Source organism: Saccharopolyspora sp. NPDC050389 (assembly GCF_040655595.1).
GTDB lineage: Bacteria > Actinomycetota > Actinomycetes > Mycobacteriales > Pseudonocardiaceae > Saccharopolyspora.
On the sequence record NZ_JBFAKG010000029.1, the window covers coordinates 55,848 to 107,749 of the forward strand.

The 51,902-nt window shown below is 70.0% G+C and carries 50 protein-coding genes (1 of these 50 only partly in view); 23 read left to right on the top strand and 27 right to left on the bottom strand.

The window, feature by feature from the left end; translation table 11 throughout:
• Positions 1-1,021: the 3' portion of an acetyl-CoA acetyltransferase gene (locus AB0I53_RS20510; protein ID WP_358604995.1), read on the top strand. The gene continues 17 nt to the left of window position 1, outside the view; 1,021 of the gene's 1,038 nt are visible here — the last part of the coding sequence; its start codon lies off the left edge, out of view; its stop codon occupies positions 1,019-1,021.
• On the opposite strand, the gene AB0I53_RS20515 is transcribed toward AB0I53_RS20510, so the two are convergent.
• The 3 genes from AB0I53_RS20515 to AB0I53_RS20525 form a co-directional block, all read right to left on the bottom strand.
• The gene (locus AB0I53_RS20515; RefSeq protein ID WP_358604998.1) at positions 925-1,959 is read right to left on the bottom strand and encodes a YncE family protein; all 1,035 of its coding nucleotides are present in this window, start codon (positions 1,957-1,959) and stop codon (positions 925-927) included. The two genes, AB0I53_RS20510 and AB0I53_RS20515, sit on opposite strands and share 97 nt — an antisense overlap.
• Before the next feature lie 114 nt (positions 1,960-2,073).
• Complete coding sequence (locus AB0I53_RS20520) at positions 2,074-2,964, bottom strand: VOC family protein (protein WP_358605001.1); 891 nt, start codon at positions 2,962-2,964, stop codon at positions 2,074-2,076.
• 52 nt (positions 2,965-3,016) lie between these two features.
• The gene (locus AB0I53_RS20525; RefSeq protein WP_358605004.1) at positions 3,017-4,201 is read right to left on the bottom strand and encodes a hydroxylase; all 1,185 of its coding nucleotides are present in this window, start codon (positions 4,199-4,201) and stop codon (positions 3,017-3,019) included.
• Positions 4,202-4,403: 202 nt separating this feature from the next.
• Between AB0I53_RS20525 and AB0I53_RS20530 the strand changes: the two genes are divergently transcribed.
• Positions 4,404-4,940 carry a MaoC family dehydratase gene (locus AB0I53_RS20530; protein WP_358605007.1) on the top strand — a complete coding sequence of 179 codons (537 nt, stop codon included), beginning with the start codon at positions 4,404-4,406 and terminating at the stop codon, positions 4,938-4,940.
• A 58-nt stretch (positions 4,941-4,998) separates the two neighbouring features.
• Here the strand turns inward: AB0I53_RS20530 and AB0I53_RS20535 are convergent, their stop codons facing one another.
• From AB0I53_RS20535 to AB0I53_RS20545, 3 genes are all read right to left on the bottom strand, one after another.
• Positions 4,999-5,373 (bottom strand): nuclear transport factor 2 family protein, encoded by a 375-nt coding sequence (locus AB0I53_RS20535; RefSeq protein WP_358605010.1) that lies wholly within the window; start codon positions 5,371-5,373, stop codon positions 4,999-5,001.
• Between the two features lie 111 nt (positions 5,374-5,484).
• Positions 5,485-5,667 (bottom strand): hypothetical protein, encoded by a 183-nt coding sequence (locus AB0I53_RS20540; protein WP_358605013.1) that lies wholly within the window; start codon positions 5,665-5,667, stop codon positions 5,485-5,487.
• A gap of 69 nt (positions 5,668-5,736) precedes the next feature.
• Positions 5,737-6,903: a Rieske 2Fe-2S domain-containing protein gene (locus AB0I53_RS20545; protein ID WP_358605016.1), complete on the bottom strand. Its 1,167-nt coding sequence runs from the start codon at positions 6,901-6,903 to the stop codon at positions 5,737-5,739.
• Between the two features lie 353 nt (positions 6,904-7,256).
• Between AB0I53_RS20545 and AB0I53_RS20550 the strand changes: the two genes are divergently transcribed.
• Complete coding sequence (locus tag AB0I53_RS20550) at positions 7,257-8,057, top strand: mycofactocin-coupled SDR family oxidoreductase (protein WP_358605019.1); 801 nt, start codon at positions 7,257-7,259, stop codon at positions 8,055-8,057.
• Between the two features lie 79 nt (positions 8,058-8,136).
• Here the strand turns inward: AB0I53_RS20550 and AB0I53_RS20555 are convergent, their stop codons facing one another.
• The 6 genes from AB0I53_RS20555 to AB0I53_RS20580 all read right to left on the bottom strand — a co-directional run bounded on the left by AB0I53_RS20555 (position 8,137) and on the right by AB0I53_RS20580 (position 15,620).
• Entirely contained in the window at positions 8,137-8,913 is a 777-nt protein-coding gene (locus tag AB0I53_RS20555) for an SDR family oxidoreductase (RefSeq protein ID WP_358605022.1), read from the bottom strand.
• Positions 8,914-8,918: 5 nt separating this feature from the next.
• On the bottom strand, positions 8,919-10,298 hold the full coding sequence (locus AB0I53_RS20560; RefSeq protein ID WP_358605026.1) for an MFS transporter: 1,380 nt from the start codon (positions 10,296-10,298) through the stop codon (positions 8,919-8,921).
• Between the two features lie 112 nt (positions 10,299-10,410).
• Positions 10,411-10,938 (bottom strand): nuclear transport factor 2 family protein, encoded by a 528-nt coding sequence (locus AB0I53_RS20565; RefSeq protein WP_358605029.1) that lies wholly within the window; start codon positions 10,936-10,938, stop codon positions 10,411-10,413.
• A 300-nt stretch (positions 10,939-11,238) separates the two neighbouring features.
• The gene (locus AB0I53_RS20570; protein ID WP_358605032.1) at positions 11,239-12,789 is read right to left on the bottom strand and encodes an FAD-binding protein; all 1,551 of its coding nucleotides are present in this window, start codon (positions 12,787-12,789) and stop codon (positions 11,239-11,241) included.
• Positions 12,790-12,926: 137 nt separating this feature from the next.
• Positions 12,927-14,654 carry a 3-ketosteroid-delta-1-dehydrogenase gene (locus AB0I53_RS20575; protein WP_358605035.1) on the bottom strand — a complete coding sequence of 576 codons (1,728 nt, stop codon included), beginning with the start codon at positions 14,652-14,654 and terminating at the stop codon, positions 12,927-12,929.
• Positions 14,655-14,762: 108 nt separating this feature from the next.
• Positions 14,763-15,620, bottom strand: coding sequence for an SDR family NAD(P)-dependent oxidoreductase (locus AB0I53_RS20580; protein ID WP_358605038.1), 858 nt, complete (start codon positions 15,618-15,620; stop codon positions 14,763-14,765).
• A gap of 388 nt (positions 15,621-16,008) precedes the next feature.
• Here AB0I53_RS20580 and AB0I53_RS20585 point away from each other — a divergent pair, with 388 nt between their 5' ends.
• The 3 genes from AB0I53_RS20585 to AB0I53_RS20595 all read left to right on the top strand — a co-directional run bounded on the left by AB0I53_RS20585 (position 16,009) and on the right by AB0I53_RS20595 (position 19,275).
• Complete coding sequence (locus AB0I53_RS20585; protein ID WP_358605041.1) at positions 16,009-17,241, top strand: DegT/DnrJ/EryC1/StrS family aminotransferase; 1,233 nt, start codon at positions 16,009-16,011, stop codon at positions 17,239-17,241.
• Between the two features lie 149 nt (positions 17,242-17,390).
• The gene (locus tag AB0I53_RS20590) at positions 17,391-18,266 is read left to right on the top strand and encodes an IclR family transcriptional regulator (protein ID WP_358605044.1); all 876 of its coding nucleotides are present in this window, start codon (positions 17,391-17,393) and stop codon (positions 18,264-18,266) included.
• 406 nt (positions 18,267-18,672) lie between these two features.
• Positions 18,673-19,275 carry a TetR/AcrR family transcriptional regulator gene (locus tag AB0I53_RS20595; protein ID WP_358605047.1) on the top strand — a complete coding sequence of 201 codons (603 nt, stop codon included), beginning with the start codon at positions 18,673-18,675 and terminating at the stop codon, positions 19,273-19,275.
• Positions 19,276-19,420: 145 nt separating this feature from the next.
• Here AB0I53_RS20595 and AB0I53_RS20600 read toward each other — a convergent pair whose 3' ends face one another.
• From AB0I53_RS20600 to AB0I53_RS20625, 6 genes are all read right to left on the bottom strand, one after another.
• Positions 19,421-20,236 (bottom strand): fumarylacetoacetate hydrolase family protein, encoded by an 816-nt coding sequence (locus AB0I53_RS20600; protein ID WP_358605050.1) that lies wholly within the window; start codon positions 20,234-20,236, stop codon positions 19,421-19,423.
• 104 nt (positions 20,237-20,340) lie between these two features.
• Positions 20,341-21,441: an acyl-CoA dehydrogenase family protein gene (locus tag AB0I53_RS20605; RefSeq protein ID WP_358605053.1), complete on the bottom strand. Its 1,101-nt coding sequence runs from the start codon at positions 21,439-21,441 to the stop codon at positions 20,341-20,343.
• A 14-nt stretch (positions 21,442-21,455) separates the two neighbouring features.
• Positions 21,456-22,616: an acyl-CoA dehydrogenase family protein gene (locus AB0I53_RS20610; protein WP_358605056.1), complete on the bottom strand. Its 1,161-nt coding sequence runs from the start codon at positions 22,614-22,616 to the stop codon at positions 21,456-21,458.
• Positions 22,616-22,756, bottom strand: coding sequence for a hypothetical protein (locus tag AB0I53_RS20615; protein WP_358605059.1), 141 nt, complete (start codon positions 22,754-22,756; stop codon positions 22,616-22,618). The genes AB0I53_RS20610 and AB0I53_RS20615 overlap by 1 nt, the downstream gene beginning before the upstream one ends.
• Before the next feature lie 131 nt (positions 22,757-22,887).
• Positions 22,888-24,039, bottom strand: coding sequence for an acetyl-CoA C-acetyltransferase (locus tag AB0I53_RS20620; RefSeq protein WP_358605062.1), 1,152 nt, complete (start codon positions 24,037-24,039; stop codon positions 22,888-22,890).
• 230 nt (positions 24,040-24,269) lie between these two features.
• Positions 24,270-25,073: an SDR family oxidoreductase gene (locus AB0I53_RS20625; protein ID WP_358605065.1), complete on the bottom strand. Its 804-nt coding sequence runs from the start codon at positions 25,071-25,073 to the stop codon at positions 24,270-24,272.
• A 114-nt stretch (positions 25,074-25,187) separates the two neighbouring features.
• Between AB0I53_RS20625 and AB0I53_RS20630 the strand changes: the two genes are divergently transcribed.
• Genes AB0I53_RS20630 through AB0I53_RS20640 form a run of 3 tightly spaced genes read left to right on the top strand, consistent with a single transcriptional unit; the run spans position 25,188 to position 28,191 of the window.
• Positions 25,188-26,057, top strand: a complete 870-nt coding sequence (locus AB0I53_RS20630; protein WP_358605068.1) for an enoyl-CoA hydratase — start codon at positions 25,188-25,190, stop codon at positions 26,055-26,057.
• Positions 26,054-27,223, top strand: coding sequence for an acyl-CoA dehydrogenase family protein (locus AB0I53_RS20635; protein WP_358605071.1), 1,170 nt, complete (start codon positions 26,054-26,056; stop codon positions 27,221-27,223). The genes AB0I53_RS20630 and AB0I53_RS20635 overlap by 4 nt, the downstream gene beginning before the upstream one ends.
• On the top strand, positions 27,220-28,191 hold the full coding sequence (locus tag AB0I53_RS20640) for an acyl-CoA dehydrogenase family protein (protein ID WP_358605074.1): 972 nt from the start codon (positions 27,220-27,222) through the stop codon (positions 28,189-28,191). Before AB0I53_RS20635 ends, AB0I53_RS20640 begins: the two co-directional genes overlap by 4 nt.
• Positions 28,192-28,748: 557 nt before the next feature.
• Here AB0I53_RS20640 and AB0I53_RS20645 read toward each other — a convergent pair.
• From AB0I53_RS20645 to AB0I53_RS20670, 6 genes are all read right to left on the bottom strand, one after another.
• On the bottom strand, positions 28,749-28,973 hold the full coding sequence (locus AB0I53_RS20645; protein WP_358605077.1) for a hypothetical protein: 225 nt from the start codon (positions 28,971-28,973) through the stop codon (positions 28,749-28,751).
• Positions 28,974-29,039: 66 nt separating this feature from the next.
• Positions 29,040-29,906 (bottom strand): CoA-transferase, encoded by an 867-nt coding sequence (locus AB0I53_RS20650; protein WP_358605080.1) that lies wholly within the window; start codon positions 29,904-29,906, stop codon positions 29,040-29,042.
• Positions 29,907-30,078: 172 nt separating this feature from the next.
• Complete coding sequence (locus tag AB0I53_RS20655) at positions 30,079-31,692, bottom strand: NAD(P)/FAD-dependent oxidoreductase (RefSeq protein WP_358605083.1); 1,614 nt, start codon at positions 31,690-31,692, stop codon at positions 30,079-30,081.
• Positions 31,689-32,633 carry an alpha/beta hydrolase gene (locus AB0I53_RS20660; RefSeq protein WP_358605086.1) on the bottom strand — a complete coding sequence of 315 codons (945 nt, stop codon included), beginning with the start codon at positions 32,631-32,633 and terminating at the stop codon, positions 31,689-31,691. Before AB0I53_RS20660 ends, AB0I53_RS20655 begins: the two co-directional genes overlap by 4 nt.
• Before the next feature lie 10 nt (positions 32,634-32,643).
• A complete protein-coding gene (locus AB0I53_RS20665; RefSeq protein WP_358605089.1) occupies positions 32,644-33,384 on the bottom strand; it encodes an SDR family NAD(P)-dependent oxidoreductase in 741 nt (246 codons plus the stop codon).
• 449 nt (positions 33,385-33,833) lie between these two features.
• Positions 33,834-34,472: a TetR/AcrR family transcriptional regulator gene (locus tag AB0I53_RS20670; protein ID WP_358605092.1), complete on the bottom strand. Its 639-nt coding sequence runs from the start codon at positions 34,470-34,472 to the stop codon at positions 33,834-33,836.
• 212 nt (positions 34,473-34,684) lie between these two features.
• Between AB0I53_RS20670 and AB0I53_RS20675 the strand changes: the two genes are divergently transcribed.
• Positions 34,685-36,286: an AMP-binding protein gene (locus tag AB0I53_RS20675; protein WP_358605095.1), complete on the top strand. Its 1,602-nt coding sequence runs from the start codon at positions 34,685-34,687 to the stop codon at positions 36,284-36,286.
• A gap of 177 nt (positions 36,287-36,463) precedes the next feature.
• Here AB0I53_RS20675 and AB0I53_RS20680 read toward each other — a convergent pair whose 3' ends face one another.
• On the bottom strand, positions 36,464-36,619 hold the full coding sequence (locus tag AB0I53_RS20680) for a hypothetical protein (protein WP_358605098.1): 156 nt from the start codon (positions 36,617-36,619) through the stop codon (positions 36,464-36,466).
• 114 nt (positions 36,620-36,733) lie between these two features.
• Between AB0I53_RS20680 and AB0I53_RS20685 the strand changes: the two genes are divergently transcribed.
• The 7 genes from AB0I53_RS20685 to AB0I53_RS20715 all read left to right on the top strand — a co-directional run bounded on the left by AB0I53_RS20685 (position 36,734) and on the right by AB0I53_RS20715 (position 42,735).
• Positions 36,734-37,621: an LLM class F420-dependent oxidoreductase gene (locus tag AB0I53_RS20685; protein WP_358605101.1), complete on the top strand. Its 888-nt coding sequence runs from the start codon at positions 36,734-36,736 to the stop codon at positions 37,619-37,621.
• Positions 37,618-38,094, top strand: a complete 477-nt coding sequence (locus tag AB0I53_RS20690; RefSeq protein WP_358605104.1) for a nuclear transport factor 2 family protein — start codon at positions 37,618-37,620, stop codon at positions 38,092-38,094. Before AB0I53_RS20685 ends, AB0I53_RS20690 begins: the two co-directional genes overlap by 4 nt.
• Positions 38,087-38,905: an SDR family NAD(P)-dependent oxidoreductase gene (locus tag AB0I53_RS20695; RefSeq protein ID WP_358605107.1), complete on the top strand. Its 819-nt coding sequence runs from the start codon at positions 38,087-38,089 to the stop codon at positions 38,903-38,905. Before AB0I53_RS20690 ends, AB0I53_RS20695 begins: the two co-directional genes overlap by 8 nt.
• Before the next feature lie 115 nt (positions 38,906-39,020).
• Positions 39,021-39,791 (top strand): SDR family oxidoreductase, encoded by a 771-nt coding sequence (locus AB0I53_RS20700; protein ID WP_358605110.1) that lies wholly within the window; start codon positions 39,021-39,023, stop codon positions 39,789-39,791.
• Between the two features lie 27 nt (positions 39,792-39,818).
• Positions 39,819-40,574, top strand: coding sequence for an SDR family oxidoreductase (locus AB0I53_RS20705; RefSeq protein WP_358605113.1), 756 nt, complete (start codon positions 39,819-39,821; stop codon positions 40,572-40,574).
• Positions 40,571-41,086, top strand: a complete 516-nt coding sequence (locus tag AB0I53_RS20710) for a nuclear transport factor 2 family protein (RefSeq protein ID WP_358605116.1) — start codon at positions 40,571-40,573, stop codon at positions 41,084-41,086. The genes AB0I53_RS20705 and AB0I53_RS20710 overlap by 4 nt, the downstream gene beginning before the upstream one ends.
• Positions 41,086-42,735: a class I adenylate-forming enzyme family protein gene (locus AB0I53_RS20715; protein ID WP_358605119.1), complete on the top strand. Its 1,650-nt coding sequence runs from the start codon at positions 41,086-41,088 to the stop codon at positions 42,733-42,735. The genes AB0I53_RS20710 and AB0I53_RS20715 overlap by 1 nt, the downstream gene beginning before the upstream one ends.
• 21 nt (positions 42,736-42,756) lie before the next feature.
• Here the strand turns inward: AB0I53_RS20715 and AB0I53_RS20720 are convergent, their stop codons facing one another.
• Entirely contained in the window at positions 42,757-43,725 is a 969-nt protein-coding gene (locus AB0I53_RS20720) for an AraC family transcriptional regulator (RefSeq protein WP_358605122.1), read from the bottom strand.
• Between the two features lie 285 nt (positions 43,726-44,010).
• On the opposite strand from AB0I53_RS20720, the gene AB0I53_RS20725 reads away from it, so the two are divergent.
• The 6 genes from AB0I53_RS20725 to AB0I53_RS20750 all read left to right on the top strand — a co-directional run bounded on the left by AB0I53_RS20725 (position 44,011) and on the right by AB0I53_RS20750 (position 50,822).
• Positions 44,011-45,618, top strand: a complete 1,608-nt coding sequence (locus AB0I53_RS20725) for a bifunctional 3-(3-hydroxy-phenyl)propionate/3-hydroxycinnamic acid hydroxylase (protein ID WP_358605125.1) — start codon at positions 44,011-44,013, stop codon at positions 45,616-45,618.
• Between the two features lie 11 nt (positions 45,619-45,629).
• On the top strand, positions 45,630-46,718 hold the full coding sequence (locus AB0I53_RS20730; RefSeq protein WP_358605128.1) for an alpha/beta hydrolase: 1,089 nt from the start codon (positions 45,630-45,632) through the stop codon (positions 46,716-46,718).
• Positions 46,719-46,733: 15 nt separating this feature from the next.
• Positions 46,734-47,816 (top strand): maleylacetate reductase, encoded by a 1,083-nt coding sequence (locus AB0I53_RS20735; RefSeq protein ID WP_358605131.1) that lies wholly within the window; start codon positions 46,734-46,736, stop codon positions 47,814-47,816.
• Complete coding sequence (locus tag AB0I53_RS20740) at positions 47,813-48,754, top strand: dioxygenase (RefSeq protein ID WP_358605133.1); 942 nt, start codon at positions 47,813-47,815, stop codon at positions 48,752-48,754. Before AB0I53_RS20735 ends, AB0I53_RS20740 begins: the two co-directional genes overlap by 4 nt.
• A gap of 163 nt (positions 48,755-48,917) precedes the next feature.
• Complete coding sequence (locus tag AB0I53_RS20745) at positions 48,918-50,039, top strand: helix-turn-helix domain-containing protein (protein WP_358605136.1); 1,122 nt, start codon at positions 48,918-48,920, stop codon at positions 50,037-50,039.
• 123 nt (positions 50,040-50,162) lie between these two features.
• Complete coding sequence (locus AB0I53_RS20750; protein ID WP_358605139.1) at positions 50,163-50,822, top strand: nuclear transport factor 2 family protein; 660 nt, start codon at positions 50,163-50,165, stop codon at positions 50,820-50,822.
• Here the strand turns inward: AB0I53_RS20750 and AB0I53_RS20755 are convergent.
• A complete protein-coding gene (locus AB0I53_RS20755; protein ID WP_358605142.1) occupies positions 50,792-51,799 on the bottom strand; it encodes a BMP family protein in 1,008 nt (335 codons plus the stop codon). The genes AB0I53_RS20750 and AB0I53_RS20755 overlap by 31 nt on opposite strands.
• Between the last annotated feature and the right edge of the window lie 103 nt (positions 51,800-51,902).

The following is a 51,902-nucleotide window of genomic DNA, read 5'->3' on the forward strand; positions in this document are numbered from 1 at the left end:
CGACATGGTGATGGCGCTCGGCGTGGAGAAGCTCAAGGACTCCGGCTACTCGGGCCTGACCCGCGCCAACCCACCGTCGGACGGCACCGCCACAACCCTCACCGCGCCCGCCCGCTTTTCCCTGCTGGCACCCGCGTACCAGGCGAAGTACGACGTGTCACGAGCGGACTTCAAGCGTGCGATGACCCGCGTGGCGTGGAAGAACCACTACAACGGAGCCCGCAACGAGCGTGCCCAGTTCCGGTCCGAGGTCGCCGAGGAGACCATCGCAGCCGCCGCCCCGGTAGCCGGCGACCTCGGCGTGTTCGACTGCTCCGGCGTCAGCGACGGCGCGGCGGCGGCGATCATCGTGCGCGCCGAGGACGCGTACCGGTTCACCGACCGGCCCCTCTTCGTCAAGGCGCTGGCGTTCGCCGCCGGCCCAGGCACCGGCACCTTCGATCCGGACTACGACTACACCAGCTTCGAGGAGGTGGTGCGCTCCGCGCAGGACGCGTACGCGCAGGCTGGTGTCGAGTCCGCTGCCGAGGATCTGATGATGGCCGAGGTGCACGACTGCTTCACGCCTACCGAACTGGTGCTGATGGAGGACCTGGGATTCTCCACCCGCGGCCAGGCCTGGCAGGACACCCTGAACTCCCGGTTCACCCTCACCGGCGACCTCCCGGTGAACACCGACGGCGGGTTGAAGAGCTTCGGCCATCCGATCGGAGCCTCAGGCCTCCGGATGCTGTTCGAGTGCTGGCTGCAGCTGCGCGGCGAAGCACCACCGGAGCGCCAAATCGGGCACCGGGGCAAGCGATACGGCCTCACCCACAACCTCGGTGGCGGCCCAGGCGAGTGCGTGTCATTCGTGTCGATCGTCGGCCCGGAGCCCGGAGCCCGGAGCCCGGAGCCCGGAGCCCGGAGCCCGGATGAACCCTGTCAGGTGGCCGGTAGCAGTACCGAGGAATCCGGTTCTCGCCCGGTGGTGAAACCGCCGACGATCGATCTGCTTTCCAGGTCCACGATGCTGACCTGATCGCCGCCTCCGAGTTGCGAGACGTAAGCCAACGCCGCGTTCGGGTGGAAGGACACCGCCGACGGCGTTCCCGGCAGCCTCAGGGACCAGAGCCGCCGCAGGTCCGGCGTGAATGCGGTGAGGCTGTTGTCCGCGATATCGGTCATCAGCACCACGCCGTCGGGTCGTGCGTACACGCGCAGCGGGTCTCCTGGCACGGGCACCGTCGTGCGCACAGTCATCCGGTGCGCGTCCAACGCCACCAGCCTGTGACTGCGTCGAGCGCCGACGTAAAGAGTGCGTTCGTCGTGGCTGAGGCAGAGTCCTTCGGGGCGCTCGCCCGGTGTCATCACGACGGGTCGCGCGACCGGGTCGTACGGCCGGACCAGGCTGACCGTGTGCGAGAGCAGTCCTGTCACGTAGGCGCGTTCGCCGTCCCGGCTGATCGCGAACAGGTGCGTCTTGACGCCATCGGTCGGCACCGCCCGCGTCGGTTCCTGGTCGGTGGGCGGATCGTCGAAGCCCAGCAACGTCGCCTTCGCCTCGCTCAGCGCGTACAGGCGATCCCGCGCGTCCGTGCCCACACCGTGAATCCGGTTGAACGGCCGGAGATCCACCGTTCGGATCAGCTTGCGCGCGGCCAGGTCGAGTACGAAGACCGCAGCACCGCCTTCCCCGGTATCGGAGGACATTCGGACGCCGTAGTGACCGACGTAGCCCAATCGTCGCCGGGAGTCCGCCGCGAGTTCGTGCGGATAGTGCGGAAGCGCGATGGAGTCCTGTCGCCGTCCGGTCGACGTGTCGTAGAAGCTCACCGCATGACTGCTCTTCTCCACCACGGCAAGCACATCCCCCTCGGACGGCGCAGCTGGCTGCGCCGCCCGAATCGCGGAAGGAGCCACCGCGGCCACCGCCGCGACGTCTCGGATTCCCTTGATCACCGCACGCCGGGTCACCATGCGCTGATCTTCACATCCGGGCGGGATTTCGGATCGGTGGTCGCCGGAAAATCACCGGGACGGCCCGATGCACGCGGGTGCGGTCGGCCGACCGCACCCGCGGCCGCGGTCAGGTCAGCTCCCGAAATCCCACTTGTGGCCCCAGTAGCTGTCTGCGGTGATCTCCTCGGCCGAGTAGGAGTTTTCGTCGACCAGCATGCCCGCGCAGCCGACCTCGAGGTCCCAGCCGCCCGGGGTGCGGACGTAGAACGACACCATCTTGTCGTTCGTGTGGCGCCCCAACGTGGACGACACGTGGTAGCCGGCGTCCACGACCCGGTCCAGCGCGCGGCCGACCTCGTCGAGGGTCTCGCACTCCACCATGATGTGGACCAGGGCGGGCGACTTGAGATCCGCCGACGGCAGCAGCGCCAGGCTGTGATGACGCGCGTTCACACCCATGAACCGGAGCCGGACCGGGCCGTATTCCACGGGTGCCGGCAGCCGGAACGCCCCTCGCGGCAGGAACCCGAGCGTCTCGGCGTAGAAGCGGTACGCCTCGTCCAGGTCGCTCACCGGCACCACCACGTGCCCCAGCCCCAGCGCCCCGGTGACGAAGCGGTTCCCGAACCTCGTCGCGACCGGGCTGTGGTCCAGCGCCGGGCCGTGGAAGATCTCCAGCGGGGTCCCGCCCGGTGCTTCGAAGGCGATTCCCGCCTCCACCCGGCGGGCATCGGCCTCCTCCAGGGTCAGCGGCTTCGGGGCGAGCCCGGCCGTCTCGACCGCGGCCTGGACCCGCTGGAGTGCCAGGTGGTCGCGGACCTCCCAGCCCACGGCCTCCACCCGGTCCACGTCGCCGGGCAGGACGACGATCCGGCCGATCCGCTCGTCCACGCGCAGGTACAGCGCATCATCCTCGGGCCCGCTGCCCTCGGCGAAACCGATGGTCTCGAAGGCGAACTTCCGCCAGGCGTCCAGATCCGTGGCGCGGATCCGGACGTAGCCCAGTGAGCTGATGTCGGTCATGCCCTTCCTCTCTCCATGCAGTAGGCGCCGGACGTCGTCGGCGCGGCTCGGTTCAGATCAGCGCCCGGAGCGGCCCGTCCGGCTCGATGCCCAGCGACGTCAGGGCATTCGAGTGGTAGATCGAACCCGGGATGTGGATGGCGTGCTGCAGGCCGACGTGCGCGTCGCGCCAGAAGCGCTGCATCGCGTTGTTGCGGCGCACCGCGTTCCCGCCGGACCGGGCGAAGATCTCGTCGACCGCGGACACCGCGCGCCACGCGCATCGGACCTGGTTGCGGCGCACCACCGACCGGTCCTCGAAGCTGATCGGCCGGCCCGCGTCGACCAGGTCGTAGAGCCGGCTGACGCCGTCGAGCAGCTGCGTGCGCGATCCGGCGATCTCCGCGGCGGCTTCGGAGATCGCGTACATCGTGTGCGGGTCGTCGCGGACCCGGGTGCCGGCCGCCATGACCCGGTCCCGCTGGTAGTCGAGGTGGCAGGCGAGCGCGCCTTCCGCGATGCCGACGACCGCCGCCGTGATGCCCAGCGGGAACATCGTCCAGAACGGCAGCCGGTACACCGTGTCGGTGCGGCCGGCGCGCTGGGCGGCCAGCTCGCCTTGGGCGACCTCCTCGGCGTCGATCGTCCGGTACGCCGGGATGAACGCGCCGTCGACGACGACGTCCTTGCTCCCCGTGCCGCACAGCCCGATGACGTCCCAGGAGTCCTCGACGATCGTGTAGTCCTTCCGCGGCAGGACGACGTGCATCGTCTTCACCGGTTGCGCGGGCTTGCCGTCTGCGTCGCCGAGGAGCGCGCCGAGGAAGATCCAGTCGCAGTGGTCGGTTCCGGAGGAGAACTGCCACCGGCCCCGGAGGACGTAACCACCGTCCGTCGGGGTGGCGACGCCGCTGGGCATGTACGGAGAAGCGATCCAGGTGTCGCGGTTCTCCCCCCAGACCTCCTCCTGGAGCCGCCGGTCCATGAGCGCCATCTCCCACGGGTGGACTCCGCCCACACCGCACACCCAGCCCGTCGATCCGCACACCTTCGCGACCGCCATCACGGCTTCGGCGAAATCGCGCGGGTGGGCCGCGAATCCGCCGAAGTCGGTCGGCTGCAACAGCCGCATGACCCCGGCTTCGCGCACCAGCTTGACGCTCTCATCCGCCAGCTTGCCTTGGCGCTCGGTCTCCTCCGCGGTCGCCGCGAGCCGGGCGGCGACCTCCTCCACTCGGCGAACCACATCGTGCGCCATGCACGCACCTCCGGACTGATCAAGATGGCCGCTCCCGCACCGATGTGCCAGGGCGTGTTCGACGCTAGGTCCGGCCTGCGGGCCGGTCCCACCGCTGCTCCCGCTGACCGGGATCGACCGGTGCGCCGGGCTTCCGCGGCAACGGCCCGCACCCGCGGATCTTCCCAAGCAAGCGCTTGGCTAGCTATGCTCCTCGACGCCGATGTCGGTGGCGATCGCCGGCGCCGCGACCGCGGGCACGGCAGAAGGGCGGGAACAAGTGGCTGACGAATCCGAGGGCGCGGCCCCGTTGACCGTCGACGGGCTCGACGAACTTCGCGCGGCCGTCGGCACGACGCTCGGCCCCACCGCGTGGCTCCAGATCGACCAGGCGCGGATCGACGGCTTCGCCGACGTCACCGGCGATCACCAGTGGATCCACGTCGACCCGGTGCGGGCGCGCGAGTCCGCGTTCGGGTCGACGATCGCGCACGGCTACCTCACGCTGTCGCTGTGCAACTACTTCCTGCCCCGACTGCTGTCGGTGCGCGGCGTCAGCATGGGGGTCAACTACGGCGCCGACCGCGTCCGCTTCCCGGCGCCGGTGCCCGCCGGATCCCGCATCCGCGGCCGCGGCGAGGTGCTCGCCTGCGTCGACGTGCGCGGCGGGGTCCAAGCGACGATCCGGATCACCGCGGAGGTCGAGGGCCAGGCCAAGCCGGCGTGCGTCGTCGAGACGCTCAACCGCTGGCTCGCCTGACCCCACCGACCGGAAACCCCTGTCCCACAACGGACCAGGACGCCGTCGGCTCGTGCCGTCACGAGGCGGACTGCACGTCCTCGGGGCTCCAGAACGCCCGCATGCTCGTGATCCGCCCGGCCTCGTCGAAGGTCATGACGTCGATCGGCTCGACCTCGACCGCCCCGTCCGGCGTCTTGGTGCGCACGCGGAAGTGGAACGCGGCGCTGTCGCCGGCCACCCGCACAGCGATCAGCTCGCTCTCCCGGCGCAGGTTCTCGATGGCCGAGTAGAACTCGGCGATCGCGCCCCGGCCGCGCAACGGCTCACTACCCACCGGATCTTCGAGCGTGGCGTCCTCCTCGTACAGCGCCGCGATCTCCGCCGCTCCCCCGGTCCCGATGGCCTTCACATAACTCGCGACGACGTCGCGGATGACGGACGGCTCCGGCATGTCCGATGTCCTCTCCTCGTGGTCGGCCCGCTCAGCAGCGGGCTGGTGGCGGTGATCCGGATCGGACCGCCGACTCCTCGCACCGGCTGCGAGGAGTCGACCTTCCCGGAATCACGGCTGCGGAACGCGGATCCGGCCATCGCGCACCGCCGTTTCGATGCTGTCGCGCAGCTTCAGGCAGGTCAGCACCGTTGCGCGGTCGGCGGTCGGGCTTTGCGCGAGCTCGACGCACTGCTCGGTGTCGGACGTCCACTGCACGAGCGTGTGGGCAAGGCTGTTCTTCTTGACCAGCACGCACGTGCCGCAGCTGTGGCAGGACACGGGCTGGAGCGGAATTTCCTCGTCAGTCATGGATCGCGCCGATCAGGCGGTGGTGGCGCTGTCGTCGACGATGATCCGGCCGTTGGCCAGGTTGTCGTCGACCTCGGCCTGCCAGAACTGGATCGCCCGCTCGGTGTCGATCTCGAACTCGAACCGCTGGGTCATCTCCGGCGTGACCTCCTCGACATCGACGTAGAACTGCTCGTACCAGCGCCGCAGCTGGTAGACCGGGCCGTCCTCCTCGCACAGCAGCGGATTGTCGATCTTCGCCTTGTTCTGCCAGATCTCGACGTCCTGCAGGAAGCCCTTCTCCACTCCCGCGGCGAACGCCTGGGCCATCTGCTCGGCCTCCTCGTCGGACATGCCGTCCGGCTTCTTGACCATCGCGCCCCACTGCAGCACGAAGCTCGTGGGGGACACCGGGTAGTGGCAGTTGATCAGCACCGTCTCGATCGTCTGGTCGCCGACGTCGCTCCACAGGTAGTCGATCATGTAGGAGGGGCCGTAGTAGGAGGCGCTCGAACGCAGGCTGCTGTCGTCGGAGTAGTTCGTGCCGATCTTCACGTCCGGCCGCGCCTTGCTGTGCATCGTCTGGGTGGCGACGTGGCCCTCGAACACGTTCTTGAAGTAGGTCGGGAACGAGTAGTGGATGTAGAAGAAGTGCGCCATGTCCACCACGTTGTCGACGATCTCCCGGCAATTCGATCCGTCGATCCGCAGCGAGTTCCACGTCCACGACGTCCACTCGTCCGAGTCCGTGCCGGGGATCTCCGGGATCGTCACGTCCGGCGGAGGCTGCTTCCCCTGCGGGTCGTTCCACACGAACAGCTGCCCGTTGCGCTCCAGGACGGTCCACGCCTTCGTGCGGGCCCGCGGCGGCACCCGCCGCGCGTACGGGATGCTCGCGCAGCGCCCGCTGCCCGACCAGCGCCAGTCGTGGAACGGGCAGGCGACCTCGTCGCCCTTGATGGTGCCCTGGCTCAGGTCGCCGCCCATGTGCGGGCAGTAGGAGTTGAGCACGTTCAACTTCCCGCTGCTGTCGGCGAACACGACCAGCTTGGTGCCGAACGCCTCGATCGCGTGCGGTTTTCCGTCCCGGTAGTGGTCGGCAAGGCCGAGGCAGTGCCAGCCACGGGCGTAGCGAGTCGGCGGAGCCACCGCCTCGATCACTCGCACCTCGTTCTCGCCCGCTGTCTGCAGTGACGTCATGAGGGCTCCTTCGCCTCCGTCTTGCCGATTCGCCTCAATGGTGGGAAGTCTGAGCGGGGCGAAACAGTCGCCCTCCCGCTCACCGAGACCGATCTCAACCGGCGCGGGCCGCAACTGCGCTGTGCCCGGGAGAACCACCGCCGGTTCCGATGATCCCGCAGCGCGACTCCGCGATGGCCTGGTACTCGGTCATTCGCTTGTCCGCCGCCGCATCGCCAGTCCTCGTCCGACGGATCGCAGCACTGCTAACGTAGCAAGCGCTTGGTCGACTTGGCGGAAAGTGATGTCGCGCCGTCGAAGAACGCGCCCGGGCCACCGCGCCGCCGAGGACGGAACCGTTCAGGAGGAAACCCATGAGGCTGTCCGGGAAAGTCGCTTTCATCACCGGCGCCGCGCAGAGCCAGGGCCGCAGCCACGCCGTGCGGCTGGCCGAGGAGGGCGCAGACATCATCGCCGTGGACATCTGCCGGCAACTCGACCTCGTCCAGTACCCGATGGGCACCGAAGAGGGGCTGGCCGAGACCGCTCGCCTGGTCGAGAAGCTCGGGCGGCGCATCCACACGGCTGTTGCGGACGTGCGGGACAAGGATGCGCTCGCAGCCGTCCTCGACTCGGGCGTGGCCGAGCTGGGCAGGCTCGACATCGTGGCCGCGAACGCGTCGATCTGCACCACGCAGCCGTCCGAGGACCTGACCGCCGAGATCTGGCAGACCACGCTGGACATCAACCTCACCGGGGTGTGGAACACCTGCGCGGCCGCCATCCCCCACCTGCTCGCCTCTGGCGGCGGCAGCATCGTGATCACCGGTTCCACCGCGTCCCTCAAGGGACTGCCCTTCTTCCTGCCCTACGTGGCCGCGAAGCACGCGGTGGTCGGCGTCGCGCGATCGCTCGCGCTGGAGTTCTCCGACCGGGGCATCAGGGTGAACACGATCCACCCCACCGGCGTCGACACGCCTCAGGGGCACTCGCCGGTCCTGCCGACGCTCTTGGAGAAGCGGCCGGATCTCGGACCGCTGTTCATCAACACCCTTCCGGTGCAGCGCATCGAGCCGATCGACATCAGCAACGCGCTGGTGTACCTGGCTTCCGACGAGGCCCGGTACGTGACCGGCGCGAACTTCCCGGTGGATGCGGGCAACACGATCCGCTGAGCAAGCAGGCCGCCCGTTGTCCCGGCGTGATCGGCGGGAACAACGGGCGGCCGGTCGTCGCTCACCGGCGACCACCGCGTCAGTCGACGAGCGAGCCGAGGCGATCGCTCGCGGTCACCCCGCCGTCGACGAACACCGTGCTTCCGGTGACGAAGCTGGCTTCGGCGCTGAGCAGGAAGCGGACGACGGACGCGACCTCCTCCGGTTGCCCGACGCGGCCGAGCATCGCGTCGCCGCTCATCCGAGCCATGCGCCGGGTGTCGGCGAGGCTGCGCCCCAGCATCGGCGTGTCGATGTACCCGGGGCAGACCGCGTTGACCCGAACCCCGGCGGCGCCGAGCTGCGCGGCCAGCGACCGCGTCAGCCCGAGGACTCCCGCCTTGGAAGCGCTGTAGGACGGGATGTTCGCCTGCCCGAGGGTCGCGTTTATCGACGAGATCGCGACGATGGCCGAGCCCGGCAGCGCTTCGAGGTCGTCGGCGAGCGCGGCGGCCGCATAGGCGAACGCCGTGAGGTTGACGTCGAGGACGCGCTGCCACGCGTCGCGCGACAACTTCGTCATCGGCGTCGAGTCGACCACGCCCGCGGCATGCACGAAACCGCCGATCCTGCCGACGACCCGCCGGGCTTCGCCGAGCACGTCGTCGTACCGGGCCACGTCGGCGACGTCGATCCCGGACATGGCGACCGGCACCCCGTGATCGTGCTCGATCTGCTCCGCGACTGCGGTCGCGCCCTTTTCGTCGCGGTCCCACAGCACCACCGGTCGACCGGCGGCCGCCAGGGTGCGGGCGCAGGCCGCGCCGATCCCGGATGCCGCGCCGGTGACCAGCACCGGCGTCTTCGGAGATGTCATGGCACTCATCGCGTTTCCTCCATCGTCGCACCGGAATCCGATCGGTCCGCGACGGCCGGGCCGTCGTCGGTGAGGTCGCGGCCCCTGGTCTCGGCGATGAGCCAGATCGACACGATCGTGATCGCCGCCGACAGGGCCGCGATGGCGGTCAGCGGCAGGCTCGAACCCCCGGTGGCGGCGACGAGGCTGGTGGCGATCAGCGGGGTGAAGCCGGCGCCGAGCAGGCTGGCGAGCTGGTAGCCGAGCGAGACACCCGTGTACCGGACGCGGGTGCCGAACATCTCCGAGAGCATCGGCGCCAGCGGCGAGTACATCAGGTTCTGCAGCACCTGGGCGATCATCAGCCCGACCGTCATGACCACCACGGAGCCGCTGTCGACCATGGCGTAGAGCGGCAGTGCGAAGAGCACCGTGCCGACCGCGCCCACCATGACCACGCGGCGCCGCCCGAACCGGTCGGACAAGGCGGAGAACAAGGGGATGCAGACGATCGAGACGGACACCGTGAACAGCAGCGCCCGCATGACATCGGACATCTGGTACCCGAGACCGGTGGCGTAGGCGATGATGTGCGAGCTGGTCAGGGCCGTGAGCGCGAAGGGGCCGATACCGGCGGCGCACGCCAGGACGAGAGCGCGCGGCTGCCGCAGCAGCTGCAGCGCGGGCACCTTGGGCTGTGCCTGGGATTCCGCGGCGGCGGCAGCTTCTCGGAACACCGGGCTTTCGACGACGCTCAGCCGGACGTACAGCCCGATCATCAGCAGCACCGCGCTCAGCAGGAAGGGCACCCGCCAGCCCCAGGAGAGGAAGGCCTCGCTCGGCAGGAGGGTCACCAGCGTGACCGCAGCCGTGGAGAGCAGGAAGCCGAACGGCGAGCCGAGCTGCATGATCCCGACCCACGCCCCCCGGCGCCGGGAGTCGGCGTGCTCGATGACCATCAGCGCCGCCCCGCCGTACTCCCCGCCGACCGCCACGCCCTGCACGATGCGCAGCAGGACGAGCAAAATCGGGGCGGCGAAGCCGATCTTGTCGTAGGTGGGCAGGACGCCGATGAGGAAGCTGGCGCCTCCCATCAGCATCATGGTCACCACGAGCATCGACTTGCGCCCGAGCCGGTCGCCGAAATGCCCGAACAGGAGCCCGCCCAGGGGACGTGCCACGTAGCCGGCCGCCAACGTGCCGAAGGCGGCGACGGTCGAGACGCCCGGGGTGAGCGCCGGGAAGTAGAGCTTCCCGAACACCAAGGCCGCCATCGTGCTGTAGAGCAGGAAGTCGTAGTACTCGATGACGGTTCCCAGCAGGCTGGAAAGCGCCACCTTGCGCAGTTGCGCTGACCCGGCGGAAGACGGGCCGGCTCCCGTCGGGATTGGTTCCTGCGAGTTCATCGGGGGCCTCCAGCCACTACCCGACCAATGGGGATTTCCTATGTGGACCGTTCATCGGTCGCGCCGCACGGCGACCAAGGAGAACGCCGCGTGTCGTGCGGCAGTGCGCCTGCTACAGCTGGCCGCTCAGGTACGAGAAGAACCCGGGCGTCTTGGTGACGCGGAGGCGGGTGAGCTTGCGGTAGCTGATCAGCCACCGGCCCTCCACCTTCCGGTATTCCTCGTGGTAGTGGCCGTAGCCGTGCATGTGCTCGGTGACATCGCCGTGCCGCCACCAGAGCTCGTCCTCCATCGCCCAGATCCCGCGCGCAGTGGTCGGGGAGGTGAGCTCGATCTCCGGCATGTGCCCGTGGTGCGCCGTGGTGACCTTCGTGTCGCCGTCGAGCAGCCCGGAGATCGCGTTGGTCAGCGCGACGGCGCCGACCACCTTGTTGCCCTGGCCGTCCGCCTGCGGCCGGTTCTCGTCGGGAACGTCGCCGTACGACTCGCTGACCACGTCGTCGGTGTGGCACTCCGCGTAGCGGTCCCACTGCTTGGTGTCCATCACGCGAAGGCGCATGGCGAACAGGGACTGGATCTCCGAGATCGCCAGCAGCTTCTCCGCCGCCGACAGCGTCGCATCCACGGGAACGCTCGCCATGGTTTTCCTCCTGCGTCTTCATTGACGTCGACCGGCAATCGCGGTGGCGACGGCCCCGCCCGAATGCACCGGGCGACGCGCGCGGCCTCGGCGGGCGTTCAGAGTTCAGCCCGCTCGAATGTCCGCGAATTGCCCAAGCGCTTGCTTGATGGCGGGTACGTTAATCACGCACCGGGGAGGCGTCAAGCAGAAGGTCGCGTTCGCGTCGAACGCAGTCGTGACGGGCGAGCCGGCGCCGCGAAGGAGCGCGGTTCAGACAACACCGCGGTGGTCGTCAGCGCGAGCCGCCGGCCGCCGTGGTCATCGTTCGACCATGTCCAGCGCGGCGAGGTGGCTGAACACCATGCACGATCCGATCGGATTGCCCCCGCCCGGGTACGCGGTCCCGCTGACCGCCGCCATCGAGTTGCCCGCGGCGTAGAGGCCCGGGATCACGCTGCCCGACGTGTCCAGCACCCGGGCCCTCTCGTCGGTGCGCAAGCCGCCTTTGGTGCCGAGATCGGAGATCCCGAACGCCGCGGCGTGGAACGGTCCCTTCTCGATGGGGACCAACGGCGAGCCGCCCCCGGCGAACGCGCGGTCGTACGGCTCGGCTCCGCGGTGGAAGTCGTCATCGGTTCCGGCGGCCGCGAATGCGTTGAACCGCGCCACCGTTCGCACCAGGTTCTCGGCCGGGCCACCGATCTGCTCGGCGAGTTCGTCCAGGGTGTCGGCGCTGAACCACAGGCCGGCGTCGACGTAGTCCTCGGTCTCCCCCATCGGGACGCTCGTCGAGTGCACCGGCGGCCGCGCGCCCTCGCGATCGTCGTAGATCATCCAGAACGGCAGCGTCACCCCGCCGTCGCCGATGCGGTCGATGACGACGCGGCCGATCCGGTCGTACGGCCAGGACTCGTTGACGAAGCGCTCCGCGTTGTCGTCGACGAAGATGCCGCCGGTGAACCACAGCGAGAACGTCGACGTCCCGTCCGGGTGCGTGATGCCGGGTGACCACCACGCCTCCGACATCAGGTCGGTGTCCGCTCCGGCATCGATGCCGGCCTGGATCGCCTTGCCCAGGTTGCCCGACGGGCCCATGGCATCGCGCGCCGCCCCCGGAACCCGGTACCTGGTCCGCATCCGCTCGTTGCGCTCGAATCCGCCGGAGGCGATCAGCACGCCCCTGCGGGCGCGGATCCGGCGCCGTCGACCGTCCTCGTCGACCACGGCACCGACCACGCCGCCTCCCTCGCGCACCAGCTCGTCGCAGACGGCGCCTCGGCGCATCCGCACGGTGTCCTGCTTGGACAGCGCGAGAAGCAGCCTGGCGATCAACGCCTGCCCGCCGACGAGCAGTCCGGGCAGCGGCTTGCCCGCCCGGTCGACATCCAACGGCGGCCGAAGCGAGTCCCGCAACGCGCCGAGCCGCTCCGGCTCCAGCGGCGTCGGCATGATGTGCCGACCGGTCGCACTCGCCTTCGGCGCGGACCCGAAGTAGTCCGGCCACGGGTAGACCACGAACTCGAAGTCGTCGTCGCCTTCCAGGTAGTCGACCAGCCGGCCACCGTTGTCCAGGAACGCGTCCTGCAGCTCCCGGGGCGTGCGGTTCCCCACCACGGCGCGGAAGTAGGTCTTGGCGTCCGCCGGGGTGTCCTGGTCACCGGCCCGCCGGAGCACCGCGTTGCCCGGGAACCACAAGCCGCCACCGGAATACGCCGTGGTGCCACCGAACTTGTCGGTCGCCTCGGCCACGATCACCGAGAGCCCTTCCCGGGCCGCGGTGTAGGCCCCGGTCAGCGCTCCGCCGCCGGAGCCGATCACCAACACGTCGCACTCGTCGTCCCAGAGCTTCGCCGTCTCGTCCGTCGCCATGGGATCACGATGCTCGCGGACGGCCCCGCCGCGCCGATTCGATCCCGCTGACCAGGACTGGGCTTCCCCGGCTGCACGCAGCCGAGCAAGGGCGGGAGCGCCCGGGCTCGATGCAGCGAGGATTCCGCGTGGTGACGTCAGCCTGGAGAAGAAGGGATTCCGGCGGCCGGGGCTTTCCGGCCGGCGGCGTGCCTCGCCACCACGAGGCCGTAGACGAGCCCCTGGCCGATGGTCGCCCCGGCGCCCGGATACGTGGCACCGAACGCGTTCGCCGCGGTGTTGCCGATCGCGTAGAGCCCGTCGATCGGGGAATCGTCCGAGCGCAGCACCCGCCCGTGCCCGTCCGCTCGCAGCCCTCCGCAGGTACCGAGGTCGCCGAGGACGATCCGCACCGCGTGCAGCCGCCCGCGCAGGGGCCGCAGGTTCGGGTTCGGCGCGACGGTCGGATCCCCGTAGTAGCGGTCGTAGGCGCTGCCGCCACGGGCGAAGTCGTCGTCGATGCCGGCGGCCGCGAGTTCGTTGAACCGGCGCAGGGATCCGACGAGCCCCTCGACCGGCAGCCCGGTTCGGCGCGCCAGATCGGCGGGATCGTCGGCACTATGCGCGATGCCGGCGGCGTACCAGCTCTCCGGCAGCGGCATCCGCGGGAACAGCCCGGCGGCGTACACGTAGCTGTTGCGGTAGCGCTGGTCGAACACCATCCACATGGATCCGACGGCGTCGCCGGCCCGCTCCCGCTCCAGGATCCGCTGGCCGAAGCTCATGTAGTCGGTCGCCTCGTTGACGAACCGGCGGCCGTGCCGATCGACGATGAGCGACCCCGGCAGCGACCGCTCGGCGAGCAGGACCAGGGGCGCCGCCCCGGGCAACGGCGCGACGGCCGGAAACCACCACGCCTGGTCCATCAGGTCGACGTCGGCCCCCACCTCCCGCCCGATCCGGATGGCATCACCGGTGTTCCCCTGGTTCCCCAGGCTCCAGCCGGGTTCGAGCGCCTCCGACTGGAACTCGCGGCGCAGCGCGATGTTGTGGTCGAAGCCGCCGGCCGCGAGCACGACACCGCGCCGGGCCCGCACCGTCACCTCGCGTCCGCCCTGCTCCAGCACCGCGCCCGTCACCCGGCCGTCCTCCGCGGTCAACCGCTGCAACGAGGTTCGGGTCCACACCGGGATCCCGGCCCGCAGCACACCGGCGTACAAGCCCGCGGCGAGCGCCTGACCGCCCGCGACGTACTCCCGGCCGAGCAGCTTTCCGCCGATGCCCTGCGAAACCCGCCGCACCACACGTGGAACTCCGCGTCGCGGAACCCGGGTCATGAGGTTCATCCACTTGTAGTCGAAACCGGTGATCGGCATGGGCAGCGGGGACTTCAGCCCCGAGGGGCGCAATCGGGCCCGCTCGGCGCCCAGCGCTGCGAGGTCGAACGGCCGGCACTCACAACTGCGGCCGGCCGCGGTACCGCCGGGCAGCTCCGGGTGGTAGTCGGAATAGCCCTTGCTCCACATGAAGCGCATCGGTGTGGTCCGCTGCAGCATCCGGACGGTCTCGTCACCGTGGCGCAGGAAGCTCTCCCACCGCTGGTCCGGCGAGGTGCCGCCGACGACGGCGCGCAGGTAGTTCTCGGCGCGCTCGGGCGAGTCGACCGCTCCCTCCGCCGCCAGCAGCGAGCTCGCCGGGATCCAGAACGCGCCGCCGGAAAGGGCCGTCGACCCGCCGACGTAGTCCGTCTTCTCGACGATCAGCACGTCGAGCCCCTGTTCTCGCGCCGCGAGCGCCGCGGCCATTCCGGTGCCGGAGCCGATCACGACGAGGTCGACGATCATGTCCTGGGCGGGCGCGGGAGCGGGCGGTGTGCTCGCAGGCATCGACGACTCCTCGTTCTGGTGCGGATACTGCGATGCCGCAGCCCACCACCGCCGCGCCCCGACGGCGAAGCGCTGCTCCCGCTCAACGGGACCAGCTCGATCTGCCGATCAATCGCTTTGGGCGAATCGGCTCCGGTGCGGTGCAGGTGCGCGGCGGTGCGCGAGCTGGTCGGCACGAGCCGCCATGGCCGCGTGCACGGTCTCGGGTTGGGTGACGATGTAGAACTCGCCTCGCGCCGCCTGCTCCATGATCGTCGCCGCCGCTTCGTCAGCGCTGATGGCCTGCTCGAGGATGGCCAGCATGGCCTGCCGGTGTTCCTCGGCGGCAGCGATGTCTCCGGATTCGACGCCACCTGCGGCGCGGAAGATGTTGGAGGCCACCGGCCCCGGCAGCACGGCCGCGACGGAGATGTCGGCGCCGATCCGGGCGATCTCCTGGTGCAGGCACTCGACCATGCCCAGCACGGCGTGCTTGCTCATGATGTACGGGGCTTGCAGGGGCATCGCGGTGACGGCGCCGACCGACGCCATCGTGAGCACGTGGCTGCGCACCCCGTCCGCGATCATGGCGGCCAGGAATGCCCTGATCCCGTGGAAGACACCGCTGATGTTGACGTCCACGACCCGCCGCCAGCTCTCCGGCGGGACATCCCACAGGTAGCCGAACTGCTCGACCCCAGCGTTGTTGATCAGCAGCCGGACCGGGCCGAACTCGTCCCGCACCTGGCGGGCGAGCCGCATCATCGCGTCGGGATCCCGGACGTCGACGACGCGCGCGACCACGCGACCACCACGGCCGTGCTCCTCGTCGGCAACGCCGCGCACGGCCGACTCGTCGACGTCCGCCGCGATCACCGTCATGCCGAGGTTCCCGGCGAGGTGCCGGGCCAATCCGGCACCGATCCCGGCACCGGCACCGGTCACCACGGCGAGACCGCCACCGAACACTTCCTGCTGAGTGGGCACGGAACTCCCTTCGAAGGCATCGTTCGGGGCATCGCGCCAACAGGGTGCGGGCGCCATCGGAACAGGGCCGATCGCGATCGTCCACGATGGACGCGAGCCGCGCTGCGATCACGGCCGCGGCACCGGTCGCCGCACCAAGGCATCACGAACCCTCAGCACAGGCACCGACCAGCCGGGCTACGTCGCGAGAGTAGACAACCGAGCGGTTCCGCATCAAGATGTGGCCGTCGCCGCGAACCCAATCAAGCGCTTGGTGGATGCGCGCTGATTCGAGGCGGAGGAGTTCGCGGCGATCCCCAGCGGTCGCCACGACGACCGGCACCGAGCGGAGCAACGGTCGATGTCCGGCGATTCGCCGGCGGCCCATCACGACAACCGGAGGCTTTCAATGGTCACACGTGTCACCTACGCGCGGAGCGTGCACGACGAGGCGGAGATCAACGCCGTGCTGGAAGTGCTCCACGGCGGTCCGCTCGCGCTGAAGATCGGCAAGAACGTCGCCGAGATGGAGCGCCGGGTCGCCGAGCTGTACGGCAAGCGGCTCGGCCTGATGTGCAACTCGGGCTCCTCGGCGATCTACCTCGCCGTCGAGCTCCTCGGCCTGCCCAGGGGCACGGAGGTGATCACCTCGCCGCTCACCTTCTCCACCGACGTCTCCCCCCTCGTGCGCGCCGGTCTCGTGCCGGTCTTCGTCGACGTCGAGCCGGACACCTACAACGTCGACGTGAGCCGGATCGAGGAGATGATCACCGAGAAGACCGGGGCGCTGCTGATCCCGAACCTCGCGGGCAACGCCCCCGACTGGGACGCCATCCGCGACATCGCCGACCGGCACGACCTCAAGGTGATCGAGGATTCCTGCGACGCCATCGGCACCACGCTGCGCGGCACGCCCACCGGCCTGCGCAGTGACATCACGGTCACCAGCTTCGCCATGGCGCACATCATCACCTGCGCCGGCAACGGCGGGATGGTCGTGCTCGACGACGAACGCCTGCGCGACCGGGGACTCATGCTGCGGCGCTGGGGCCGTCGTTCCGAACCGCACCTGTTCGGTTCGGCTGGCAGCGGGCGGGTGTTCCGCGAAGACCTCGACGGCGTCGCCTACGACAACGACTTCATCTTCGACGTCCTGCCGTGGAACTTCGAGCCCTCCGAGCTGGGCGCGGCCTTCGGCCTGCAGCAGTTGGCGAAACTGGACCGCAACTTCGCCCGCCGCGCCGAGATCTTCGACGCGTTCAGCGCCGCCTTCGGCAGCTACCCGACCCTGTTCTCCCTTCCCCGCCAGCTGGCGGACTTCCACACCGCGTGGTTGTGCTACCCGGTGCTCGTCAAGCCCGACGCCGGGTTCACCCGCAGCGATCTGCAGGAGTCCCTGGAGGCCGCGGGCATCGACACCCGAACGGTCTGGAGCGGCAACGTCACCCGGCATCCGATGATGCGGGGAGTCGAGTTCCGGCAGCCGCGCGAAGGGTTGCCGGTCGCCGACGAGGTCTTCGAGCGCGGCATGTCACTGGGCATGAGCCACGGCACGACCCAGGAGGAGCTGGACCACGTCGTCGCCAGCATCCACGCATTCGCATCGCGGCACGCGCTGGCCGGCACCCGAGCCGCGCGCTGACAGGTCGATCGGGCAGCCATCCCGCCCGTGCAACGGGATTATTCGGGCGGGATCGCTTCCCCAGTCACCGTTCAGGTGCTTTTCGCAGACGGGTGACACTGCTAGCGTGTTTTAGAATCAATTCCATTTTGCCGATCGGGAGGTGTGGCATGACCTCAACGTTGAGGATGAGTGCCGAGTCGGCAGTCGAGCAGCCGGTGCCGCCGTCCATGGTGGAGCGGATGACGCTGATCCTGGACCTGTTCGACCACCCGCACACCCGTCACAATCTCGAGGAGGTGACCCGGCGAACCCGTCTCCCCCGCTCGACGGCCCACCGCATCCTCGACCAGCTGGTCCGGTTGCGATGGCTCGACCACACGGCGTCCGGATACCGGCTCGGCAAACGAGCGCTTGGTCTCGGTGGCCGAGAGATCGGGCAGAACGCCCTCCGGAGCGCGGCGGCACCGGTGCTCCACGACCTGGCGATCCGCACCAAGCTGGTCGTGCACCTGGCGGTCCTCTCGGGCACCGAGGTGTACTACCTCGACAAGGTGGGCGGGCGGTCCGCGGTCGACGTGCCCTCGCGCGTCGGTGGCCGGGCTCCGGCGCACTGCACGGCGTTGGGCAAGTCGATGCTCGCCTGGCTGCCCCCGGAACGGATCGACGCCGAGTACGCCGGTGCGCTCCGCCGGACCCCGCGCAGCATCGGTGATCTGGGAATCCTGCACCAGGAACTGGATCGCATCCGGCGCCGTCGCGGCCTGGCCTTCGAGCGCGGTGAGTGCTTCGCCCAGGTCGGCTGCGTCGGCATCGCGCTGCGCGGCCAAGAAGGCCCGGTGGCCGCGATCTCCGTCGTGGGCGACGCGCAGACACCCATGGAGCGAGTCGCTCCCCTCCTCGTGCAGGCCGCGCACGCCGTGTCGAACGAGTTCTTCGCCGGCCCCGACCTGTCGCGGCCCGACCTGGCAGCTCCCCAGCAGACGTGGTCGAGCGAGGCGATGACCCGATTCCTCACCGTCGGCGATGGCGGCCACTGGCTCTAAGAGATCCTTTCAGAATGCGGCGTCAGCCGCATGCGGTGAGGGACTCAGCTTGCACCGCCGCGGGTTCTCAGATGTCGTCTGGCGAGGACAGCCCCGAAGCCGCGTATTGGTCATACGTAAGTCGGGGATCCCACAGACCAGACGGCAGCTGAGGTTCCGCCACCCGCACCGCCACGCAAACCCATTCTGCAACCACCCCTAAGGACCTCGGCCCGACGGACCGAGCTCCACATCCCCGGATGCACCGAGATCCGAACAGCTCCCGATCGGAGAATCCCGCGCACCATGACCGAAACCACCTACGAAAGCACCGTCCGCTCCCGACCGGAGGGCGCATCCGCCGCGCCGCCGACGCCTCTATCCTGAGATCAGAGCATCCGGATGGGCGGCCAGAACAGGGGGAACAGTGGCGAGAATCGCCGATGCGCGGCCACCCGCATCACCGGTGTCGGAGGGCCAGGTCGCGCGCCGCGATCGCATCCTGGACGCCGCAGCGGAACTCGGCGCCACGGCGGACTTCGACCGCGTGCAGATGCACGAGGTCGCCAAGGACGCCGGAGTCGCGATCGGGACGGTCTACCGCTACTTCCCGTCCAAGACGCACCTGTTCACCGCGGTGTTCGAAGCACAGCTCGGCAAGTTCGTCGAACAGCTGTGGCCGACCGGCGACGAAGACATCGTCGCCGACATCGGAGAGGTGCTGGTGGCGCTGAGCCGCGAGCTGCTCCGCCGGCCCCTGCTCTGCGCGGCGATGGTCAAGAGCGCCGCCGCGAGCTACACCTCGGACCCGAGCGGGTCCACGGACAACGACTCGGCGCTCTCCCACGCCATCCTTCGCACGCTTGGGCAGTCCGCGCCCAGCGAGGAGGACCGGAGCACCGTCCGTCTGCTCGTGTTCAGCTGGTGGGGGGTGCTCGTCTCCAGACTCAGCGGCAAGACGTCGACCAAGCAGGCGGAGGCCGACATGCGGCTGGCGGCGCGGCTGCTCCTCGCCCGATATCTGGCGTAGCCGATCCCGACCGATGGTGCTCGGGCATCGGGCATTCGCTCGCGACAAGGCACCATCCGGCCGCTCCGGCGGAACTGCTGGAACCGCAGCGGATCTCGTCAACGAGGTAGCCGGTGCGTCGCCATGCTCTCCCGGCCCCGGTGCCTCAGCCGCCTTCTTTCGCAGAGAACGTGGTGGCGACCTCGCCGAGCGGGTCGATGACGGCGCGGATCCGCATGCCCGGCGCGACCGGGACCAGCGGGCCCAGTGCTCCCGAGAGCACGATCTGCCCGGCGCGCAGCGGCTCGCCGAAGGACAACGCCGTCCGAGCCAGCCAGGCGAGCGCGGCGAGCGGATCACCGAGGCACGCGGCCCCGTCTCCCTCCGAGAGCAGCTCGTCGTCGGCGTAGAGCCGCATGGTCGTCTCCCGCGGCTCGAACTCGTCGAGCGCGAGCCGGTGGTCGGCCAGCACGAACAGCCCGCTGGAGGCGTTGTCCGCGATCGTGTCGGTGATCGCGATGTCCCATCCGGCGATTCTGCTGTCGACGATCTCCAGCGCCGGCACGGCGTAGTCGACCGCGGCGCGGACCTGCGCCTCGTCGAGCTCGCCGTCGTCCAGGTCCGCCTTCAGCACGAAGGCGATCTCCGCTGCCACCCTCGGCTGCAGCAGCCGGTGGAACGGGATCACGGCCCGGCCCGAGACGTCCATGTCGGCGAAGAGCACCCCGAAATCGGGCTGTTCGACGCCCATCTGCCGCTGGACCGCGGGCGAGGTCAGCCCGATCTTCCTGCCCACCGCCACCGCTCCCCTGGCTTCACGGCGCCGCGCGAGTTCCTGCTGCACCGCGTAGGCGACGGCGATGTCCGCGTCGCCGAGAACGTCCCGCACCGGCTCTGCGGGGATTCCCGTCCGCTCGGCCCGGCTGAGGCGGGCGACCGCATCAGCGATCGAAAGATCTTTGGAGTTCCCGGAATCGGCCATCGATGCAAGCACAGAGCTACGCTCGCGCGATTCTCCGCGCAAGCCCAGTGCCGGTCCCGCTGTCCGGGAATGGCGGTAGTTCCCGGAGAAGCGCCGCCCCCGGTTCACAACCGTGCGGCCAGCTGTCGCCGCAGCGCCGGGCTGGACCCCGCGAGCAGTTGATTGGCCTTGCCCCGTTTGAAGTACAGGTGCAGATCGTGTTCGTAGGTGAACCCGACGCCGCCGTGCAGTTGCAGGCATTCGGCGGCCACCCGCATCAGCGTGTCCGCGCCGACCACCTTCGCCACCGCGGCGACGGTCGGCAGGTCATCGCCCAGCTCGTCGGTCGCCTCGCCGGTGGCGGCGAACCGCACCGCGTACTGCGCGGTGGCCACGGCGCCGTGGACGGCGACCGCGAGATCGGCGCACCGGTGCTTGAGCGCCTGGAACGAGCCGATCGGCCGCCCGAACTGCTCCCGCACCTTGAGGTAGCCCACGGTCTCGTCGAGGCACGCCTGCGCCGCGGCGGCGGACTCGGCGGCCAACGCGATCCGGGCGAGACCGACCAGCCGGCGTGCGAGGGCCCCGTCATCGCCCTCGGGCGACAGGAGATCCGCGCGGGCACCGGTGAGTTCGATGTCGGCGAGCCGGCGGGTGTGGTCCAGCGCCCGGCGTGGCGTGCGGGTCACGCCCGGCTGTTCCGGGGACACGAGATGGACGGCGGCATCGTCGCCTTCGCCGCTGATCACCAGCAACACGTCCGACGCCGCCCCGTGCGGGACCGCGCCGACCACGCCCGACAGATGCCCGCCGTCCGCCACGACCGGCCCGCGGCCGGGAGTCTCGGTCAGGCCCGTCACGGCGATCGCGACCGGCTCCTCGGTGAGCCTCGCGAGCAAGGCCTCGCCGGCTTCATCCAGCGATCCCGCGTCGGCCAGCTCTCCCAGCAGTGTCGCGGCGATAAGCGTGTCCGGCACCGGTGATGGCGCGACGGCGCGCCCGAATTCCTCGACCACCACGACGGCCTCGGCGAACCCGAGTCCCAGCCCGCCGAACCGCTCCGGCACCGGTAGCGCGCCGAGCCCCAGATCCACCACGCCGCGCTCGAAGAGCGCCCGGTCGTATCCGTGGTCGTCGTCCATCGCCGCCCGCCGGTCCGACTCGGCGCGGAGGAAGTCGGCGACCGCCTTGCGCATCTCGTCGCGCAGGTCTTCGTTCTCGCTCAACCGGGTACTCCGTTTCATCCGCGAGGCAGCCCGAGAACGCGCTCGGCGATGATGTTGCGCTGGATCTCGTTCGAGCCGCCGTAGATCGTGTCCGACCGGCTGAACAGGAACGACGTCTGCTCGGGCGAGAGGTCGTAGGGATCCTCGACGGTCAGCGCCGCCGACCCGGCGACGTCGACGGCCAGCTCTCCCAGGTCCCGGTGCCACGTGGCCCACTGCAGCTTCGACAGCGACGCCTCGAACCCGGACACCGAACTGCCGGCCGACCGCAGCGTCGACACCGCGGTGTAGCGCATCACCCGCAGGTCGATCCACGATTGCACGATGCGCCCGCGCAGCTCCGGATCGGCCAGCGCGCCGCCCGCCCTGGCGAGTTCGACGACGTGGTCGAGTTCGCGCTGGAAGCCGATCTGCTGGCCGAGCGTGGCGACGCCGCGCTCGAATCCGAGCGTGCCCATCGCGACCCGCCAGCCGTCGCCCTCGTCGCCGACCCGGTTGGCCACCGGTGTCCGGGCGTCGTCGAAGAACACCTCGTTGAACTCGCTGGTGCCGGTGATCTGCCGGATCGGCCGAACCTCGAGGCCGGGCTGATCCATCGGGACCAGCAGGTAGGACAGGCCCGCGTGCCGGCTCGACGCCGCATCGGTGCGCGCGAGCACGAAGCACCAGTCGGCGACGTGCGCGAGCGACGTCCACACCTTCTGTCCATTCAGGACGTATTCGCCGCCTTCGCGCACCGCGCGCGTGCGGACGCCTGCGAGGTCGGATCCCGCACCCGGCTCGGAGTAGCCCTGGCACCAGAGCGTCTCGCCCGACAGGATTCCGGGCAGGAAGCGCCGCTTCTGCTCGTCGGAACCGAACGCGAGGATCGTCGGGCCGACGAGCTGCTCGCTCATGTGCAGCAATCGCCCCGGCCCGCCCGCCCTCGCGTACTCCTCGTGGAAGATCACCTGCTGGGCCAGGGAGGCACCGCGGCCGCCGTGCTCGACGGGCCAGCCGAGGCCGATCCAGCCGCCCGAACCGAGTCGGCGTTCCCACGCCAGCCTGCGGTCGAGCGCCTCGTCCTCCCGGCCCGAACCGCCGAGCCCGACGACGTCGGCGAATTCGCCGGTCAGCTCTTCGGCCAGCCATGCGCGCACCTCGACGCGGAACTCCTCATCACCGGTCGTCATCATCAGGCCCCGTACCTGGGTGTCGGCGGTTCGGCCTTCGCGCTCAGGTCGGCGATGACCGGCGTCGGCTCCTGCCGCCGGCCGGTCGTGGTGGCGACCCGTCCCGCGGAGATGCCGACCGTCGGCCCGTCGTGCTCCGTCATGGCCTCAGATAACCACACGATCCCGATAACAAGCAAGCGCTTGGTTCAATCGGCTCGCGGGAGACCAGCGGGCGCGGACGGCCATGGCGGCCTCCGCGCGAAACAACGTGCACCACAACGCAGAACCGGCGCTACAGGCGCTCGATGATCGTGACGTTGGCTTGGCCGCCGCCCTCGCACATCGTCTGCAACGCGAACCGCCCGCCGCGCCGCTCCAGCTCGTGCAGCATCGTGGTCATCAACCGGGCTCCTGTCGCCCCGATCGGATGGCCGAGCGCGATCCCACCGCCGTTGACGTTGGTCCTGGCCAGGTCCGCGCCGGTTTCCTTCGCCCACGCCAGCACGACGGACGCGAACGCCTCGTTGACCTCGAACAGGTCGACGTCGTCGATCGCCATCCCGGTCCGCTCCAGCGCATGCCTGGTCGCCGGGATGGGGCCGGTCAGCATCCAGACCGGGTCGGCGCCGCGCACCGAGATGTGGTGGACGCGCGCACGCGGGGTCAGGCCGTGCTCCTCGACGGCGCGCGGCGAGGCGATCAGGATCGCGGCCGAGGCGTCGCTGATCTGCGACGCGACGGCCGCCGTGATCCGCTCGCCGCCCGCGACGGGCTGCAGGCTCGCCATCTTCGCCAGGCTGGTGTCGCGCCTGGGACCCTCGTCGGCATCGAAGTCGTCGACCGGCGCGATCTCGGCGGCGAACCGGCCCGCGTCGATCGCGGCGATGGCCCGCTGGTGGCTCTCGTAGGCGTAGGCCTCCATGTCGGCCCGCGAGATACTCCAGTGCTCGGCGATCATCTCGGCCGAGCGGAACTGCGACACCTCCTGATCGCCGTAGCGCTTGAGCCAGCCGGGCGACTCGGCGAAGGGTGTGCTGAAGCCGTACTGCAGGCCGACGAGCATGGCGGCCGAGATCGGGATGGCGGACATGTTCTGCACCCCGCCCGCCACGATGAGGTCGGCGGTTCCGGAGAGCACCCCCTGCGCCGCGAAGTGGACGGCCTGCTGGCTCGATCCGCACTGCCGGTCGATGGTCACGCCCGGCACGTGGTCGGGCAGGCCGGCCACCAGCCACGCGGTCCGCGCGACGTCCCCGGCCTGAGAGCCGATCGTGTCGCAGCAGCCGAAGATGACGTCGTCGACCGCGCCGGGATCCACTCCGGTGCGATCCATGAGCGCGCGGATGGCGTGCGCGCCGAGGTCCGCCGAATGCATCCCGGCGAGCGCTCCCCCGCGCCGCCCGACGGGAGTGCGGACGGCGTCGACGATGTAGGCCTCGGTCACGGAGTTCTCCTCGGATCGAAGTGTCTTGGCGCCTGTCTTTGAACCCGGCTCTGGGCATCGGCCATGCAGCGGCGCAACCGGCACCGCCGCCGGTTCTCGGGCCGCACTGAAAGGGCGAGCGATTAAGCCGCGTGCAGCTCATGCGCGATGCGGAGATCCCGTGGCCCAGGCTGCAGCCACAACCTCCGCAAGGGCGCACCGATGCCCGGAAGGTGTTGGGAGACGGGCGCTCACGCGTGCTGACTGCTGGCGGACAAGACCTCGCCGGTGAGGTACGACGCGTAGTCGCTGGCGAGGAAGACCATCACGTTGGCGATCTCCCACGGTTCGGCCGCGCGGCCGAACGCCTCCCTGCCCTTGAGCTCGGCGAGCAGCTCATCGCTGGTGACCTTCGCCAGGAACGGGTGCATGGCCAGGCTGGGCGACACCGCGTTGACCCGGATGCCGTGCGGAGCCAGGTCCATCGCGGCGCATCGGGTCAGCGCCATCACGCCGGCCTTCGCCGCCGCGTAGTGGGCCTGCCCCTCCTGCGCGCGCCAGCCCACCACCGAGGCGTTGTTGACGATGACGCCCTTCTTGCCGGCCTCGACCATGCGCTTGCCTGCCGCCCGGACGCAGCGGAAGGTGCCGGTCAGCGTCACGTCGAGGACCTTGTGCCACTGCTCGTCGGTCATCTCGAGCACGGACGCGGTTCCGCCGAGACCGGCATTGTTGATCAACACGTCCACCCCGCCGAACGCCTCGGCCGCGTCGAGCAACGCGCCGACCTGCGCCTCGTCGGTCACGTCGCACACCGCCGCGGCGACCCGGTCGCCACCGAACTCGTCGGCCAGCGCCTTCTCCGCTTCGGCGAGGCGCCGCTCGTGCGTGTCGCTGACGACGACGGCCTTGGCCCCCTCCTCGAGGCATCGGCGGGCGGCGGCGGCCCCGATCCCGGCCCCCGCCGCAGCCGTGACCACGACGGTCCTGCCTTCGAGCAGGCGGTGGGCCGGCGGGCATTCCGGCGCGGGCTGTTCCTTCTTCGACGACGTCACTGCGGCTCCCAAACCGTTCACTCCGTCCGGACGACCGCGGGTTCTGGCCAAGAACCGGCGATCTCCCGTAGGGTAGCAAACCAAGCACTTGTTTGGGAGAGGATGTGCAGGAGCATGCCCAGTACCAGCGGCGACTCGGTGGTCACCTATGAGCGCCGAGGCGCGGTCGCCCTCGTGACCCTGAACCGGCCCGAGTACCGCAACGCGCAGAACTCGAAGATGACCTACGCCCTCGACGCCGCGTTCAGCCGCGCCGTGGACGACGACGAGGTCAAGGTGATCGTGCTGGCCGGCAACGGCAAGCACTTCTGCGCCGGGCACGACATCGGCACGCCGGACCGCGACGCCGACCAGAGCTTCGACCGCAAGGCCGTGATCTGGTGGGACCACACCGGCAGGGAGGGCGTGGACCGCCGCTTCGCGCGCGAGGCCGAGGTCTACCTCGGCATGTGCCGCCGGTGGCGGGAGATCCCGAAGCCGATGATCGCGATGGTGCACGGCGCGTGCGTGGCCGGCGGACTGATGCTCGCCTGGTCATGCGACTTCATCGTCGCCTCCGACGACGCGTTCTTCGCCGACCCGGTGGTGAAGATGGGCATCCCGGGCGTCGAGTACTTCGCCCACCCGTGGGTCATGAACCCGCGTGCCGCCAAGGAGTTCCTCTACACCGGTGACCGCATGCCCGCGCAGCGCGCGCACGAGCTCGGCATGGTCAACCACGTCGTGGAGCGGGCCGAGCTGGAATCGTTCACCCTCGACCTCGCCGGACGCATCGGCGCGATGCCGGGCTTCGGGCTCGCCCTGACCAAGCGGGCGATCAACCAGGCGGAGGACCTGCAGGGCATGCGGGCCGGCATGGACTCGGTGTTCGGCCTGCACCACGCCGCGCACGCGCACAACGCGGAGGTCGGCGGCGACTCCCTGGCCGGGATGGACGCGCGCAAGATGCGCGACGCGGCCGAGCGGAAAGACAACGACGCATGAACATCGACTTCACCGCTCAGGAACTGGCCTTCCGCGACGAAGCCCGGACCTGGCTGCACGACCACGTCCCGGCGGGGCCGCTGCCGCCGCTGGATTCCGCCGAGGGATTCGCGGCCCGCCGCGAATGGGAGGCCACTCTCGCCGAGGCCCGCTGGTCGGTCGTCTCGTGGCCGGAGGAGTACCTCGGCCGGGACGCCTCGATGATCGAGTGGGTGCTGTTCGAGGAGGAGTACTACCGCAGCGGCGCGCCGGTGCGCGTCGCGCAGAACGGGATCTCGTTGCTCGCCCCGATCATCTTCGGGCACGGCACCCGGGAACAGCGGGACCGGTATCTGCCGTCGATGGCGAACGGCACCGAGATCTGGGCCCAGGCGTGGTCGGAGCCCGAGGCGGGCAGCGACCTCGCGTCGATCCGCAGCACGGCGACGCGCGACGAGGCACGCGGCGGCTGGATGCTCAACGGGCAGAAGACGTGGAGCTCGCGGGCGCCCTTCGCCGACCGCGGGTTCGGCCTGTTCCGCTCGGACCCGGACGCCGAAAGGCACCGCGGGCTGACGTACTTCCTGTTCCCGTTGAACGCCGAGGGCATCACCATCCGGCCGATTCCGCAGCTGGACGGGCATCCCGGCTTCGCGGAGATCTTCTTCGACGACGTGTTCGTGCCCGACGCCGACGTGCTCGGCGCGCCGGGCGACGGCTGGCGGGTCGCCATGAGCACCGCCGGCAACGAGCGCGGCCTGTCGTTGCGCTCACCGGGCCGGTTCTGCGCGGCGGCCGACCGGCTAGTGGAGCTGTGGCGCGAACGCGGCGCGGACCAGCCGCACCTGCGGGATCGCGTGGTCGACTCGTGGATCGCCGCGCAGGCCTACCGGCTCTACACGTGGGGCACGGTCACTCGGCTTTCCGGCGGCGGCGACATCGGCGCGCACGGCAGCGTGAACAAGCTGTTCTGGTCCCAACTCGACGTCTCGCTGCACGAGACCGCACTGGATCTCCTCGGGCCGGAATCCGAGCTGCGCGGCCCTGGCGCGGCGGCCGACGGCGCGTGGCTGGACGGCTACCTGTTCTCGCTGTCCGGTCCGATCTACGCGGGGACGAACGAGATCCAGCGCAACATCGTGGCCGAGCGCTTGCTCGGCCTCCCGAAGGGAGGACGAGCCCGATGAGGTTCGCGCTGAACGACGAACAGCTCGCCTTCTCCCGGTCGCTGGACGACTTCCTCGGCTCCGCGGGAGTGCCGGACGCGGCCCGCGCATGGGGCGAGGGCGACGCGGCGTCCGGGCGGAAGACGTGGCAGCGCCTGGCCGATCTCGGCGTGCACGCCCTGTGCGTGCCGGAGGACGCCGGCGGGCTCGGAGCGTCGCCGGTCGACGTGGTCGTCGCGTTCGAGCAGATCGGCCACCACCTCGTGCCAGGCCCGTACATCGAGTCCGTCGTCGTCGCGCCCGCGCTGCTGCAGGCGGCCGACCCGGAATCGCTCGCGGAGCTGGCCGCCGGAAGCCGGATGGTCACGCTCGCCGCGCCGCCCGGCACGCCCTTCGCGCTCGACGCCGATGTCGCCGACCGCGTCCTGCTGGTCGACGGCGACGAGCTGCACATCGCGGAGGCGGGATCGCTGCGGCGTTCCGTGGACAGCACCCGCAGGCTCTTCGAGGTGACCGCGAAGGACCGGCTGGCCACGCTGCCGACCGGCGCAGTCGCCGCCGCGCTCGACGCTGCCGCGCTCGCGTGCTCGGCCCAGCTGCTCGGTGCCGGCGAGCGCTTGCTCGCGGAGACCGTGGAGTACGCCAAGAACCGGCGTCAGTTCGGCCGGGCGATCGGCGAGTTCCAGGCCCTCAAGCACGCGCTCGCCGACGTCCGCGTGGCGCTCGACTTCGCCCGGCCGCTGCTGCACGGCGCGGCGCTGTCGGTGGGATCGTCCGATGCCGCGCGGGACGCGTCAGCGGCCAAGGTCGCCGCCTCCGACGCGGCCTACCTCGCTGCCCGCACGGCGCTGCAGGTGCACGGCGCGATCGGCTACACGCTGGAGCACGATCTCGGTCTGTGGATCACGAAGGTCCGCGCCCTGGTCGCGGCCTGGGGCACCACGGCGGCCCACCGCGCCCGCGTCCTCGCGGCGATCACCGCGGCCTGACACGGGATCGGTGCTCGCCACTGCAGCAGCGGCGAGCACCGATTCGCATTCCAGCGCGAAAACCCGTTCAGCAAAACGAAATCGTCCACTGAGACGGCGCCCCGAGCCGAGTTGCGAGCCCCACAGACCCCGAAGGCTGGAACCACCAGGAAGACGGCCTGCCGCCCTTCCAGACCCGCAATTTCAATAGAAATCGAAGGTCCGATTTCAATAAGCGTTTTTCATCTTGGCTGGTGACCGCAGCCGCGACAGCTGACGGGCCGTATCGCGAATGCAGTCGCATGCGCCGCAGGCGCATAGCCCACCTATGCAGCTTGCACCGCCGCGGGTTCTCAGCGTTCGCCTGGCGAGGACGGCCCAACCGCCGTGTATTGGACATACATCAGGTTGGGCACCCACAGTCCAGGCGGGCGCTGAGGTTCCGCCACCCGCACCGCCACGCAAAACGAGGACGAAAAAACCTCAATGGAAATTGCGGTCGAGCAGGAAGCGCCCGCACACGCCCGGGCTCACGTCGCCAGGCTCGGTGGCGCGCGTTCGCAGCGCCGGAGGTGCCGTCATGCCGGTACCTCTTCGTCCCGCAGGCCGCGCGGATCGAGCACCTCGCGGATGAGGCGCAGCTCGTCGCCTGTGGGCAGCCGACTCTCCGGGACTTCCCCCTGGATCACGAGCGGGAACCCGGTCGCTTCGCGCACCTCGTCCACCGTCACCCCGGGATGCACCGACAGCAGGCGCATCGCCCCGGTTTCCGGCTCGAAGTCGAACACCACGAGGTTCGTCACGACTCGCCGGAGATCGTGGTACCGCTGTGCCGCCGGTCCGGCCGCCGCCGCGGAGTCGTGCCCCCGTCATGCCGGCCTCGCCTCCGCACCGCGGGCCACCGCCCGCTGGTAGTCGTCCTCGTCGCCCGAGAGGTACTTCTGCTGGAACTCCGCCCACGCCTGCGGGCTCGCGGCCGAGGCCACGTACTCGCCGAGGAACCGGGTGTCCACGTCGTAGTCGGGGACGCACGAGGTGAAGTGCGCGCCGTTCGGCGCCTCCACCACGCCGTCCACGACAAGTCGCTTGATCGCCAGCGTGGCCGGATGCGCCTCCGCGGTGAGCTCGGCGGTGGGCACGATCCGCTCGCAGGACACGAACGCCTGGTCGGCCGCGAGGCAGTACAGGTCGTCGAAGTACGGGTCCGGACCGAGGAACTGCGCGTTGCCGGCGGCGTCGGCGCGGTTCATGTGCACCAGAGCAGCGTCGAGGTGGATGGCCGGCATGGCGAGCAGCTCCTCACCGCTGCCATAGGGGTCGGCGACCGTGCGCAGTCCGGGGTTGGTGACCTGCACCGACGAGCCGAGGCCGGCGCGGGTCGGCAGGAACGGCAACCGCAACCCCGCGGCGTAGAGCCCCCACTGGAGCATTCCCTCGTCGTACTCGGCGACCTCGATCTCGCCCCGCTGCCGCGCGGCGCGGAAGTGCGGGTCGAGCGGGACCGAATCCAACGTCACGAAACCGAAGACGAGCTTGCGCACCTTGCCCGCGGCGCACAGCAGCCCGACGTCCGGGCCGCCGTAGGACACGATCGTGAGATCGGTGAGGTCGGACCGGAGAACCTCCCGCACCAGCGACATCGGCTTGCGCCGGACGGCCCAGCCCCCGATCCCGATGGTCATGCCGGAGCGCAACCGGCCGACCACCTCGCGCGCAGACATCTGCTTGTCCGTCATCCACGAGCTCCCGATTCCTTCGACTGCCGCGTCGAATTTCCAATCGCTTGCTTGATACGAACCTTCGCCAACACCTGAGAGGCGACCGATCGACAGGAAAAGCCTTGCACCGCCGCGTGAGCCCTCGGCCGGCTGGTAGCGGTGCGGCGGGGTCGCCCCCGCCGCTCCACCGTCAGCGAGCCGTGAACACGAATCCCTCGTAACCGTCGGCCTTGATCGCCTCGCAGCGCTCGCGGTAGGCGCCCAGCCCGGCCACGTAGGGCATGAAGCGGCGCGGCTTGCCCTCGATGTTCGCGCCGAGGTACCAGGAGTTGGCCCGGGGGAACAGCGTGGCGTCCGCCGCCTGCTGGACGTGATCGGTCCACTTCACCGCGGCGTCGTCGCGCACTTCCACCTGGGCGGCCCCGGTCTCGTCGGCGTGCCGGATCAGTTCGGCCAGCCAGTCGACCTGCTGCTCCGCGGTCAGCACCATGTTGGACAGCACCGACGGCGCGCCGGGGCCGTTGACGGTGAAGAGGTTGGGAAAGCCGGGGATCTGCACGCCGAGGTAGGTGACCGGCCCCTCGGCCCACGCGTCCTGGATCCGGTCGCCGCGCGGGCCGGTGATGTCGATCCGGGTGAGCGCACCGGTCATCGCGTCGAAACCGGTGGCGTAGACCAGCACGTCCAGTTCGTGGAGTCCGGCGCTGGTCTCGATGCCCGCGGCGGTGATCCGCGTGATGGGTTCCCGGCGCAGGTTGACCAGCGCGACCTTGTCCAGGTTGAACGTCTCGAAGTAGCCGGAGTCGGTGCAGATCCGCTTGGTCCCGATGGGGTGGTCGGTGGGGATCAGGTCCTCGGCGGTGCGCGGGTCCGCGACGATCTGCCGGATCTTCCGCTCGGCGAACTCGCGCGCGAAGTCGTTCGCCGCGATGTCGGTGAACTGGTCGGGGAAGGTCTTGCCGTACAGCACACCACCGTTGCGCCACCCGACCTCCAGCGCGGCCTCGCGCTCTTCCGGGGTGCAATCCGCCGCGCGCTTCGGGTGCGGCTGGTGCGGCGAACCGCCGCCGCTCATGCGCGCCTTCGCCCGCCGCGCCGGGTACTCCTCGCGGATGCGGCGCTGGTCGGCGTCGGTGAGATTCCGGTTCAGCGCGGGGACACTGTAGTTCGGCGTGCGCTGGAACACGGTGAGCGAGTCGGCCTCCCCGGCGAGGATCGGCACCGACTGGACCGACGACGAGCCCGTGCCGATGATGCCGACGCGCTTGCCCCGCAGCGACGGGCCCGGCTCCGGCCAGCGCGCGGTGAAGTACGTTTCGCCGGCGAAGGCGTCGGCGCCGGGGATGTCCGGCTTGTTCGGCGCCGACAGCGAACCGGTGGCGAACAGGACGTACCGCGCGAGGTGCTCGTCCCCGTCCTCGGTGCGCACCGTCCACCGCGACGCGCGCTCGTCGAAGTCCGCGGCCGCGACCCGCTTGTTCGGCTGGATGTGCCTGCGCAGGTCGAACCGGTCCGCGACGTGGTGGATGTAGGCGAGGATCTCGGGCTGGGTCGCGTAGCGCTCGCTCCACACCCAGTCGTTCTGCAGGTCTTCGTCGAACGAGTACGAGTAGTCGATGCTCTCCACGTCGCAGCGGGCGCCGGGATAGCGGTTGAAGAACCACGTGCCGCCGACGTCCTCACCGGCTTCGAGGCAGACCACGTCGAGTCCGGCTCGCCGGAACGCGTGCACGGCGTACAGACCAGCGAACCCGGCGCCGACGACCAGGACGTCGCGCACCGCGCTGTGAGCTCCGATGGTCAAGACGTTGCTCCTTGCTTCGTAGCTGCGCACACGTCGTGCCACAGCAGATCGCGGGCCGACCGGCCGGCCCGCAGGGACATGATGGTCAGGAACCCGTGGAACAGGGCCGGATAGTGGCGGTGCGTCACCGGCACGTCGTCCCGGGCCAACGCGGACGCGTACGCCTTTCCCTCGTCGGACAGCGGATCCAGGCCCGCGGTGACGACGATGGCGGGCGGCAGGCCGCGCAACGTGTCCGCGGCGAGCGGGACGACCTGGTGCCGGGGCTCCGCCACGCCGTCCGCCGGCAGGTACTGGCGCCAGTACCACTCCATGGCGGCCTTGGAGTTCCCGTAACCGGTGCCGTACTCGCGGTAGCTGCCGGTGTCGCACGACGGGTCGAGCACGGGGTAGATCAGCACTTGGCCGGCCACCTCGGGCCCGCCGGCGTCCCGGGCCATCAGGCAGGCGCTGGCAGCGAGGTTCCCGCCCGCGCTGTCGCCCGCGATGAGCAGCCGACCCGGGTCTCCGCCGAACGCGCGGGCGTTCTCGGCGGCCCAGGTCAGTGCGGCATAGGCGTCGAGGGCGGCGGCGGGCGCCTTGTGCTCTGGCGCGAGCCGGTAGTCCACCGAGATCACCACGGAAGACGTCCGTCCGGACAGCTCGCGGCAGAACGCGTCGTGCGACTCGATGTCGCAGAACACGAACCCGCCGCCGTGGCAGAAGACGACGACCGGCAGCGGCTCGTCGCCGCGGTGGTGCGGGAAGTACAGGCGGACGGGCACGCCACCGCCGGGACCGGGGATCTCGCGGTCTTCGGTGCGCGCCACATCATCTCGGTTGTGCACCGGTTGCCGCCGCGCCGCGATCGCGGCCCTCGCCTGCGGCCCCGTCATCTCCTCGACCTTCGGGAATCCCGCGTCGAGCGACCGGATGACCGCCGAGACCTCTGCGTCGAACACGTTCGCCTCCTCAGATCGTCTGGCCGCCGTCGATCACGAAGTCCTGCCCGGTGCAGTAACTGCTGGCGTCACTGGCCAGGAACGCCACGAGCGCGGAGACCTCGGCGGGCGCACCGGGCCGCGGGATCGGCTGGTTCGCCACCGCGCCGCCACCCGCCCTGGTCCGCTCGGAGATCATCGCCGTGTCGATCGCGCCGGGGCAGATGCAGTTGACCCGGATCCCGAACTCGCCGAGCTCCTTGGCCGCCGACTTGCTCGCCCCGCGCAGCCCCCACTTCGAGGCGCCGTACCCGAGCCCACCTGCGAAACCCATGAGCGCCGCGGTCGAGGCGACGTTGACGATCGAGCCGCCTCGGTCGCGCATCAGCGGGAGCACGGCCTGCATCCCGAGGATCGGCCCGACCAGGTTGATCTCCAGCGTCCGCGCGAGGTGCTCCTCCTCGAACGTCGCCAGCGGAGCCTTGCTGCAGATCCCGGCGTTGTTGACGAGCACGTCGACCCGGCCGAACTCGGCCCGAGTGCGCCGCATCGCCTCGCCCCACGCGCTCTTGCTCCGCACATCCAGCTCCAGGGCGAGAGTCTTCGCGTCGATCCCGGCTGCGACCGCAGCCACCGCGCCTTCGTCCAGGTCGGCAAGCACCACGTCGGCCCCGAGCCCCGCAAGCGTCCTAGCGTGCTCGGCGCCCTGCCCCTGCGCGGCACCCGTGATGAACACGACCTTGTCCCGCAAGTCCACCAGTTGCTTCGTCACGTCCCACATCCCTCGTGCCAGGCGTTTGCATCACCGAGCAAGCGCTTGGTGTGGTGGACCATACACTTCTCCCGCAGCGGGAGCGAGACCTCGCCGCCACTCGTCAACCTGGAGCGCGCGCAGGACTTCGACTCGCGCAGAGGGAAACATCGCCAAAGCACCGGGAATGCAGCGGCTCGGCAGCGAACGTGCGGCGACCCGACTGACCGGGGTGACGTCGCCCAGCCGGCGGGATCGTGCAGAGGCTTCAACGGACGTGGCGCATTCTCCGCCTGCGCTCAGCAGGCGCGATCGACCACGGGAAGGGAATCAGCGCATCGGAGATCGCCGATCCGCACTCGCACGTCCTGACGGACAAGCAGCGGTGCGGCGTTGGACCTGCCCAGCCCAGCAGGGCGAGGGCAGCGACGGATCGGCCGGCGCGCCAGCAGAGGGCGCCGGCCTGACCGCTAGCTCTCGAGGAGGCCGCCGTAGAGGACCTGGAGGTACTGCTCGGCGATGGCCTCCGGCTTGTACTTGCCGCGGGGGCGGTACCAGCGCACGGACGACCACACGGTGTCGCGGATGAACCGGTAGGTGATGTTCATGTCGACGTTGGCGCGGAAGACCCCGGCCCGCTGCCCGGCGACCAGCAACCGCAGCCAGATCTTCTCGATCTCCCGGCTGAACTCGCCGACGTACTCGAAGCCGGGCTGGCGGGAAAGCGCCACCACCTGGGCCTGGTAGAGCGCGACCGCGTGCGGGGTCGCGGAGATGGCCTCGAACGAGGCGACGATCAGCTCGTCGAGCGCCGCGCGGGGATCGACGCTGTCCTGCTCGATCTTGCGGAAGCGATCGCGCAGGGCGGACAGGAAGTCCCGCAGGATCTCGTCGAGCATCGCCTCCTTCGAGCTGAAATGGTGGTAGAGGCTGCCCGAGAGGATGCCCGCTTCGTCGGCGATGTCCCGGACGGTGGTCTCCGCGTACCCCCTCGTGGCGAACAGCGTCGCGGCGATGCTCAGCAGCTGGCTCCGCCGGTCGGAGCCGCTGCCGCCTCCTGCCGAGGCCGCACCGCGCTTGGCCGCCCCCGACCGGGTCCTCGTCGCCATTTCGCCTACCTCCCGCAGACCGCGAATCCCCCACAACAACAAGCGTTTGGTCGACAGTCTGCCACAGCCGCGCCCGCACGGGCGTCACTGCCCGCCGCGGCACCCCGGTCCCACGCGCCGCAGGATCTGGTCTGCGGGCGCACCCGCCGCTAGGATTACCTAGCAAGCATTTGGTCGCCTCGAAGGAGAGCGTGGACACGGTGAACGCCCCGATGACAATCCCCCTCCTCGTCGCGGACGCCGCACGGCGGCATCCCGACCAACCTGCCGTCGTCGATGGGGACATCCGGGTCACCTACGAACAGCTGGCCGAATTGGTGACCGAGACGGGGCGCGCGTACGCGGCACGCGGCCTGCGCCGAGGCGACCGCGCAGCCATCTGGGCGCCGAACCGGCTGGAGTTCGTCCTCGCGCTCCTGGGCGCGCAGACCATCGGGGCCATCGTCGTCCCGCTCAACAGCCGCTACCGGGGCCACGAAGCGGCGACCGTCCTGGCCCGCTCCCGCGCCTCGACGCTCGTCCTCGCGAACGGCTTCCTCGACATCGACTTCCTCGAGATGCTCCGCACCGCCGCCGCGGAATCGCCCGGGCAGGCGGGGAACGGTCCCATCCCCGGGCTGCCCCACCTGCACACCGTGGTGGACCTGGGCGGACGCGGGCAGCCTGCCGACGACGTGCTCACCTGGCCGGACTTCATCTCCGGCGGCCACCTGGTGGACCGCGACCAGTTCGCGGCGATGGTCGCGGCGGTGACGCCCGACGACATCTGCGACATCATGTTCACCTCGGGCACGACGGGCATCCCGAAGGGCGTGCTCACGGCGCACCGGCAGACGATCGACGTCGCGCGGGTCTGGGCCGAGCGGGCCGAGCTGAGCACGGCCGACCGCTACGCCATCGTCAACCCGTTCTTCCACGGTTTCGGCTACAAGGCCGGCATGATCACCTCGATCACCGCGGGGACCACGATCTACCCGGTCGCCACGTTCCAGGCCGACGAGCTGCTCGAACTCATCCAGTCGGAGCGGATCTCGGTGCTGCCCGGCGCGCCGACCCTGTTCACGTCCCTGCTCAACCACCCAAGACTGGCGGAGTACGACCTCTCGTCGCTGCGGTTCTCCGTCGCCGGAGCCGCGACGGTGCCAAAAGCGCTGTTCCAGCGGATGCGCGACGAGCTGGGCTTCGCGTCCGTGAGCCAGGCCTACGGCCTGACCGAGGCGGTCGTGGTGACCCAGTCCCTCCCGGACGACGACCCGGCGCACATCGCGGAGACGACCGGCCCACCCGTCGACGGCATGGAGGTCCGCATCGCGGACCCCGCGGGCGACGACGCGCCCGCCGGCGACGAGGGCGAAATCCTGGTCCGGGGCCGCAACGTCATGCTCGGCTACTTCGAGGACGAGCAGTCCACCGCCGCGGCCATCGACGCCGACGGGTGGTTCCACACCGGCGACGTGGGTCGCCTCGACGAACACGGCTGCCTGCAGATCACCGACCGGATCAAGGACATGTTCACCGTCGGCGGGTTCAACGTCTACCCGGCCGAGGTGGAGAACGTCCTCGCCACGCACCCGGAGGTGTCGGAGTCGGCCGTCGTGGCGAAGCCGGACCAGCGGATGGGCTCGGTCGCCATCGCGTTCGTGGTGCCGCGCGGCGAAAGCAAGCCGACGGAGGACGAGCTGATCGAGTACTGCCGGGCCCGGCTCGCGAACTTCAAGGTGCCGAGGGAGATCGTCGTTCGGAGCGAACTGCCGAAGAACGCGAGCGGCAAGATCCTCAAGACCAGGCTCCGCGACGCGGCGAAGGAAGCGTGACGCCCGGGCCGGCACCCGTCACCCCGCGCCGACCCGGAGCGTGAACCCCAGAACCGGCCGACCACACGGACGCGAGCAGCGCAATTTCACGCGAAACTACGCCGCTGGCGGGTGACTTGCGCTCGGGGACTCACCGTGCGCCAGGCGAGCGCCACAGCAAAGCAAGCCCTTCCCCCATCATCCACATTGGTCACTGCGGGTGGCGAGACCGGAATCCAGCAGCAGGCACGCGTGCCCGACGCGGGTGGACGTGGCGAACACGCCGCACGGGATGGCCGTCGCGATCCGGTCCACCTGCCCGGCATCGCCGCGATGGCTGGTCTCGTCGGGCATCACCACCTGGCACCGGCGCCCCAACGGATCCGATTTCGGGGCGCGCCATCCTAACCCAGCAAAACAAGCAAACGCTAGGTTTGTATTCTCGCCGGTCTCTCGTAGGATTCCGTTATGAGATATGCCGTTATGGCTCCGGTGGCGGCCGGTGTCACCGCCCGGCCGGATTGGATGGGCGAGTTCGCCCGGCACGCCGAGGCATGCGGGTTCGAATCGATCGTCGCGGTCGAGCACGCCGTCGTGGTCAGCCGGTACTCCAGCGTCTACCCCTACGCGAGTTCCGGGAAGATGGAGCTGGCCGATGACTGCGACATCCCGGATCCGCTGGACCTGCTGATGTTCCTCGCCGCGCACACGACCCGCATCGAGCTGGCCACCGGCGTGCTCGTGCTGCCCAACCACCATCCCGTGGTGCTGGCCAAGCGCGCGGCGACCCTCGACGCCCTCTCCGGAGGCCGGCTGCGCCTGTGCATCGGCATGGGCTGGATGCGGGAGGAGATCGAGGCGTGCGGGGCCGAGTTCGAGACGCGCGGGAAGCGGGCCGACGAGCAGATCGACGTGCTGCGCAAGCTGTGGACCGACCGGTCGCCGACCGGCGTCGACCACGACGGCCGGTTCTTCTCCTTCGCCGGGGCGATGACCTACCCGAAGCCCGCCCGGGCCGGCGGGATTCCCATCCACATCGGCGGGCACAGCCGCGCTGCCGCGAGGCGCGCGGGACGTCGCGGCGACGGCCTGCAGCCGCTCGGCGTCGGCGGCGCCGAGCTGCAGCAGCTCATCGACCTGATGCGGCAGGAAGCCGAAGCGGCGGACCGCGATCCCGACGCGCTGGAGGTCACGCTCGGGCACCTCGTCTCGGCGATCACCACCGAGAAGGCCGAGTCGCTCGCCGCGCGGGGCGCGAGCCGGATCATGCTGCAGCCCACGCCGACCACCGACCTGGCCGCGGTCAAGGACGAGCTCTCCGCGTGCGCGCAGCGGCTCGGCCTGGCCGGGCGATGACGCTCACCGCGGTCGACCGGGTCGAGCTCGCCGACCTGGTCGCCCGCTACGCGGCCACTGTGGACGATCGCGCGTTCACCGCGGCGGCGGCCCTGTTCATCGAAGACGCCGTGCTGGCGATGCCATCCCCGCCGGCCGAACTCGGCCCTTCCGTCGTCCACAGTGGTCGATCGGCGATCGCCGGCGCACTGCGCGCGGTCGAGGCGTTCGAACTCACCCAGCACGCGATCGTCGGCCAGGTCTTCGACGGCGACGGGCAGACCGCGACCGGCCGCATCGCTTGCATCGCGCACCACCTGGGCAAGCGATCGTCGGGCGAGCCGATCAACGTCGTGTGGCACCTGCGCTACGTCGACGGCTATCGCAGGCAGGACGGCGCGTGGCTGTTCGCGCGCCGGGAGCTGTCCATCGACTGGATCGAGACCCGAACACCGCGCCGCCGGCGCGTTCCCTCCTGGAGCGAAGATGACTGATCGACCGCGGATCTGCGTTGTGACCGGAGGTGCGCTCGGCATCGGCGGTGCCATCAGCAGCCGGTTCGCCCGCGCCGGGGATCTCGTCGTGCTCAACGACGTGGACGGCGACGCCGCCCGCGCCGCGCAACTGGAGATCGAGGCCGCCGGCGGTCGCTGCGTGGTCGTCATCGGCGACATCACCGACGACGACGTGGTGGCCGAGACCGCCGATGCGGCGCTGTCCGCGGGAGACGGCCGGGTCGACGTGCTGGTCAACAACGTCGGGGACTTCCGCCCGACGTCGTGGACGTTCGTGCGATCGACGCCGGAGCAGTGGCGCCGGCTCTACGAGCTGAACCTGCACCACGTGTTCACCATGACCCACGCGCTGCTGCCGGCGATGATCGAGCAGCGTCGCGGTGCCATCGTGAACAACTCGACCGTCGAGGCCTTCCGCGGCATTCCGGGCAAGGCCGCCTACTCGGCGTTCAACGCCGGAGTCTCGGCGTTCACGAAGAGCCTGGCGGTGGAGGTCGGCCAGTACGGCGTCCGGGTGAACGCCATCGCGCCCGATCTGGCGGACACCCCGCAGACCCCCGCCGCCGCGATGCTCCGCGGCCGCGATCCCGAGCTGATCCGGACCTGGGTCCCGCTCGGCCGCTTCGGCGACCCGGACGACTACGCCGCGGCCGTGCAGTTCCTCGCCTCGGACGAGGCCTGCTACATCACGGGCCACACGCTGCCGGTCGACGGCGGCACGCTGGCCGCCTCTGGCTGGTACGGCCGCGCCGACGGCAAGGGCTGGACCAACATGCCCAACAGTCCCTAGCACCACGGGAAAACCGCCCGCGGGCCGTGAGAACGGCTCCACGAGTCCGCTCCGGCCCGGGAGATGTCGACCGGCCCGGCTTCGACCAAGCGACTGCTTCCACGAAAGGCCGATCGTGAAGGATTTCCAGGACAGGCGGGGCGTCGCGGTGGTGACCGGTGGGACCGGCGGTCTCGGTGCCGCGATCTGCCGGATGCTCGCCGAACGCGGCTCCCGGGTCGCCCTGACCTACCGCAGCGACCAGCAGGCCGCCGAGAGCCTGGTCGGTGAGCTCGTCGAGCGCGGCGGCGTGGCCGTGGCGGACCGGCTCGACCTCACCGACGCCGAACGGAGCAGGGTCTACCTGGACAGCGTCGTCGAACGCTTCGGCGCGATCCACACGCTCGTCCACGCGGCAGGCCCCCTGATACCGCAGGTCCACCTTTCCAAGGTCGAACCGGCCGTCTTCGCCAAGCACCTCACCGCCGAGGCCGAAGCGTTCTTCAACCTCGTGCACGCCGCGCTGCCCGCACTGCGCGCCAGCAGGGGCTCGATCGTCGCGATCACCACCGCGGCCACCCACCGCTACCCGATTCGCGACGGGCTGTCCGCAGGGCCCAAGGGCGCCGTCGAGGCGACGGCCCGGGCGCTCGCCGCCGAGGAAGGCAGGTTCGGGATCCGCGTGAACTGCGTCGGCCCCGGCATGCTCACCGACGGCATGGCCGCCGAGCTGATGGCCAGCGGCGACCTCGACGAACGAGCGTTGGAGGTCACCAAGCGCAACATCCCGCTGCGCGCCTTCGGCAGCGCCCAGGACATCGCGGAAGCCGCTTGCTTCCTCGCGTCGGACCGCGCGAAGTTCATCACCGGGCAGAAGCTCGACGTGGACGGCGGATACGGCGTCTGACCACCACTACCCCTTCGAGGAGCACCCGTGCCGAATACCGCTCAGCCCACCATCGACCTCGGTTTCACCCCTGGAGACGTCCTGCTGGTCAGCGGCGCCGGGAGCGGGATCGGCGAGGCCGTCGCCCTCCGCGCCGCGGAACTGGGGCTCGCCGTCGCCGCCTGGGACCTCGACGAGAGCGCAGTCGCCGCCACCGTCGACCAGATCACCGGGGCAGGCGGCAAGGCCATCGCGGTCGCCGCCGACGTCTCCGCACCCGCCGAAGTCGAGCGGGGCTTCGCCGAGAGCCGTCGCCTCGGTGAGATCCGCTACCTGGTGAACAACGCCGGGCCTTCCTCCGCCGGGAACCTCGACTTCGACGAAGGAGTCCGGATCTCGGTCGGCAGCGTCCGGTTGATGACCGAGACCTGGCTCTCCGGCGGGGTTCCCGAGGGAGCCGCGCTGGTGAACGTCTCCTCGCTGGCCGGCAACCTCATCGGCACGGACTCGCCCTGGTATTGCGCCGCCAAGGCGGGCATCGCCGGCTACACCAGGCATCTCGCCACCTACCGGAACACCGAGGTGCGCAGCAACGCGGTCGCCCCGGGCATGACCGACACCCCGCGCCTGAAGGGCTTCGTGCAGAGCGAGGTCGGGCAGCGGTCGTTGGAGAAGAACCCGATGAAGCGGATGGCGACCGGTGACGACATCGCGTGGGCCGCGCTGTTCCTGCTCTGCCCGCTCGCCTCCTACATCAACGGCGTCCTGCTGCCCGTGGACGGCGGCTGGACGGTGACGCAGTGACCGATCCGCTGACCGAACTGCTGGCCGGCCAGCGGATCCGCGAGGTCGTGCTGCGCTACTGCCGCGGGATCGACCGGCTCGACTTCGACCTGGTGCGCTCCGCCTACCACCCCGGCGGCATCGACCACCACACCGGCTTCGACGGCACTGTCGACGAATACATCGAGTGGGTGCGTCCCCTGCTCGGCGGCTTCACCGGCACCATGCACGTCGTCGGCAACCACCTCTGCGAGCTGCGCGGTGACGAGGCGATCGCCGAGACCTACGGGACCGCGGTCCACTGGGGATCGCCGGAATCGGATCCGCGGCGCAACTTCATCAGCGGCTTCCGCTATGTCGATCACATGGCCGAGCGCGGCGGGCGATGGGCGATCGTCGAGCGGTTCGCGGTGCGGGAGTGGACGCACTCGACGGTGGGCGCACAACTCGCCCCGGAGGGAAACGGGCCGCGCGGAAGCCGGGACGCGGACGATCCGTACTACGCGCTGGCCCGGCGCATCCTGGAGGCCTGATGCCGGGCGGGACGATCGGCAGCCGGCCGGCATTCGACGCCGCGACCGTCCAGCGGCACCACCGAAGCGGCGCTTGGGACGCCACCACGGTCGCCGACCACGTCCGGCGCAACGCCGTCCGGAATCCGCGCGGCTGGGCGTTCCGGGCCCCGGACCGGTCCCTGACGTGGCGGGAGTACGACGAGTTCAGCACGCGACTCGCGGGCGCGTTCGTCGAACTCGGACTTCCCCGCGGCGCTGTGCTCGGTGTGCTGCTCACCGGCGGATCGCTGGTGCACGTCGTGTACCTGGCCGCGCAGAAGGCCGGTGCGGTCACGCTCGGCATGGGACCACGAGCCGGTGACCAGGAGGTCGCCCGGCTCCTCGACCGCACGTCATGCGGCTGGCTGCTGACCCGTCCCGAGCACCGCGGCCGGGACGCGGGAGCGCTGCGGGACTCCGTCCGGGAGCGGGGATCGCGAGTCGACCGGCACGTGCTGGCCGACCTCGACGAGCACGGCCTGCACCTGCGCCTCAACGGCGTGCCTGCGCCGTTGCCCGGCCTCGAACGAGCCGAATCGCTCATCGCCGGGCGGGCGCTCGGGGCCGACGAACTGTTCTTCCTCAACAGCACCTCCGGCACGACCGGACTGTCCAAATGCGTCACCGCGACGATGAACACCCGCAAGTACTTCGGCGCGCTCGCCACCGAAGCCGCCGAGCTCGCACCGGACGACGTGTTCCTCAGCGTTCTGCCCGCGCCGTACGGTTTCGGGCTCTGGAGCGCGCATTTCGTGCCCGCCATGCTCGGCGCGACGACCGTGCTGTGCGCCGATTTCGACGCGCCCGAGGCGATCGGCCTGATCGAGCGTGAACGCGTAACGGTCCTGGCTGCCGTGACGAGCCAGTTCATCATGATGCTCAACTCACCCGCGCTGGCCGCCGCCGACCTGACGTCGTTGCGGGTGCTGTTCACCGGCGGCGAGCCGGTGCGCGCCGAGCACGCGGCCGAGTTCGAACATCGCGCGGGTGCCACCGTCCTCCAGTTCTACGGCTCCAACGAAGCCGGGCCGCTGAGCGTCACGCGCCTGGCCGATCCGCCCGGCAAGCGCCTGGACACCGTCGGGCGCCCGATCGCCGGGCAGCACATCCGCCTCTTCGACGCCGACGGCAACGACGTCACGGCGAACGGCGGGCCGGGCCAGTGCGCCGGTCGCGGGCCGGGTATCACTCCCGGCTACTACCGCGACGACGCGGCCAACGCCGAACTGTTCCGCGCCGACGGCTGGCTGCTGACCGGGGACCTCGCCACGATCGACGAATCCGGGTACCTGACCGTCGCGGGCCGGACCGCGGATCTTATCATCCGCGGCGGGCAGAACATCAGCGCGATCGAGGTCGAGGCCGAGGTCGCCGGGCACCCGCGCGTCGCCCAGGTGGCCGCCCTCGGGGTGCCCGACCCGGTGCTCGGCGAGCGGGTCTGCGCCGTCGTGGTGACCAGGGACGGCGCGGACCTCGACGTGGCCGAGCTGCGCGCCTACCTGACCGACCGCGGCGTGTCGAAGCACTGCTGGCCCGAAAGGGTCGTGCTCCGGCAGGAGCTGCCGCTGGGCACCGGCGGAAAGCTCGACAAGCAACGGTTGCGCGCAGAGCTGTCCCAAGATCGGTGATCCGGGTTCGCGCCGCTGCCGTCAGTCGTCGGCCGCGCGGGATCTGGTGTCGGACGGCGCTTCGCCATATCGCCGTTTGTACGCTGCCGCGAATCGCGAGAGGTGGACGAATCCCCACCGGTAGGCGATCTCGGTCACCGACACCGGCGACCGGGGATTCGGCGCGAGAAGATCCTGCCGGACCCGAGCCAACCGAAGCGACTGGAGGTAGCGGCTCGGGGAGGTGCCGACGTTCTCCTGGAACGCGCGTTGGAGCGACCGAACGCTGATCCCGACGTGCTGGGCGATCTCGCCGACCGTCACGGGCTCGGCGAGGTGTTCTTCGCAGTAGTCCAGCGCCGCCCTGAGGACCCTCCGGGGAACCTGCGGCCGATCTTGTTCGAACAGGTCGGCCGAGTAGGTGTGCGGCTGCGACAGGAGCAGGCCGGTCAACAGCATTTCCTGCCAGCTGGCGGCGGCGAGGGGGTGTGCGGTGAGCCCGTTCGCCATGTCGAGATCGCGGATCAGCAACCCCAGCGACGACGTCCAGGTCGACAGTTGCGGCGAGGCCAGATCCATGGACAGATCGAAGCTCACCGGGGCGTGCGGCGGGCGTCCCAGGAGGGCCTCCAGACGCCGGTCGAGGGCGTGCCGCTCGATGCGCAGGTGCATCTGGCGGTAGGCGGCGTCCATCCGCATCCGCGCCCGCATCCTGGGCGACAGCAACGCACCGTGCGCTCGGTTGATCTGCGCGCGGGCGTCGTCGCAGGTGATCTCGTTGGTGCCGGCGACCGCCAGCATCAGGTCGTAGTAGTCGATGCGCTCGAGGATGTCGACGTGCATGTCGACGCCCTGTTCGAGGTAGACGAGCTGGATGTCGCCGAGCGTGGCCGCGCGCACCTGACCGCGGAACGGGGACGTGGCGACCGCGCTGGTGCGATGGATGTCGTGAACGCTGAGCAGTTCCGACGCCTGGCGGCAGAACGCGTCGACGCTCTCCGTGCTGAGCATGGTGTGCGGCGCCAGCGGCCCCCGCGTTGGCGCTGTCGCGGATGAATGTCGTGCCGGTCCTGGGACGGCACGACCAGATGCATGTTTGCCCACATCAACCTCAGCCGAGCGATGAGCACCGGACCACCAGGCTAGCCCGCCCACCGGGCGGGGCGGGAGTACGCGGCGGGAGACCCGTGGCGCGATGCGGCTGACGGTGTCGCGTTGCGGATAGCGACCCAGGTCACACGCTCGTAGCGTCGCCGGGCATCGAGCAAGGAAATTCCCAGGTAGCAAGGAGTTGCGGTGTCCCCAGATTACGATGTCGCCGTGGTCGGATACGGGCCGACCGGCCTGGTGCTCTCGTCCCTCCTCGGTCGGGCCGGCCACCGGGTGGTCGTGTTCGAGCGGTGGCCGGATCTTTACGGTCTGCCGCGCCTGACCCACATCGACGGCGAGACCGCGCGCATCGTCCAAGCGGCGGGCGATGTCGAGTTCGCCCTCCGGGACGCCTCCCCGAAGCAGACCTACGAATGGCGCAACGGCAGCGGCGACCTGCTCCTCGCGGTCGACTGGTCCGGGGAATCCAGCGGGTTCGCCGCCCACTACTCGATGTACCAGCCGGACATCGACCTGGCGATCCACCGGCGGAACCGCGCCTACCCGAACATCGAGGTCAACCAGGGCGTCGGAGTGGTGTCCGTGGAACAGGAACCCGACCACGTCGCCCTCGTGGCCCGGCCCTGGTCGCGAGACCGGGACGAGCAGTGGTCCAGCGGCGCCGCCGACCGGACGGTCACCGCGAGGTACGTGGTGGCCGCCGATGGCGCCAACAGCTTCGTCCGCAACGCGCTGGGCATCGAACGTTCCGACCTGGGCGTCCACGACCGCTGGCTGAACATCGACACCGAGTGCCGGCGTCCGCTCGGCCCCGACTTCGAGGTCACCCGGCAGTTCTGCGACCCGGCCCAGCCGAGCATGTTCATGCCCATCGGCCGCAGCCGCCAGCGATTCGAGGTCGCGGTCCTGCCGACCGACGATCCCCACGAGATGGAAACCCCAGAGTTCGCCTCGAACTGGTTCCGCGACCGCCACGGCCTGGGGTCGGAGGATGTCCGCATCCTCCGGCAGATCGTTTACACCTTCTCCGCCCGCACCGCCGAGACCTGGCGCAGCGGACGCGTGCTGCTGGCCGGCGACGCCGCGCACACCATGCCGCCCTACATGGGCCAGGGCGCGTGTTCCGGCATGCGCGACGGCATCGCCCTGGCGTGGAAGCTGGACCTCGTGCTCTCGGGGCGCGCGAGCGATGACCTGCTCGACACCTACGAACCCGAGCGGCGCCCCCACGTCGAGGTCATCCAGCACTGCGCGGTCGAGCTGGGCAAGATCGCGAACCTGACGAACTCCGAGGCCGCCGTCGCCCGCGACGCCGCGTTCCTGCGCGGGGAGATCCCGTCGATGCCGCCGTTCCCGACGCTCACCACCGGGGTCATCGCCACCGAACCGGACGGCACGCCGCGATCGTTGGCGGGAACGCTGTCCCCGCAGGGCGTCATCCGCGAGGGCGGCCAGGCCGGCCGCTTCGACGACGTCCTCGGCTGGGGCTTCTCGATCGTCGCGGCACGCGATCCCCGCTCGGTGCTCGACGGCGACCAACTGACCTTCCTCGAAGATCTCGGCGCCATCATCGCCACCACCGAGCCCGGCTGCTCCGGGGCGTTCACCGACACCGACGGAACCTACGCCGACTTCTTTCGATCCCACGGCGTCGAGGCCTACATCGCCCGACCCGACTTCCACATCTACGGCGCCGGCTCGATGAGCGAGCTGCCCGGGCTCGTCGACGATTTGCGCACGGCGCTGTGCTTCGTGGACGCCCCAGCGCCCCGAGCCGAGCGAGTGGCCCAGTGAGCGAGAAAACCATGGCAGAAACCCCGCTTTCGACCGAGGCCGCCGCGCACTGGCGGGCGATGCCGGCGACGCGACTGCTCGACGGGGGCATGCCCTACGCCGACGTCGTCCTGCTCGAACGCGCGACCCGGGCCGGCGAGGCCTGGGACGTGGCCGCCGAACGACTGGGCAGACATCGGCTGGAGCTGGCCGAAGCGGCCTTGAGCGCCGGGCACACCACGACCGCGCTGCGCGGCTTTCGCGCCGCCGCCGCCGACTTCGTGTTCGCGCAGATGGCGATCAACTTCGACACCCCTCGCAAGCGCGAGCTGTACGCGGCGTTCAGCGGCGCGGTCGCCGCAGCCGCCGCAGTGGCCCCGTCGACGATGCACAAGGTCGAGCTGCCGTTCGCCGGCGGGAACCTCGTCGGCTGGCACGTGCGGCCGGAGCGGTCACCGGTCGCCGGAACCGTGATCGTCTTCGGCGGCCAGAGCGGCTGGGGAGCCACATATCTGCGCTATGCGGACGCTCTGGCGGCGCGGGGCCTGGCGACGATCCTGGCCGAGGGCCCCGGACAGGGCGAGAGCCGATTGCGGTACGGAATCCACCTCGATGTCGACGTCGCCGCCGCCTACGGCGCGTTCGTCCGCTGCGCGGCCGCCGCCGGTGGGCCGGTCGGGGTGTGGGGCAACAGCGTCGGCGGCCTGTTCGCCGCCCTCACCGCCGCCCGCAACAGCGACGTGCGGGCTTGCTGCGTCAACGGCGCCTTCGCCGTGCCTCGCCTCCTGCCCTTCCGCACCTTCGCCGAGCAGGCTGCGGCCATGCTGGGCACCACGGACGAAGCGGCCATCGACGAGAACTTCGCGCGTCTGCGATTCGATCCGGAGAAGGACCGGATCCATTGCCCCGTGCTCGTGCTGCACGGCGGCAAGGATCCTCTCGTCGGTCTTGAAGACCAGCAGCCGTTCCTCGACGGCGCGGTCACGGGCGACGCGACGCTGCGAGTCTGGGACGACGGCGAGCACACGATCTACAACCACGCGGACGAGCGCAACGATCTCGTTGCCGACTGGTTCGCCGATCGCCTCGCCGACGCGGACCCGATTCGGCTTGGTAGTTGAGAAAGGTGGTGCGAGTTGCACTTCGAGCATGAGAACCTTCCGCAGCGGGTGTGTTTCGGCTCCGGGAAGGCGGCGGCGATGCTCGCCGGTGAGGTGGCGAGGTTGGGAACCTCACGGGTGATGGTGATCGCGTCGCCGGCGGAGGCCGCGCTCTCCGAGAAGATCACCGGCGACCTGCCGGTGGTGCATCGCCATGACGAGGTGGCGATGCACGTGCCGGTGGCGGCGGCCGAGCGGGCGCGCGCGGCCGCGGCCCGGCACGAGGCCGATGTCGTGGTCAGCATCGGTGGCGGTTCTGCGACCGGGTTGGCGAAAGCGATCGCGCTGACCAGCGGGCTGCCGATCGTGGCGGTTCCGACGACGTACGCGGGATCGGAGGCCACGACCGTGTGGGGGCTGACCGAGGGCAGCCGCAAGACCACCGGCGTGGACGCGCGGGTGCTGCCACGGGCCGTGATCTACGACGCGGAACTGACGCTGTCCCTGCCCGTGCCGATGAGCGTCGCTTCGGGCTTGAACGCGTTGGCGCACTGCGTGGACGCGATGTGGGGGCCGCGGGCCGACCCCATCGATCGAGCATTGGCGCAGGAAGGGATCCGTGCGCTGCACACCGGATTGCCGCAGGTGGTCTCGGATCCGGCAGGTCTGCCCGGCCGCGAGCACGCCCTGTACGCCGCATACCTGTCGGCGTTGGCGTTCTCCTCGGCCGGCTCGGGGCTGCACCACAAGATCTGCCACGTCCTCGGCGGCGCGTACGACCTGCCGCACGCCCAGACCCACGCGATCGTGCTGCCGTACGTGCTCGCGTTCAACGCGCCCTCCGCGCCGGAGGCCGAACGGCGGATCGCGACCGCGCTGGACGCCCCGAGCGCGATCGCCGGCCTGCAGGAGCTGCGCGGCCGGCTCCAGGCGCCGAAGGCGCTGCGCGACCACGGGTTCGGCGAGTCCGACATCGACGACGCGGTGAACGCGATCTTGCCGGTTGTGCCGCCGAACAACCCGCGCCCGGTCACCGCCGACGACCTGCGACGTGTGCTGCACGCGGCCTGGCAAGGCGCAGATCCCGAGACGATGACGAGCGACACGGAGAGCCGATGATGAATGCGCAAAGCGCCACCGCGGCACAGACCACCCCCGAGCAGCGGGCGGTCGAGGACGATCTCGTCGCCCGAGTGGTCGCGTCGTTCGACGACACCGCCGATCCGCGTCTGCGGCAGGTGATGCAGGCCCTGGTCCGACACCTGCACGCCCTCATTCGCGAGGTGCGGCTGACCGAGCAGGAATGGACCGCGGCGATCGAGTTCCTCACCTCCTGCGGGAACATCACCGACGGCAAACGCCAGGAATTCATCCTCCTCTCCGACGTCCTTGGCGCATCGATGCAGACCATCGCCGTGAACAACCAGGCCTACGCGAACGTCACCGAAGCAACGGTGTTCGGCCCGTTCTTCGTCGACGACGCCCCGCGGATCCCGCTCGGCGGCGACATCGCCGGGGGCGCGCCGGGCGAGCCGTGCTGGGTCGAGGGAACGGTCACCGACACCGACGGCAATCCTGTTCCCGGGGCCCGGATCGAGGTGTGGGAGGCCGACGAGGACGGCCTCTACGACGTGCAATATCGCGATGGCCGGGTTTCGGGCAGGGCCCACCTGTTCACCGACGAAGACGGTGCCTACCGCTTCTGGGGCTTGACGCCCACCCCGTATCCGATTCCGCACGACGGCCCGGTCGGCGCACTGCTCGCGAGGGCGGGCCGCTCCCCCATGCGCGCGTCCCACCTGCACTTCATGGTCACCGCCGAGGATCTGCGAACCCTGGTCACCCACATCTTCGTAGCCGACGACGCCCTGCTGGACTCCGACACCGTGTTCGGGGTCAAGCAGTCGCTGGTGAAGGACTTCACGCGGCAGGCCCCCGGCGTCCCCGCGCCCGACGGCCGCGACCTCGGTGACCGCACCTGGTCGCGGGCCCGCTTCGACATCGTCCTCGCCCCTGCGAGCACCCGGCGCCCGGAAGGTCCGAGGCACCAGGGATAGCGTGGACATCGACGATCAGCAGTGCCTTCCACGCGCGTGGAGGGCACTGCGGCTCTTCTGCTGCTGTTGCAAGTAGAGCTCGACCGTGCCGGGAACTTGCAGCTCGCCGGTGACGGTGGGCTGCCGAGAGATGGCGGACACCATGAAGGATGAGCAGTTGCGCATGTCGGAGCTGGGATCCGACATGCTGTCGGTGTTCCGGATCATCTCGTACTTCGACGCTCTCAACGAGTCCGCCGCCAACGCCGACGCAATCGTGCGGTCCGCGGCGTTGCTCGCGGAGTGCCCGGTCGGCGCCCAGTGGGCATCGGGCACGGTCATCAGATACGGGGCATTGGGCGACCTGCTCGATGAGAGCCGCCTTGTGACGCCGACCGCGGCGGATCCGGCTGTCCGGCTCGAACGCGCTGCCGCTGCCGAGCACCCGCTCGACTCGCTTCTCCTCGACCGGCTTCAGCACGCTTTGCGCGTGGCGACGCCGCGGTCAGCGGCCGGTCCGAGGCTTGGTCATCCGGCTTTGCTGGAAGTGGTGCTTTCCGACAAGGAGAGGCGTGAGGACCGGGTTCGAGCGGTCGGATTGCTCGGGTTGGACGCGATCCGGAAGGTGCGCGTGATGGCGGTCTCCACAACGTCGAGCAAGGCTGCGGTGGAGTTGGTCTCGCGCAGCTGCCCGGGTCGCCTCGTTCACTCGGTCGCGGTCGGGAACTTGACCGCGGTGCTCCTGCAAGACGATGGCGACGACCGTCAGCTGGCCGATGATCTGCACGCCGCGATCGCCGCCGAGCACCCGACGGTGCTCGGCGGCGGTGACCGCGGCCCGTGGGTGGGGATCGGGGAACGCATGAGCGTGTACGCGGCGCCGGCGTCGTGGAAGCAGGCGCGTCGAGCGCTGCGCTTCGCATCGTCCACCGGACATGGGAGGCGAGCCGTGTCGTACGGGCGGCTGGGTTCGCTGGAGCTGCTGGCCGAGCTCCCGCTGAAACGCCTGCTCAACGATCCGGATGCAGCGCGGATCAATGCGATCGCGACGTCCGCGTCCGGCGAACAGGTGGTGGCCACGCTCGAGGCCTACTGCGTGTTCGGGTCGCTCCGGCGTACCGCCGAAGAAATGCATGTGCACCACAGCACCGTCGCTGCCAGGCTCGCACATCTCGAAGCGGAGATGGGCTGGGATCTGGCGGACCCGATGGACCGGTTCAAGGCGACGTTGGTGCTCATGGTCTGCAGGGTGACGCTGTCGTCGACGGAGCTGGCCGCGTCAGAGGTGTTCGGCGAGAAGTTCTGAGCCGTGTCCCCCGACAAGCGTCGGGCCGGGCGGTGGAATCTGCCGACGCGCATCGGATGACCCCGCGGTGGGTCTCGGGTCACCATCTGGCATGACATCCGTTTCCGCGGAAAGGAATTCCCCGTGGCGGCCGTCATCGACCCCGAGCGCACCTGGGAAATGCTCGAGAATCGCCTTGCCGTCACGACCAACGCGCGGCACCGCGTCGTCCTCGGCGTCGTGATCGAGCACATGAGGGCGGAGGCCGAACCGAACCTCGACCGCCTGATGGCGACGTTGAGCCTCGCGCCCAACTACCACTTCTGGAACGGCGGCAAGGACGTCGGCCCGGAAGGCTACGACGGGGTGAAGACGTATTACACGGATTTCCTCGCGACTCGAACCAACATTCTCGAGTTCACTTTGGACCGGCTGGTCGTCGACGATCACTGCGTTGTCACCGAAGGGTTCCTGAAGCAGCTCTACCCCGGTTCGTACGCCGCGCGGAGCGGGATTCCGGTCGACGACGAGTCGGCCGACTACCTCGTCGTCCACCGGCAACTGATCTTGTGGCCAGTGGACGAGAACGGTCTTGTTCAAGGCGAGGACTCGTACAGCTCCGGACCTACCAGCGTCACCAAACTGTCGTTCGACCAACTGCCGCAGGAGTACATCGATCTCGTTCACCCTTCCCGCGACCGAACTGCTACGCAGAGCGATTCGTCCGCACCGTCCGCGAGGAATTCAAGTCACGCAGTCGCTGCTGATCCCGCTTACGGATTCGGGAACTCCGGTCCGGTGTAGGTGGTTTTCACCTCCACCTCGCCGTCGACGATTTGCCGGCGGAGCCCTTCCAGTTCGGCGCGCACGTGGTCGGGGATGTCGGGGGCGAGGGTGAGGCGGACGGCTTCGGGAGATTCCAGGCCGATTCGGACGCTCTCGCCGCCGTGAAGTCTGCCGTGGGCGAAGTCTTCGATGGCGCGGAAGACCGCTACGCCCGAGTCGGCGACGGCGGAGCCTGCGAAGACGGTCGGGTCGGCTGCGGTGAAATCGCGGACGTTGCCGAACTGGCGGCCCTTTCCGGTAGCGCCGATGGCCTCGGCGACACCGGGGCGTCCGGCGTTGAGCATGGTGAAGATGTAGTCCGCACCCGCGTCGAGTTCCGCGGTGGCGATGCGACGGGCCAGGGCGACGTCGTCCTGGTCTCCGGAGAAGTTGGTCAGAACCCTCGCGGTGGGATTGGTGTGCGCGACGCCGTCGACGAACGCCGCGCGGCCCTTCAAGCCGGGAACCGGACGGATTCCCGACATGTGGCCGACCACGCCGGACTGCGTCAGCAGCCCGGCGGCGGCACCGGCGAGCCAGGCCGACTGCTCCTGCAGGACCTCGTAACTCGCCAAGTTGGGGCCGCTGACGTCGGACTGCGTCACCACGAACGTCGTCCGCGGGAACTCCGCGGCCACCACCTTCGCCGCGGCGTTGTTCTGCCCGCCCTGCGCCACGACCAGGTCGACGCCGCCGCGGGCCAGATCCCGCATCGCCGTTTCCAGTGCGGGTTGTTGCGGCGCCACCCGATCGACGACCGCGATCTCGGCGCCCAACTGCTGCTCCGCCCGCTTCGCACCGTTGTAGCCCGCTTCCATGAACCCGCCATCATGGGTCGGCCCGGCGAGCAGCAGCCCCACGCGAACTTTGGCCGGTTCGGGAGCGCTCCGGTCGGAGGCCGCGGGAGCGCCACACGCCCCCACCACGAAGATCCCCGCCGCAGCCACAGCACCCACGATCACCTTAGCTTGTTGTTTAACCTGTGCGGTTTTGGTGTTGTTGGAGGGTGAGGTCGCGTTTGATGGTCTTGCCGACGTCGTGACGGGTGGCGCGATGCGT

Coding starts and splice junctions, on each gene's coding strand:
- AB0I53_RS20515 (WP_358604998.1), bottom strand. CDS start 1,959: ATGGTGACCCGGCGTGCGGTGATCAAGGGAATCCGAGACGTCGCGGCG.
- AB0I53_RS20520 (WP_358605001.1), bottom strand. CDS start 2,964: ATGACCGACATCAGCTCACTGGGCTACGTCCGGATCCGCGCCACGGAT.
- AB0I53_RS20525 (WP_358605004.1), bottom strand. CDS start 4,201: ATGGCGCACGATGTGGTTCGCCGAGTGGAGGAGGTCGCCGCCCGGCTC.
- AB0I53_RS20530 (WP_358605007.1), top strand. CDS start 4,404: ATGTCGGTGGCGATCGCCGGCGCCGCGACCGCGGGCACGGCAGAAGGG.
- AB0I53_RS20535 (WP_358605010.1), bottom strand. CDS start 5,373: ATGCCGGAGCCGTCCGTCATCCGCGACGTCGTCGCGAGTTATGTGAAG.
- AB0I53_RS20545 (WP_358605016.1), bottom strand. CDS start 6,903: ATGACGTCACTGCAGACAGCGGGCGAGAACGAGGTGCGAGTGATCGAG.
- AB0I53_RS20550 (WP_358605019.1), top strand. CDS start 7,257: ATGAGGCTGTCCGGGAAAGTCGCTTTCATCACCGGCGCCGCGCAGAGC.
- AB0I53_RS20555 (WP_358605022.1), bottom strand. CDS start 8,913: ATGACATCTCCGAAGACGCCGGTGCTGGTCACCGGCGCGGCATCCGGG.
- AB0I53_RS20560 (WP_358605026.1), bottom strand. CDS start 10,298: ATGAACTCGCAGGAACCAATCCCGACGGGAGCCGGCCCGTCTTCCGCC.
- AB0I53_RS20565 (WP_358605029.1), bottom strand. CDS start 10,938: ATGGCGAGCGTTCCCGTGGATGCGACGCTGTCGGCGGCGGAGAAGCTG.
- AB0I53_RS20570 (WP_358605032.1), bottom strand. CDS start 12,789: ATGGCGACGGACGAGACGGCGAAGCTCTGGGACGACGAGTGCGACGTG.
- AB0I53_RS20575 (WP_358605035.1), bottom strand. CDS start 14,654: ATGCCTGCGAGCACACCGCCCGCTCCCGCGCCCGCCCAGGACATGATC.
- AB0I53_RS20585 (WP_358605041.1), top strand. CDS start 16,009: ATGGTCACACGTGTCACCTACGCGCGGAGCGTGCACGACGAGGCGGAG.
- AB0I53_RS20590 (WP_358605044.1), top strand. CDS start 17,391: ATGACCTCAACGTTGAGGATGAGTGCCGAGTCGGCAGTCGAGCAGCCG.
- AB0I53_RS20600 (WP_358605050.1), bottom strand. CDS start 20,236: ATGGCCGATTCCGGGAACTCCAAAGATCTTTCGATCGCTGATGCGGTC.
- AB0I53_RS20610 (WP_358605056.1), bottom strand. CDS start 22,616: ATGATGACGACCGGTGATGAGGAGTTCCGCGTCGAGGTGCGCGCATGG.
- AB0I53_RS20615 (WP_358605059.1), bottom strand. CDS start 22,756: ATGACGGAGCACGACGGGCCGACGGTCGGCATCTCCGCGGGACGGGTC.
- AB0I53_RS20630 (WP_358605068.1), top strand. CDS start 25,188: ATGCCCAGTACCAGCGGCGACTCGGTGGTCACCTATGAGCGCCGAGGC.
- AB0I53_RS20635 (WP_358605071.1), top strand. CDS start 26,054: ATGAACATCGACTTCACCGCTCAGGAACTGGCCTTCCGCGACGAAGCC.
- AB0I53_RS20640 (WP_358605074.1), top strand. CDS start 27,220: ATGAGGTTCGCGCTGAACGACGAACAGCTCGCCTTCTCCCGGTCGCTG.
- AB0I53_RS20650 (WP_358605080.1), bottom strand. CDS start 29,906: ATGACGGACAAGCAGATGTCTGCGCGCGAGGTGGTCGGCCGGTTGCGC.
- AB0I53_RS20670 (WP_358605092.1), bottom strand. CDS start 34,472: ATGGCGACGAGGACCCGGTCGGGGGCGGCCAAGCGCGGTGCGGCCTCG.
- AB0I53_RS20675 (WP_358605095.1), top strand. CDS start 34,685: ATGACAATCCCCCTCCTCGTCGCGGACGCCGCACGGCGGCATCCCGAC.
- AB0I53_RS20680 (WP_358605098.1), bottom strand. CDS start 36,619: ATGCCCGACGAGACCAGCCATCGCGGCGATGCCGGGCAGGTGGACCGG.
- AB0I53_RS20685 (WP_358605101.1), top strand. CDS start 36,734: ATGAGATATGCCGTTATGGCTCCGGTGGCGGCCGGTGTCACCGCCCGG.
- AB0I53_RS20690 (WP_358605104.1), top strand. CDS start 37,618: ATGACGCTCACCGCGGTCGACCGGGTCGAGCTCGCCGACCTGGTCGCC.
- AB0I53_RS20695 (WP_358605107.1), top strand. CDS start 38,087: ATGACTGATCGACCGCGGATCTGCGTTGTGACCGGAGGTGCGCTCGGC.
- AB0I53_RS20715 (WP_358605119.1), top strand. CDS start 41,086: ATGCCGGGCGGGACGATCGGCAGCCGGCCGGCATTCGACGCCGCGACC.
- AB0I53_RS20720 (WP_358605122.1), bottom strand. CDS start 43,725: ATGCTCAGCACGGAGAGCGTCGACGCGTTCTGCCGCCAGGCGTCGGAA.
- AB0I53_RS20730 (WP_358605128.1), top strand. CDS start 45,630: ATGGCAGAAACCCCGCTTTCGACCGAGGCCGCCGCGCACTGGCGGGCG.
- AB0I53_RS20740 (WP_358605133.1), top strand. CDS start 47,813: ATGATGAATGCGCAAAGCGCCACCGCGGCACAGACCACCCCCGAGCAG.
- AB0I53_RS20745 (WP_358605136.1), top strand. CDS start 48,918: ATGTCGGAGCTGGGATCCGACATGCTGTCGGTGTTCCGGATCATCTCG.